At 66.8% G+C, this 56,123-nt stretch carries 49 protein-coding genes (1 of these 49 running past the window's edge); 34 read left to right on the top strand and 15 right to left on the bottom strand.

Annotated features, from left to right (window positions below; translation table 11 throughout):
* The 10 genes from ACMI1Q_RS08535 to ACMI1Q_RS08490 all read left to right on the top strand — a co-directional run.
* A protein-coding gene (locus ACMI1Q_RS08535) for an anaerobic ribonucleoside triphosphate reductase (RefSeq protein ID WP_419503471.1) crosses the window boundary here: on the top strand, positions 1-644 show its final stretch. It extends 1,642 nt beyond the left edge of the window; the window shows 644 of its 2,286 coding nt (coding positions 1,643-2,286); its start codon lies beyond the left edge, outside the window; it ends in the stop codon at positions 642-644.
* 126 nt (positions 645-770) lie between these two features.
* The gene (gene nrdD, locus ACMI1Q_RS08530; RefSeq protein WP_394980142.1) at positions 771-917 is read left to right on the top strand and encodes an anaerobic ribonucleoside-triphosphate reductase; all 147 of its coding nucleotides are present in this window, start codon (positions 771-773) and stop codon (positions 915-917) included.
* Positions 917-1,435: an anaerobic ribonucleoside-triphosphate reductase activating protein gene (gene nrdG / locus ACMI1Q_RS08525; RefSeq protein ID WP_419503470.1), complete on the top strand. Its 519-nt coding sequence runs from the start codon at positions 917-919 to the stop codon at positions 1,433-1,435. Before nrdD ends, nrdG begins: the two co-directional genes overlap by 1 nt.
* Before the next feature lie 163 nt (positions 1,436-1,598).
* Complete coding sequence (locus tag ACMI1Q_RS08520; RefSeq protein WP_177522638.1) at positions 1,599-2,252, top strand: response regulator transcription factor; 654 nt, start codon at positions 1,599-1,601, stop codon at positions 2,250-2,252.
* Positions 2,253-2,255: 3 nt separating this feature from the next.
* Positions 2,256-3,734 (top strand): ATP-binding protein, encoded by a 1,479-nt coding sequence (locus ACMI1Q_RS08515; protein WP_419503469.1) that lies wholly within the window; start codon positions 2,256-2,258, stop codon positions 3,732-3,734.
* Positions 3,731-4,888, top strand: a complete 1,158-nt coding sequence (locus ACMI1Q_RS08510) for a hypothetical protein (RefSeq protein ID WP_419503468.1) — start codon at positions 3,731-3,733, stop codon at positions 4,886-4,888. The genes ACMI1Q_RS08515 and ACMI1Q_RS08510 overlap by 4 nt, the downstream gene beginning before the upstream one ends.
* Before the next feature lie 27 nt (positions 4,889-4,915).
* Positions 4,916-5,938, top strand: a complete 1,023-nt coding sequence (locus ACMI1Q_RS08505; protein ID WP_419503467.1) for a hypothetical protein — start codon at positions 4,916-4,918, stop codon at positions 5,936-5,938.
* 52 nt (positions 5,939-5,990) lie between these two features.
* Positions 5,991-7,037 (top strand): hypothetical protein, encoded by a 1,047-nt coding sequence (locus ACMI1Q_RS08500; protein ID WP_419503466.1) that lies wholly within the window; start codon positions 5,991-5,993, stop codon positions 7,035-7,037.
* Between the two features lie 151 nt (positions 7,038-7,188).
* Positions 7,189-8,136, top strand: coding sequence for a C39 family peptidase (locus ACMI1Q_RS08495; protein WP_419503465.1), 948 nt, complete (start codon positions 7,189-7,191; stop codon positions 8,134-8,136).
* Positions 8,137-8,163: 27 nt separating this feature from the next.
* Positions 8,164-9,342 carry a hypothetical protein gene (locus ACMI1Q_RS08490; protein ID WP_419503464.1) on the top strand — a complete coding sequence of 393 codons (1,179 nt, stop codon included), beginning with the start codon at positions 8,164-8,166 and terminating at the stop codon, positions 9,340-9,342.
* Positions 9,343-9,401: 59 nt separating this feature from the next.
* Here ACMI1Q_RS08490 and recG read toward each other — a convergent pair whose 3' ends face one another.
* Positions 9,402-11,444 carry an ATP-dependent DNA helicase RecG gene (recG, locus tag ACMI1Q_RS08485; protein WP_419503463.1) on the bottom strand — a complete coding sequence of 681 codons (2,043 nt, stop codon included), beginning with the start codon at positions 11,442-11,444 and terminating at the stop codon, positions 9,402-9,404.
* A 149-nt stretch (positions 11,445-11,593) separates the two neighbouring features.
* Between recG and ACMI1Q_RS08480 the strand changes: the two genes are divergently transcribed.
* The 4 genes from ACMI1Q_RS08480 (at position 11,594) to ACMI1Q_RS08465 (ending at position 15,845) form a co-directional block, all read left to right on the top strand.
* Complete coding sequence (locus ACMI1Q_RS08480; protein ID WP_419503462.1) at positions 11,594-13,339, top strand: RNA polymerase sigma factor; 1,746 nt, start codon at positions 11,594-11,596, stop codon at positions 13,337-13,339.
* Positions 13,340-13,473: 134 nt separating this feature from the next.
* On the top strand, positions 13,474-14,607 hold the full coding sequence (locus ACMI1Q_RS08475; RefSeq protein ID WP_419503461.1) for a hypothetical protein: 1,134 nt from the start codon (positions 13,474-13,476) through the stop codon (positions 14,605-14,607).
* Positions 14,608-14,629: 22 nt separating this feature from the next.
* Entirely contained in the window at positions 14,630-15,175 is a 546-nt protein-coding gene (locus tag ACMI1Q_RS08470; RefSeq protein WP_419503460.1) for a hypothetical protein, read from the top strand.
* Between the two features lie 148 nt (positions 15,176-15,323).
* Positions 15,324-15,845 carry an RNA polymerase sigma factor gene (locus ACMI1Q_RS08465; protein WP_419503459.1) on the top strand — a complete coding sequence of 174 codons (522 nt, stop codon included), beginning with the start codon at positions 15,324-15,326 and terminating at the stop codon, positions 15,843-15,845.
* A gap of 58 nt (positions 15,846-15,903) precedes the next feature.
* Here ACMI1Q_RS08465 and ACMI1Q_RS08460 read toward each other — a convergent pair whose 3' ends face one another.
* The 3 genes from ACMI1Q_RS08460 to ACMI1Q_RS08450 are packed head-to-tail and all read right to left on the bottom strand — an operon-like array spanning position 15,904 to position 19,578.
* On the bottom strand, positions 15,904-17,592 hold the full coding sequence (locus ACMI1Q_RS08460; protein ID WP_419503458.1) for a DAK2 domain-containing protein: 1,689 nt from the start codon (positions 17,590-17,592) through the stop codon (positions 15,904-15,906).
* Between the two features lie 58 nt (positions 17,593-17,650).
* On the bottom strand, positions 17,651-18,004 hold the full coding sequence (locus ACMI1Q_RS08455; protein ID WP_177521775.1) for an Asp23/Gls24 family envelope stress response protein: 354 nt from the start codon (positions 18,002-18,004) through the stop codon (positions 17,651-17,653).
* A gap of 20 nt (positions 18,005-18,024) precedes the next feature.
* Positions 18,025-19,578, bottom strand: coding sequence for an ABC transporter substrate-binding protein (locus tag ACMI1Q_RS08450; protein WP_419503457.1), 1,554 nt, complete (start codon positions 19,576-19,578; stop codon positions 18,025-18,027).
* 222 nt (positions 19,579-19,800) lie between these two features.
* On the opposite strand from ACMI1Q_RS08450, the gene ACMI1Q_RS08445 reads away from it, so the two are divergent.
* Positions 19,801-20,253, top strand: a complete 453-nt coding sequence (locus ACMI1Q_RS08445) for a CBS domain-containing protein (RefSeq protein ID WP_330057064.1) — start codon at positions 19,801-19,803, stop codon at positions 20,251-20,253.
* A 6-nt stretch (positions 20,254-20,259) separates the two neighbouring features.
* Positions 20,260-20,772 carry a flavin reductase family protein gene (locus ACMI1Q_RS08440; protein ID WP_419503456.1) on the top strand — a complete coding sequence of 171 codons (513 nt, stop codon included), beginning with the start codon at positions 20,260-20,262 and terminating at the stop codon, positions 20,770-20,772.
* A 319-nt stretch (positions 20,773-21,091) separates the two neighbouring features.
* Here ACMI1Q_RS08440 and ACMI1Q_RS08435 read toward each other — a convergent pair whose 3' ends face one another.
* The 4 genes from ACMI1Q_RS08435 to ACMI1Q_RS08420 form a co-directional block, all read right to left on the bottom strand.
* On the bottom strand, positions 21,092-22,363 hold the full coding sequence (locus ACMI1Q_RS08435; RefSeq protein WP_419503455.1) for an ABC transporter permease: 1,272 nt from the start codon (positions 22,361-22,363) through the stop codon (positions 21,092-21,094).
* Entirely contained in the window at positions 22,360-23,073 is a 714-nt protein-coding gene (locus ACMI1Q_RS08430; protein ID WP_419503454.1) for an ABC transporter ATP-binding protein, read from the bottom strand. Before ACMI1Q_RS08430 ends, ACMI1Q_RS08435 begins: the two co-directional genes overlap by 4 nt.
* Positions 23,070-24,236, bottom strand: a complete 1,167-nt coding sequence (locus tag ACMI1Q_RS08425) for an efflux RND transporter periplasmic adaptor subunit (RefSeq protein ID WP_419503453.1) — start codon at positions 24,234-24,236, stop codon at positions 23,070-23,072. Before ACMI1Q_RS08425 ends, ACMI1Q_RS08430 begins: the two co-directional genes overlap by 4 nt.
* A gap of 254 nt (positions 24,237-24,490) precedes the next feature.
* Positions 24,491-25,369, bottom strand: a complete 879-nt coding sequence (locus tag ACMI1Q_RS08420; protein ID WP_419503452.1) for a L,D-transpeptidase — start codon at positions 25,367-25,369, stop codon at positions 24,491-24,493.
* A 315-nt stretch (positions 25,370-25,684) separates the two neighbouring features.
* Here ACMI1Q_RS08420 and ACMI1Q_RS08415 point away from each other — a divergent pair, with 315 nt between their 5' ends.
* From ACMI1Q_RS08415 to ACMI1Q_RS08390, 6 genes are read left to right on the top strand one after another with little or no spacing between them, the layout of a single operon-like run.
* Complete coding sequence (locus ACMI1Q_RS08415) at positions 25,685-26,857, top strand: dihydroorotase (RefSeq protein WP_419503540.1); 1,173 nt, start codon at positions 25,685-25,687, stop codon at positions 26,855-26,857.
* A gap of 59 nt (positions 26,858-26,916) precedes the next feature.
* A complete protein-coding gene (gene pyrF / locus ACMI1Q_RS08410; RefSeq protein WP_330056291.1) occupies positions 26,917-27,786 on the top strand; it encodes an orotidine-5'-phosphate decarboxylase in 870 nt (289 codons plus the stop codon).
* On the top strand, positions 27,767-28,537 hold the full coding sequence (locus ACMI1Q_RS08405; protein WP_419503451.1) for a dihydroorotate dehydrogenase electron transfer subunit: 771 nt from the start codon (positions 27,767-27,769) through the stop codon (positions 28,535-28,537). Before pyrF ends, ACMI1Q_RS08405 begins: the two co-directional genes overlap by 20 nt.
* A complete protein-coding gene (locus tag ACMI1Q_RS08400) occupies positions 28,534-29,442 on the top strand; it encodes a dihydroorotate dehydrogenase (protein ID WP_177522053.1) in 909 nt (302 codons plus the stop codon). Before ACMI1Q_RS08405 ends, ACMI1Q_RS08400 begins: the two co-directional genes overlap by 4 nt.
* A 33-nt stretch (positions 29,443-29,475) precedes the next feature.
* Positions 29,476-30,069 (top strand): orotate phosphoribosyltransferase, encoded by a 594-nt coding sequence (gene pyrE, locus ACMI1Q_RS08395; protein WP_419503450.1) that lies wholly within the window; start codon positions 29,476-29,478, stop codon positions 30,067-30,069.
* A complete protein-coding gene (locus ACMI1Q_RS08390) occupies positions 30,066-30,629 on the top strand; it encodes a DUF5662 family protein (protein WP_419503449.1) in 564 nt (187 codons plus the stop codon). The genes pyrE and ACMI1Q_RS08390 overlap by 4 nt, the downstream gene beginning before the upstream one ends.
* Positions 30,630-30,758: 129 nt before the next feature.
* Here ACMI1Q_RS08390 and ACMI1Q_RS08385 read toward each other — a convergent pair whose 3' ends face one another.
* Positions 30,759-32,711, bottom strand: coding sequence for a M20/M25/M40 family metallo-hydrolase (locus tag ACMI1Q_RS08385; protein WP_419503448.1), 1,953 nt, complete (start codon positions 32,709-32,711; stop codon positions 30,759-30,761).
* Between the two features lie 248 nt (positions 32,712-32,959).
* On the opposite strand from ACMI1Q_RS08385, the gene ACMI1Q_RS08380 reads away from it, so the two are divergent.
* Positions 32,960-34,330 carry an MATE family efflux transporter gene (locus tag ACMI1Q_RS08380; protein ID WP_419503447.1) on the top strand — a complete coding sequence of 457 codons (1,371 nt, stop codon included), beginning with the start codon at positions 32,960-32,962 and terminating at the stop codon, positions 34,328-34,330.
* A gap of 100 nt (positions 34,331-34,430) precedes the next feature.
* Here the strand turns inward: ACMI1Q_RS08380 and ACMI1Q_RS08375 are convergent, their stop codons facing one another.
* The gene (locus ACMI1Q_RS08375) at positions 34,431-36,098 is read right to left on the bottom strand and encodes a glutamine--tRNA ligase/YqeY domain fusion protein (RefSeq protein ID WP_419503446.1); all 1,668 of its coding nucleotides are present in this window, start codon (positions 36,096-36,098) and stop codon (positions 34,431-34,433) included.
* Positions 36,099-36,393: 295 nt separating this feature from the next.
* Between ACMI1Q_RS08375 and ACMI1Q_RS08370 the strand changes: the two genes are divergently transcribed.
* The 6 genes from ACMI1Q_RS08370 to ACMI1Q_RS08345 all read left to right on the top strand — a co-directional run bounded on the left by ACMI1Q_RS08370 (position 36,394) and on the right by ACMI1Q_RS08345 (position 43,788).
* A complete protein-coding gene (locus ACMI1Q_RS08370; RefSeq protein WP_419503445.1) occupies positions 36,394-37,209 on the top strand; it encodes a YitT family protein in 816 nt (271 codons plus the stop codon).
* A gap of 127 nt (positions 37,210-37,336) precedes the next feature.
* A complete protein-coding gene (locus tag ACMI1Q_RS08365) occupies positions 37,337-40,258 on the top strand; it encodes an acyl-CoA dehydratase activase (protein ID WP_419503444.1) in 2,922 nt (973 codons plus the stop codon).
* Positions 40,259-40,262: 4 nt separating this feature from the next.
* Positions 40,263-41,588, top strand: a complete 1,326-nt coding sequence (locus tag ACMI1Q_RS08360; protein ID WP_419503443.1) for a 2-hydroxyglutaryl-CoA dehydratase — start codon at positions 40,263-40,265, stop codon at positions 41,586-41,588.
* A 65-nt stretch (positions 41,589-41,653) separates the two neighbouring features.
* The gene (locus ACMI1Q_RS08355; protein ID WP_419503442.1) at positions 41,654-42,649 is read left to right on the top strand and encodes an exonuclease domain-containing protein; all 996 of its coding nucleotides are present in this window, start codon (positions 41,654-41,656) and stop codon (positions 42,647-42,649) included.
* A 93-nt stretch (positions 42,650-42,742) separates the two neighbouring features.
* Positions 42,743-43,237, top strand: a complete 495-nt coding sequence (locus ACMI1Q_RS08350; protein WP_330058233.1) for an RNA polymerase sigma factor — start codon at positions 42,743-42,745, stop codon at positions 43,235-43,237.
* A complete protein-coding gene (locus ACMI1Q_RS08345; protein WP_419503441.1) occupies positions 43,234-43,788 on the top strand; it encodes a zf-HC2 domain-containing protein in 555 nt (184 codons plus the stop codon). Before ACMI1Q_RS08350 ends, ACMI1Q_RS08345 begins: the two co-directional genes overlap by 4 nt.
* A gap of 59 nt (positions 43,789-43,847) precedes the next feature.
* Here the strand turns inward: ACMI1Q_RS08345 and ACMI1Q_RS08340 are convergent, their stop codons facing one another.
* Both ACMI1Q_RS08340 and ACMI1Q_RS08335 read right to left on the bottom strand, forming a co-directional pair.
* Positions 43,848-45,938 carry a glutamine synthetase III gene (locus tag ACMI1Q_RS08340; protein ID WP_419503440.1) on the bottom strand — a complete coding sequence of 697 codons (2,091 nt, stop codon included), beginning with the start codon at positions 45,936-45,938 and terminating at the stop codon, positions 43,848-43,850.
* Between the two features lie 91 nt (positions 45,939-46,029).
* A complete protein-coding gene (locus ACMI1Q_RS08335) occupies positions 46,030-47,259 on the bottom strand; it encodes a class I SAM-dependent rRNA methyltransferase (protein ID WP_419503439.1) in 1,230 nt (409 codons plus the stop codon).
* Between the two features lie 114 nt (positions 47,260-47,373).
* Here ACMI1Q_RS08335 and ACMI1Q_RS08330 point away from each other — a divergent pair, with 114 nt between their 5' ends.
* Positions 47,374-47,865, top strand: a complete 492-nt coding sequence (locus ACMI1Q_RS08330; protein WP_419503438.1) for a hypothetical protein — start codon at positions 47,374-47,376, stop codon at positions 47,863-47,865.
* Positions 47,866-48,066: 201 nt separating this feature from the next.
* Positions 48,067-48,765 (top strand): ZIP family metal transporter, encoded by a 699-nt coding sequence (locus ACMI1Q_RS08325; RefSeq protein ID WP_419503437.1) that lies wholly within the window; start codon positions 48,067-48,069, stop codon positions 48,763-48,765.
* Positions 48,766-48,828: 63 nt separating this feature from the next.
* On the opposite strand, the gene ACMI1Q_RS08320 is transcribed toward ACMI1Q_RS08325, so the two are convergent.
* From ACMI1Q_RS08320 to ACMI1Q_RS08310, 3 genes are all read right to left on the bottom strand, one after another.
* Positions 48,829-49,596 carry a GNAT family N-acetyltransferase gene (locus tag ACMI1Q_RS08320; RefSeq protein WP_419503436.1) on the bottom strand — a complete coding sequence of 256 codons (768 nt, stop codon included), beginning with the start codon at positions 49,594-49,596 and terminating at the stop codon, positions 48,829-48,831.
* 193 nt (positions 49,597-49,789) lie between these two features.
* A complete protein-coding gene (locus tag ACMI1Q_RS08315) occupies positions 49,790-50,665 on the bottom strand; it encodes an NAD(P)H-hydrate dehydratase (RefSeq protein ID WP_419503435.1) in 876 nt (291 codons plus the stop codon).
* A gap of 64 nt (positions 50,666-50,729) precedes the next feature.
* The gene (locus tag ACMI1Q_RS08310; RefSeq protein WP_419503434.1) at positions 50,730-51,239 is read right to left on the bottom strand and encodes a hypothetical protein; all 510 of its coding nucleotides are present in this window, start codon (positions 51,237-51,239) and stop codon (positions 50,730-50,732) included.
* 133 nt (positions 51,240-51,372) lie between these two features.
* Between ACMI1Q_RS08310 and ACMI1Q_RS08305 the strand changes: the two genes are divergently transcribed.
* From ACMI1Q_RS08305 to ACMI1Q_RS08295, 3 genes are read left to right on the top strand one after another with little or no spacing between them, the layout of a single operon-like run.
* Positions 51,373-52,701: an MATE family efflux transporter gene (locus tag ACMI1Q_RS08305; protein ID WP_419503433.1), complete on the top strand. Its 1,329-nt coding sequence runs from the start codon at positions 51,373-51,375 to the stop codon at positions 52,699-52,701.
* 16 nt (positions 52,702-52,717) lie between these two features.
* Positions 52,718-53,158 (top strand): hypothetical protein, encoded by a 441-nt coding sequence (locus tag ACMI1Q_RS08300; protein WP_419503432.1) that lies wholly within the window; start codon positions 52,718-52,720, stop codon positions 53,156-53,158.
* Positions 53,155-55,887 carry a suppressor of fused domain protein gene (locus ACMI1Q_RS08295; protein WP_419503431.1) on the top strand — a complete coding sequence of 911 codons (2,733 nt, stop codon included), beginning with the start codon at positions 53,155-53,157 and terminating at the stop codon, positions 55,885-55,887. Before ACMI1Q_RS08300 ends, ACMI1Q_RS08295 begins: the two co-directional genes overlap by 4 nt.
* The last annotated feature ends 236 nt before the right edge of the window (positions 55,888-56,123 follow it).

Below are 56,123 nucleotides of genomic sequence, written 5' to 3'. Positions count from 1 at the left end.
TGCGCGAGGTGCTCAAGCACGGCACCCTCTCCATCGGCTTCATCGGCCTGGCCGAGACCCTTACCGCCCTCTACGGCCACCACCACGGCGAGAGCGAGGAGATGCAGAAGAAGGGCCTGGAGATCGTCAAGCACATGCGCGACTTCTGCGACAAGAAGAGCCAGGAAATGAAGATGAACTTCACCCTGCTGGCCACCCCGGCGGAGGGCCTTTCCGGCCGGTTCACCCGGATGGACAAAAAGCGCTTCGGCGTCATCCCCGGCGTCACCGACCGCGAGTACTACACCAACAGCTTCCACATCCCCGTGTGGTTCCAGATCTCTGCCTACGACAAGATCCAGAAGGAAGCGCCCTATCACGCCCTCACCAACGCCGGCCACATCAGCTATGTGGAGCTGGACGGCGACACCGCCAACAACCTGGAGGCCTTCGAGAGCGTGGTGCGCTGCATGCACGACGCGGGCGTGGGCTACGGCAGCATCAACCACCCCGTCGACCGCGACCCCGTGTGCGGCTATGTGGGCGTGATCGGCGATGTGTGCCCCCGGTGCGGCCGCCGCAGCGGCGAGGCCCTCAGCCCCGAAAAGCTGGCCGAGCTTCGCAAGAAATACCCCAGCGTGCCCGCCTTCTGCGGGTGCGAATGAACCCCCTTTGAAAACGCGGGGCGAACGCCCGGTGTTGCCGGTGCAACATGCCGCCGCCCGCCGAACGTGATATAATAACGATAACGATTTTTGAAAAGACCGGGAAAGGTCCAAGGAGGAAACATCATGGCTGCAATGCAGAAACAATCCGTCGTGGGCAAGGACGTCCAGTTCGAGCGCATCCGCCGCATCACCGGCTATCTGGTGGGCACCATGGACAAGTGGAACGACGCCAAGAAGGCCGAAGAGCGCGACCGGGTGAAGCACCTGTAATGCTGAGGGTCGCAGGCTGTGTGGCCGACAGCATCGTAGACGGCCCGGGGCTGCGGTTCACCGTGTTCTTCCAGGGCTGCCCCCACCACTGCCCGGGGTGCCATAACCCCGAGACCTGGGCCTTTGAGGGCGGGCAGGAATGCACCCCCGAAGAGCTGGCGGCGCTGGCCAAACGAAGCCCCCTGTGCAAGGGGATCACCCTCTCCGGCGGCGAGCCCTTCGCCCAGGCGGGGGACGAAATGCTGGAATTCGTGCGCCTTTGCCGCGCCGCGGGCTTTGAGGTGGCCGCCTACACCGGCTACACCTTCGAGCAGCTGCTGGCGGGCACCGAGGCCCAGAAAGCCCTGCTGCGGGAGCTGGACACCCTCATCGACGGGCCCTTCCTGCAGGCCGAGTGCAGCCTGGAGCTGCGCTTTCGGGGCAGCCGCAACCAGCGCATCCTGAACGTGCCGGCAAGCCTTGCCGCCGCCGCCCCCGTGTGGGAAGCGGGCGAGCGCTGGGTGGGCGAGCACGAATAAGAGGACCAACGGGCCGTTTTTGCAAAAAAACGGCCCGTTTTCTGTTGGTATTTACAGTTTCGATACAACTTGTTGTCGACACCTTGGGCGCGGGTGTGGCATACTGTTAAGGGGCCCGGGCGTTGCCTGGGGCCCTTTTGCATAAAAAGGAGGAATCTTTGCCATGGCACACATCCTGATCGTGGAGGATGAGGCGCATATCGCCCAGATGATCGAGGCCACCCTGTCGCTGGGGGGCTACACCAGCGAGATCTGCTCCGACGGCGAAAAAGCGGTGGAGCGCATCTTCGCGGGCGGCTTCGACCTGGTGCTGCTGGACGTGATGCTGCCGGGCCTGGATGGCTTCGCCGTGATGGAGCGGGTGGCCAGCCAGGGCACGCCGGTGATCTTTCTGTCCGCCATGCAGCAGGTGGCGGATAAAGTCCGGGGCCTGCATCTGGGGGCCGAGGACTACATCGCCAAGCCCTTCGAGGCGCTGGAACTGCTGGCGCGGGTGGAAGTGGCCCTGCGCCGCCGGGGCAAGGGCCGGGAGGTGCTGGAATACGGCGACATCCGCCAGGACCTGGGCAGCCACACCGTCACCCTGAAGGGCGAGCCGGTGGCCCTTTCGCCCAAGGAGTTCGAGCTGCTGCGGGTGTTCTTGCAGAACCGGGACCTGGCCCTCAGCCGGGCAAAGCTGCTGGCCCTGGTGTGGGGCTATGAGTTCGAGGGCGAGAGCCGCACGGTGGACATCCACGTGCAGCGGCTGCGCCAGAAGCTGCATCTTTCGGAAAAACTGGTCACCCTTCCCCGGGTGGGCTACCGACTGGAGAGCTGACAGATGAAACTTTGGCAGAAAATTTTTCTGTCCACCCTGGCGCTGACCGTCGCGGTCACCAGCCTTTTGAGCCTGCTCTTTCTGCTTTCGAGCCGCAGCTCGCTGTGGGAGCGGGAAAATCAGCGCGCCCTCACCCAGCAGCAGTCGCTGGCCAGCCTCATCAAGACCGGCGTGGTCAGCCAGCGGCTGCAAAGCGGCAAGGTGCGCCTTTCGGCGGAGGAGGCGGACGATGCCGCCGCCTCGGTGCTGGCGCGGCATGAGGCGGACGAGTATCTTGTGGCCAGCCGCCTTTTGCGCCGGGGCGCCGAGGACTGGAACACCATCGCCGGCGCCACCTTTGACGAGCTGATGGACGCCGCCGCATTGCAGGGCGACGACTACACCGACTCCGCCCTCACCTACTCCCGCACCTTCCGGCAGGACGGGCGGCTGTATCTTGCGCTGAACGCCCCCCTCTCGCTGGAGCAGACGGACTACCGCCTGCTCTGCGTCTTTGACGTGTCGGAGGTGGAGGGCATCCTGCGCCGTCAGGCGGGCACCGCCCTGGCCCTCAGCGCCACCGGCAGCCTTGCCGCCGCCGGCGCGCTGCTGGTGGTGGTGCGGGGCCTGCTGCGCCCCTTGAACGTGCTCAGCCGGGCGTCGCGGCGCATCGCCGCGGGAAGCTATTCCGAGCGCATCCGCCTGTCTGGCTCTGACGAGCTGGCGGACCTCGCCCAGGACATGAACCGCATGGCCGAGGCGGTGGAGAGCCGGGTCACCCAGCTGGAACAGGCCGCCGAGGACCGCAGCGCCTTCATCGCCAACATGGCCCACGAGATGAAAACGCCCCTCACCAGCATCCTGGGCTTCGCGGACCTTTTGTATCTGCAAAAGGACGTGACCGACAAAAAGCGGATGGAGTACGCCGGCATCATCGTGGAGGAGACAAAGCGCATGCGCTCGCTCTCCGGCAAGCTGATGGAGCTGCTCAACGTGGGCAGCCAGAACCTGGTGTTCACCTCGGAGCCCCTGGCGGACGTGATGAAGGAGGTGGCCGCCGCCATGGAGCCGGTGCTGGCCAGCTCCGGCCTCACCTTGCAGCACGTCTGCGAGGAAGGTCTGTTTTTGATGATGGACCGGGAGCTCTTCAAATCCCTGCTCTATAACTTCATCGACAACGGCCGCAAGGCCAGCCCCGAGGGCAGCCGCATCCAGATGCTGGCCCACCGCCAGGGCGGCCAGGCCGAGATCATGATCCGGGACTACGGCCAGGGCATCCCGGAAAAGGAGCTGGAAAAGGTGCGCCAGCCCTTTTATATGGTGGACAAGTCCCGCAGCCGCAAGGCCGGCGGCGCGGGGCTGGGCCTCGCGCTCTGCGAGGAGATCTGCCGCATCCACAAAGGGGCCTTCGCCATCGACAGCCGGGTGGGCAAGGGCACCCTCATCACCCTGCGCTTTCCGCTGGCGGCCCCGCCCGTGCCGGGGCAGGAGGCCGAAGCATGAGCGGGCGGCGCATCCGCCGGCCCCCGGCGGGCACGGCGGCCCCCGCCCGCGCCCCCCGTCAGAAGGACAAGGCGCGCCGGGTGCAGCGGCAGGTGCTGGCCACCGGCGCGGCCATCCTGCTGGCGGGCACCGCGGCCACCTTCCTGCTGGAGCAGGCGGTGCTGGCCCCCCGGCGGCAGGTGCAGACGGAGTCCGCCCTGCCGGTTTACAGCGCGGTGGGCCAGCGCACCGACGACGTGAGCTTCTGGCCCTGGACCTTCTACGCCGAGCAGGCCGGGCAGACGCCCACCCTGTTCCCCATGGAGGGCGACACCTACACAGCCGAGATGCTGGTGACGCTCATCGACGCGCTGCTAGGCGGCGGGGTGGAGATGGAGACCTCCTCGGTGGTGATAGAATCCTATGCCGACGCCCGCTCCAGCTGCCAGTATCTGCGGGATCTGCCGGTGCTCTGGACGCCGCCCGACGGCGGCGAAGCCCAAAACCTTGTCCTGAACATGGCCTATGGCAACGGCAGTGACCCCGCCCTGACCTTCGGCATGGCGGTGAGCTTTGTGGTGAAGCCGGCGGACCAGACCCCCACCGAGGCCCAGCTGGAGGCGGCCTACCGCCAGGTGCTGCTGGACCTTTATTTCCAGTGCGGCGCGGCGGGCTGGCTGCTGGACGATGCCGCCGCCTCCGAGATCATGGAGGCCACCCCGGCCCCCGTAGACGCGCCCTCCGACCCCGGCGGGGAGACCGCCTCCCAGCCGGCGCAGACGGACGGCGCGCTGAGCGATGAAGCGGTGCGCCGGCTGCAAAGCGCCGCGCAGATGCCCCTGGAAACGATGCTGGACCGGCTCAGCGGGCCGTTGGCGGCGCTGGCGGGCCTCGACGAATTCGTTCTGCAATGGCCGGCGGGCCTCGGGCCGGACACCGCCCTCTGGCCGGTGGAGAACTCCCCCGACCCGGCGGCGCTGGCCGCCGGCACCCTCAGCGAGGAGGACACCCACAAGCTGGAGCAGCGCCTCCAGCAGCAGTACGCCGAATACGGCATGGAGCTGCAGGTGGTCACCCTGTCGGACAGCGTGCTGGTGCTCTTTTCCTCCAACGCCACCCTCGGCTTTTACTACGACCCGGTGCTGGAAGTCTGGTCCGGCTTTGCCGTCCAGTGACCGCGTTTTAAAAAAGGAGGCCGCGCCATGAAACAGCCTTCCCCCTCCCGCCGCGCCCTGCTTGTCTTTGTGGCCGCCTGCGCCGGGGTGCTGGCGGCGGGCATGGCCGCCGTGGCCGCCGCGGGCCGCTTTGCCCCGGGGCGTGAGGTGACCGCCCGGGCCGCCCTGCCGGTGCGGGGCGCCCTGGGGGCCGAGAGCGCCGACGTGCTCTTCTGGCCGGAGGCCGCCTGGGAGGAGTACTCCCTCACCGAGGCGGCCCGCCTGCAGGAGGGCTTCGACGTGGACTGGCCCGCCGGCGCATGGCTGGACTTCGCCGGGTGGAACGGCGGAGCGGGCCCGCTGCCCGGCTCCGAATGGCACGCGGACGTGCCGCAGGGCCGGTGCTTTTTTGCCCGCAACGTGCGCTTTGCCGCACCGATGCCCGGCGCCGACGGCCCGGACCGGGCGCTGGTGGCCGAGGTGTCGGCGGGCCGGCGGGACAGCGGCTTTGCGGTGACCTGCCGTGTGTTTGCCGACGACGGCTATCAGGACCTGCCCGACGACTGGCAGACCGCGGCGGTGCAGCGCTGCCGCGAGGAAGTGATGTACCTGCTCAACCTCTCCAACGACGAATCGCGCGCCGGCCTGTATGAGCTGCTGAACGGCATGTTCCTTTGCAGCGAGGAAGGGCTGGAATACAAGACCTTCAACGACCCGGAACTGGATGTCCTCTGGCAGGAGGAGGGCGCGCGGGATGTGCAGTCGATGCTGCGCAGCATGGCGGGGGACCTGCGGGCCAACCAGCGCAAGGCCCTGCAGCTTTTCCACCAGGGCGGCGGCCGGCCTCCGGAGGAGGTGCCCGGCGGCCTTCTGCCCCACCAGACCCTTGCCGCCGACCCCATGCCCGGCGAAGAGGAGCTGGCCCTGCTGATGAACAACCTGGAACTGGAGATACAGATCGTGCCCATGGAGCGGCAGGCCATGGTGCTGTTCAGCTGGGAAAAGGGCGACGTGGCCGCCTACTATGACCCGGTGCTGGACTGCTTCTCCGGCTTTTCCCTGCAGCGTTGAATCCCTTCCCGGCAATCGGCCGGAATCATTCTGGAAAGGAGGCCCGGTGCCCATGAAAAAGCGTTGCGCGCCCCGGCGCGACACCCTGGTCTTTCTGGGGGCTTGCGCGGGGGTGCTGGCGGCGGGCATGGCGCTTGTGGGCGCGGCGGGCCTCTCCCCGCCCGGCCGTCAGGTGGACAGCCGCGCCGCCCTGCCGGTATACAGCGCCCTGGGGGCCGAGAGCGCCGACGTGCAGTTCTGGCCCTGGCAGCTCTGGGAGGAGGCCTCCGACACGGAAAACGGCATTTACCCCTGGCTGGAGGCCTCCGGCGAGCTGGCCGCCCCCTGGCTGGACCTCTTCGGCTGGGGTATGGGCCAGGGGGAGAACGCCAGCAGCGGCCAGGTCTACATGGCCCTGCCGGAGGACGGCGACTGCCTTTATGTGCGGGGCATCCGCTTCACCGACACCCCGCCCCAGATCTCCGGCCTTGCCACCCCCAACGCGGTGCAGCAGGAGCTGACGGCGGAGTTCGCCGTGGGCTACCGCTCCAGCGGCTTTGCGGTGAGCTGCCTCGTCTATGCCGCCGACGGCTACCAAAACCTGCCCGAAGACTGGCAGGAGACGGCGGTGCAGCGCTGCCGGGAGGAGCTGCTCTATCTGTTCAACCTCTCCAACGACGACCAGCGCCTGCAGCTCTATCAGCGGCTGAACAGCATGCTCACCCCCTACCCCTGGGCGCTGGAGAATGCATCCTTCCCCCTGGAGCCGATGGAGGAATACTGGCAGGGCGCGGGCCGCGACCAGCTGGCCGGCATGCTGAGCAACATGCAGGGCATGGTGCGCGCCGCCCAGTACAACAGCCTTGTGCTTTACAGCGCCGACGGCTGGAAGGAACCGGGCGAAAGCTGGGGCTGCCTTTACAACCACCAGCCCCTTTATGCCGACCCCATGCCCGGCGAAGCGGAGATGGCACGGGTGCTGGCAGACGTCTCCCTGGATGTGCAGATCGTGCCGCTGGAAAAGCAGGTGATGGTGCTTTTCGGCTGGTACGGCGGCAACCTGGCCCTTTACTACGACCCGGTGCTGGACTGCTTTTCCGGCTACGCTTTGCAGCAGTGAGGGGCCGCCCCCCGCATTTTTTGCAGTTTTTCTGCGGGATGTTTACAGTTTCGATACCGCTTTTTGCGGACTTTGCGCCCCCTTTGGCGCGATACTTTTCTTGCGGCGGATGACCGCCGCGGGAGACTATCGCATCAGAGGGGGTCATTTTATGAGCACGCGCGTCATCCGCACCGCCGCCGCACTGCGGCCTGCCGGGGAGTGGGAACAGGCCATCCCCCTGCCCGCCTGGAGCCCGGTGGAGGAGGCCGCGCCCATCCGCCGCCCCCCGGAGCGCCAGCGTCAGGTCTACCGGGCCCCCGCGCCCGCGCCTCGCCGCCGCCGGCGCAAGCGCCGCCTTGCCGGTGTGCTGCTGCGGCTGGCGGTGCTGGCCCTCTGCGGCTGGGCGCTGCTGCGGGTGCTCAGCGAGACCAAGGGCGCGCTGGCGGAGGGCGTGCACCGGGCCGAGGCCCTCTTTTCCATCGCCGCAGGCTGGGGCGTGGACGCGCCCGAGGCCGCCGGCGTGCTGGAGGTGGAGCCGGTGCTGCAAAACCCCGCCCTGCCCAACGGCTGCGAGGCGGCCAGTCTGGCCACCCTGCTGCACTACGCCGGGGTGGAGGCGGACACGGTGGAGCTGGCCATGGAGTGGATCCCCCGCCAGGAGTTCAGCTATTCCGGGCCGGACCGCTTCGGCCCCGACCCCGACGAAGCCTACGCGGGCGACCCCACCAGCGCCTCCGGCGGCTGGTACTGCTTTGCAGGCCCGGTGGTGGAGGGAGCCAACGGCTATCTTGAAGCCATCGGCAGCTCTCTGCGGGCGAAGGACCTCACCGGCGCAGGGCTTGCCGAACTGGAAAAGCGGCTGGCCAAGGGCCAGCCGGTGGCGGTGTGGTTCACCCAGGACTACCAGGACCCCCGCATGAACGAAAGCTTCACCTGGACGCTGCCCTCCGGCGAGCAGTACACCCCTTATGCAAACCTCCACTGTCTGGTGCTGGCCGGGGTGGAAGGGGGCGACTGCCTGCTGGCGGACCCGCTCTCCGGCAGCACCCGGGTGGACAAGGACACCTTCGAGCGCATCTACACCGCCATGGGCAGCCGGGCGCTGGCCGTGGGCTGACCGAACGGAGAAAGGAAGGGACCTGAGATGAAACCGTCTTTGTGGATATGCCTTTTCCTGAGCGGCGTGCTGCTGGCCGCCTGCACAAGGCAGAACAGCCCGCTGGTCATCGCCGCCTCCGCAGCCTCCGCGCCTGAGTCCTGCGCCGCCGCGCCCGAAGAGGCGCTGACCGTGCTGACCCAGTGGGACGCCGCCAGCGGCTATTACTACCTCGCCCGGCAAAACGGCGGCGACTTCGTGCTGCATTTTGTGGACTACGCCACCCTGGAGGACTCCGCCGTGTGCAGCGCCGGCTGCGACCACACCGGCGAGGGCTGCACCGCCCGCCTTGCGTGGGACGGCTGCGACATCCGGGTGTACGCCGCCCGGGACCGGCTGTTCGTGGTCTACGGCGGCGAGGCAAAGGAACAAGCGGGCACGGCCCGGGTCATCAGCTGTGAGCGGGACGGCTCCCACCGACAGGAGCTGGCCCGCTTTGGCGCGTCCGATTTTATCGACAGCGCCCCCGCCTGGGACGGTGAGCGGCTGTATCTTCTGGTGTCCGCCTATGAAGAGGGCGAGGCCCGGCGGCGGCTGGTCAGCCTTGACGCCGCCACCGGCGAACAGAAAGAGCAGACGGGCCTGCCCCCGTTGGACACCGCCGTGGAAGGGGCCTTCGGGCGGGAATTGGTGCTGCGCTTCGGCGAGGGCACCCAGGCGGGCTGGGGCCTGTGGAACGTGGACGACGGCAGCTGGCGGGAGCTGGTGCGCCGGGAGCGGCCGGTGAGCGCCGTCTGCGCCGGGGACGCGCTCTGTCTTTTGGAAAACGGGACGGGCAGCATCCTCCGCCTGCCGCTGGCGGGAGGCGGGAAGACCACCCTCGCCACCGATCTGAACCAGGGCCGCAGTCTGGCCCAGGCCCAGCTGACGGCCGCCGGCGACGGGGGCTTTCTGGTGCGGGGCGAGGAGAACGGCGAATTTGACAACTACCTCATCGACCCGCAAGGGCACACCGTGAAGCAGACCCTCGCCACCACCGGCGAGCTTGGCGACTTCCCGCTGGAGGTCCTGGCCGAGGCGGAGGGGGCCTACCTTGTGGCGAAGGAATACAGCGTGCGGCAGGTGGAGCTGCCGGAGGACGAGGGCGTTGTGGACGAGACGCGCTATACCTTCGCCCTGCTGCCGAAGGAGGATTTCTGGGCAGACCGCGCCAACTATAAAAATTAAAAAGCCCGGGCGGGGAGTTTTCCCCCGTCCGGGTCTTTCTTTGTGGAAAACAAGAGCGCTCAGTTGAAGGTGGTGCGCCCGAAGAGGCGCTGCACCTGCCCCGCCAGCGCCCGGTGCTCCGGGGCGGTGAGGGCGGGGTCCGCCTCCAGCAGTTCGGCGGCGCTGGCGTGGGCCGCCGCCAGGGTGCGGGTGTCGGTGGTCAGGCTGGCCAGCTGCAAGGTGGGCAGGCCGTGCTGCCGGTCCCCGAAAAAGTCGCCGGGGCCCCGGTGCTCCAGGTCGTATTTGGCGATGGCGAAGCCGTCCTGGGTGGAGCAGAGAAAGCGCAGCCGGTCCCGCACGGCCTCGCTGCCGTGGTCGCTCACCAGGATGCAGAAGCTCTCCGCCGCCCCCCGGCCCACCCGGCCCCGCAGCTGGTGCAGGGCCGACAGGCCGTAGCGCTCGGCGTTTTCAATCACCATCACGGTGGCGTTGGGCACGTCCACCCCCACCTCGATGACGGTGGTGGAGACAAGGGCGTCCAGCCTGCCGGCCTTGAAGTCCTCCATCACGGCGGCCTTTTCCTTCGCCTTCAGCCGCCCGTGCATCAGCCCCACCCGCCGGCCCGGCAGCAGGGCCTTGGCCACCTCGGTGTAATAGGTGGTCACCGCCGCCAGCTCCCCGGCGTTTTCCGCGTCGCTCTCCTCCACCAGCGGGCAGACGATGTACACCTGCCGCCCGGCGGCAATTTGTTTTTCCAAAAAGCCGTACATGGCCCTGCGCTTTTCGCCGCCCACGGCGTAGGTCTTCACGGCCTTGCGCCCGGGGGGCAGCTCGTCCAGCACCGAGATGTCCAGATCGCCGTAGACAAGCAGCGCCAGGGTGCGGGGGATGGGGGTGGCGCTCATCACCAGCACGTGGGGCTGGGCGGCCTTGCCCGCCAGCAGGCCCCGCTGGCGCACGCCGAAGCGGTGCTGTTCGTCCACCACCGCAAGGCCCAGCGCCTTGAACTGCACTCCCTCGCCGATGACCGCGTGGGTGCCCACCACCAGGTCGGCCTCCCCGGCGGCGATGGCCGCCAGCGCCGTGCGCCTTGCCGCCGCCTTCATGCCGCCGGTGAGCAGCGCCACCCGCACCCCGAAGGGGCCGAGCAGCCGGTCCAGGGTGTCGGCGTGCTGGGCGGCCAGAATCTCGGTGGGGGCCATCAGGGCGCTCTGCCAGCCGTTTTTGTAGGCGGTGTACACCGCCGCCGCCGCCACCAGCGTCTTGCCGCTGCCCACGTCCCCCTGCAAAAGCCGGTTCATGGGGGCGGTCTTTGTCATGTCGCCGCAGATCTCCCCCGCCGCCCGCCGCTGGGCCCCGGTGGGGGCAAAGGGCAGGCTGGCCCAGAAGGGGGCGAGGTCGGCAGGCTTCATCACCGCGCTGGCCTTCGCCGCGCCCCGGCTGCGCAGAAGCCCCAGGCCCAATTGCAGGGTGAACAGCTCGTCGAACACCAGCCGCCGCCGGGCCGCCTGGGCGGCGGCCATGGAAGCGGGGCGGTGGATGTCCCGCACGGCCTGCCAGCGCCCCGGCAGCTTGAACCGGGTCAGAAAGTCCGGCGGCAGGAACTCCTCCAGCGGCTGGGCTTCCTCCAGCGCCCGGGCCACGCAGCGGGCGATCTGCCCGCTGCCAAGGCCCTCCGTCTGGGGATACACCGCCGCCAGCGGCGTTTTTTCCACCTGGGCGGGGGTGCGCACCGTGGGGTTCGCCATCTCCCGCCGCGTCAGGGTGCCCCGCACCCGGCCCTCGAAAAAGTATTCCTCCCCCACCCGCAGGCTGTCCGCCGCGAAGTGGGTGTTGAACCAGGTCAGGGTCAGCGCGGCGCTGTCGTCCCCCGCCAGCACCTGCACCATGGTGCGCCCGCCGGGCAGGCGCACCGCGCCCCGCTTGGAATACACCGCCGCCTTCACCACCGTGTCGGCGTCGAAGGGGGCGGCGGCCACCGGGGCGGGGTCGGAATAGTCCACATACCGCCGGGGATAAAGCCCCAGCAGGTCCTCCACCGTGGCTACCCCCAGCCTTGCGAACTTCTCGGCGGTCTTGGGGCCCACGCCCTTCAGGTACTGCACCGGTGTGTCCGCCCGCATGGCCCATGGCCCCCTTTCCCGTCCATTTTTTTCATTATAGCATAAATCCCTGGCCGCAGGGGGTCGAAAAAATCTCGCCCGGCCTGTTCCGGTGCGGCGGCATATGCTATAATTCTTTCATAAGCGGAACAAAAGGGGGCGGCGACGGGATGAGCGCGGACGAACGGCTGCTGGAATTGCTGGAACAGGACCCGGAGGCGGGCCTTGCCGCCCTGATGGAGCGGTACGGCGGGGCGGTGCGCGCCGCGGCGGCCCGCCGCCTCTCCAACGAAGAGGATGTGCGGGAGTGCGTCAACGACGTGTTCGCCCAGGCTTACTTTCAGCGCGCCCGGTTCGACCCCGCCAAAGGCTCGCTGAAAAACTGGCTGTGCACCCTGGCGACCCGCCGGGCCATTGACCGGGCGCGGGCCGGGGCACGCCGGGCCGCCGACCCCCTGCCCGAGGCCCTGCCCGCCGCCGGGGCCCCCGACCCGGACGCGCGGCTGGACGTGCAGAACGCCCTGGCCCGCCTGCCAAAGGAAGAGGCGGCCCTTCTGCGCATGCGGGCCGCGGGGCTCACGGTGCGCCAGATCGCCCGGGCGCTGGACGAGCCCTATGAAACGGTGAAAAAGCGCCAGCAGCGCAGCCTTGCCAAGCTGCGCAAACTGCTGCTCACCGGCCTGGTGCTGGCCCTGGCGGCCCTGCTGGCGGCCTGCGGCTACCTGCTGCTGCGCTACTTCGGGGTGCTGCCCGGCTACGGCGTGAACACCCGGGCCGACGCGCCCTTCCACACCCTGGCCGCCCCCGCCGAAGGGGCGGACCGGACGGTCTCCCTTCGGATAGAGGACGCGCTCTGGTGGCAGGACGGCCTTGTGCTGAACGTGCGGCTGGAAAAGGGTCCCGACGCGGCGGACCGGGTGGTCACCCTGCCCGACGGCGGCGAGTACACCATCCTCTGGCAGACCGATCTTTTGGGGGAGCTCACCCTGCGCTGGGGCGAACAGGAGGAGATGTATGGCACGGTCGTCACCGACGCGGCCCGCTCCACCAAAGACTGCCTGGCGATGGAGCTGGTGTTCACCGGCCTGCCCGCGCCGGAACTGGGGAGCGAGCCGACGGAGGCTGTGCTGAACTGCGGCGGATTGGAGGTCCCCTTCACCCTTGCCGCCGCCGGGGAGACATCGCCGGAAGAATACGCCTACGCCCTGGGCGAGCTGGGCGGGGTGCTGGCCATCCCGACCCGAAGCGGGCAGGGGGCCGCGGTGGAACTTTACCCCCTGAACGGCGAGGCCTTCTCGGTGGAGCCCTGGATGGTCCTCAGCTCCTTTATGGACCCGGCCCCCGGCGCGGTCACCCTCACCGGGGCGGACGGCACGGTGCACGAGGGCACGCCGGCGGGCTTCAACCCCTACGGCACCTCCCTCTATTCCCGCTGGGAGTTCGGCAGCCTGCCCGCCGGGGAGTACACCCTCTCGCTGCCTTATCTGCTGGTGAGCGCGCCGCTGCCCGAAACGTTCGTCCTGCCCCTGCCGGAGGGGGACGGCCTTGTGCTGGAAGCGCCCGGCGGCAGCCTCACCGCCCATGTGAGCCGCCAGCCGGGCCGCCTGGCCGCCGCTGAGCCGGAGCCGGGGGCGGAGGCTTTCTACATCACCTTTGACGCGGCCCCCCGGCGGGAGGACCTGGCCCTGGCGGGCGTCTGGCTGGAGGCCGGGACCGACGGCCTGCCCGAACCCACCGCGAACGGCCCGTGGTCCAGCTGCGTCACCCTGCCGGACGAAAGCGGGGCCTGGGCGGGGCTGGGGCTGCAGGTCTCCCCCGACGCCGTGAAACAGGGCTGCCGCCTCGCGCCCGGCATGCAGGGCCGCATCACCTGGAAGTGGGCCTGGCCGGTGGAACTGACCGTGCATCTGCCCTGAGCCGCATCGGCTGCCGCCCTCCGCGCATTTTTGCGCGGAGGGCGGCTTTTTTTGTCCCCTTTTGCGCCGCGCGGGCGAATTATTTAAAAAGCAAAACGCTTTGCGCTTTGGAAAACAACAGGAGGAGAGATATCATGCTGTTTGGCAAAAAGGAAAAAATGCCCCCGGAACAGCGCCGGGAGATGGTGCAGGCCATTGAAAAGCTCATCGACGCGGGCAAAAGCGAAGAGGCGTTCCGGCTGACGAAGACGCTGGAAAAAGAGGACGCCGACGCGGCGGGGCTGGCCATGGCCTATTTCTACTTCATGGGCGAGAACGTGCGGGAGGACTACAACGCCGCCGCCCGCAGCGCCCAGCGCTACCTGCGCATCGAGCCGGAGGACGCCCTTGCCTGGAACCGGCTGGGCAGCGCCTATATGCTGCTGGGCAATTATGACCAGGCCGCCCCGGCTTTGGAAAAGGGGTACCAGCTGGGCAACATCGAGGCCGGCACCCTGCTGGCCAACGTCTGCAAGATCCAGGCCGACAGGCTGCGGGGCGACGCCGCCGGCACCCTCAACGCCCGTTCCTTCGGGCGGGCCAACGGCCAGGCCATGACCCTCTACACCAAGGTCATCCTGCTGGGCGAGGCCATCGGCGCGGCCCACCCGGGCATGATGAACGACGCCGACTGGCAGGGCTATGGCCGCGCCTTCGACATGATGTACGCCCTGGCGCTGGGCGGCGAGACCAGGAGCTTCCGAGTCAGCGGCAACGCCTTTTCCACCTATGCCTCTGTGGCCAAGGCCTTCGAGGCGGGCCGGGACGACAGGGCCGGCCAGGGGGTGTGGCTGGCGGCGGCCGTGCGGGACTGCGCCCTGATGGAGGCCGCGGGCTACAAGGCCATGGCGGAGTACTTCCGGGCCGCGCTGTGCCTTGACGCGGTGGATTTTTCCAAATCCGGCAAAATGCTGGCCGGCGCCAAGTGGCATCTGGACAGGGCCGCCGAGCTGAACGGCACCCTCACCGCCGAGCAGAAAGCGGAGTACCCCAACGATTTTGCCGATTACCGCCAGCAGTATCAGCAGTACCTCCGCCGCTACGGCAAGGCCATGGAGGCCCAGCTGAAGGCGGGCCAGCTGCCGGACCTGGCCGGAGAGTATCCCGCCGGCGCCGCCCCCGCGCCCCAGAGCTGCGCCCTCTTTATGAAGGACGTCGAGGCGCTGCAGAGCGGCGCCCCGATGCCCGGCGCGCCCAAAAAGAAGGGCTTTTTCGGCCTGTTCGGCTGAAGAAAAGGGGGTCCGGGTACATATGGTCTCTCTCATCGTTCCCTATTTCCTCACCTTTTTGGGCCTGATGGTGGATTCCGCCCACGACTTCCCCGCCTTTGCAGTGGTGTTCACGGCGGCGGGCGTTCTCTGGACGGCGGGCCGGGGCCTGGCCAAAGAGAGCGGCGGAAAAGCAATCGCCCTCATGGTGGCCGGCCACGGGGTGATCTGGCTGCTGTTCAAATTCAAGCCCGAGATGCTGGGCGCGGCCATCGGCATCGCCATCGGCCTGGCGTTCGCGGTGCCGGTGGCGCTGATCGGCTGGAGCGTCGTCATCCGGCCGCTGTTCTTCGGCGGCTCCTCTGCGCCCGCCTTCCGGGGCGGGGCGGAGGATGCGGCCCCGGGGGGCCGCGGCACGCTGCCCAACATCATCTACGACGATTCCAACGCCCGCTGGCAGCTGCGCCGCCGCAACGGCGACGGCAGCGCCGTCTATTACAGCGACGACGGGCGGGAGGTGCTCATCCACCTGAACTACGTCAGCGGCACCACCGCCAACACCGGCGAGGGGACCTTCCACTGGTATTGAAACAACGCGGGCCCGGCCTTTTGAAAAAGACCGGGCCTTCGTTTTTTGATCAAAAAACGGACAAAAAAGGAAAATTTTGTCCCCATCCGCACCTTTTCGGCGAATCCAGTTATAAAGCGGCCTGCTGTGGGCTGAAAGGGGTGCGCGGATGAGGGACGAGGAATTGCTGGAGCTGTTCCGCGCCGACCCGGAAAACGGGGCGGCGGCGCTGGTGGAGCAGTACCGCTATCTTTTGTGGGGCGTGTGCTCCCGCCGCCTGCAGGACCCGGAAGACGCCTGGGAGTGCGTTTATGAGGCGCTGGCCGATTTCTGCCTGCAATGGAAGCGGTTTTCCCCCGAGAGGGGCAGCGTGAAAAGCTATCTTGCCGCCATCGCCGACCGCCGCGCCCTGGACCTTTACCGCAAAAACCAAAGCTGGGAGCGGGCCCGTCAGGCGGCGGCGCGCAGCGGCGGCGCGGCGGAGCGGGAGGGCGAGGCCCCGCTGGAGGACTGGCTGCTGGGCGAGCTGGCGGAAAAAGAGCGCGTCATCGTCTGGCTGCGCTGTGTGCGCCGCATGAGCTACGCCGAGATCGCCCGCGCCCTGCGCCTGCCCTATGAGCAGACCCGCAAGTGCGGCTACCGGGGGCTGAAAAAACTGCGCGGCCGGCTGGAGCGCATTGCCAAGGAATAACAAAACAAAAGGGCGGCAGGCACATTCCGTGCCTGCCGCCTTTGGCTGTTTTATGGGCTTATTCCACGCCGATCATGTAGTAGTAGACCGGCTGGCCGCCGTTGATGAGGGTGACTTCCACATTGTCGCCCACCTTGGCCTGCACCAGCTCGCAGGTGCGCTGGGCCTCTTCCTCGCTCACATCGCAGCCGCTGATGAGGGTGATGAAGCTGGTGTCCTTCTTCACCATGCTGCGGGCCAGACGGTAGGTCATTTTGGCGATGTCGGTGCCGATGTTCACGATCTTGCCGTTCTCCATGGCCATGATGTCGCCCTTCTTGATCTTGTGGCCGTCAAAGTCGCTGTTGCGGGCGGCGAAGGTCACAAGGCCGGTGCTCACACGGCCGGCGGCCTCCATCATGGCGATGGAGTTGGCGTCGGCGTCGGCGTCCGGGTCGAAGCTGAGCATGGCGGTGATGCCCTGGGGGATGGTGCGGGTGGGCAGCACCACCACCTTGCGGTCGGCGATCTTCTGGGCCTGCTCGGCGGCCATGATGATGTTCTTGTTGTTGGGCAGCACGAACACGGTGCCGGCGGGCACGCTCTGCACCGCGGCCAGGATGTCCTCGGTGGCGGGGTTCATGGTCTGGCCGCCGCTGACAACGGCGTCCACGCCCAGGTCCGCGAACACGGAGGCCAGACCCTCGCCGGCGGCCACGGCCACAAAGCCGAAGGTGCGCTCGGGGTCCACCGCGGCATAGGGGAAGGCGGCGGCAGGGGCCTCCTCGGCGGCCTTCTGCTTCTCCAGGCCCTTGCCCTGCTTCTGGCGGGCCAGGAACTGCTCGTGCATGTTCTCGATCTTGAAGCCGGTGAGGTAGCCGTAGCGGATGGCCTCGGACAGGATCTTGCCCGGGTCGGCGGTGTGCACGTGGCAGTTGGCCACGTCGTCGTCCTCGATGACCACCACGCTGTCGCCGTTGGACTCCAGGAAGGCCCGCAGCTTTGCGATGCTGGCGCCCTCGTCCTTGTTCACCAAAAACTGGGTGCAGTAGCCGTTCTTGATGTCCTCCACCTTCATCAGGTCGTCGGTGAACACGCCCTTGCCCGCGCCGGAGGTGGACAGCTTTGCCTTGTTCTGGGCCGCTTCCTCGCACTGCACGGGCTTGCCGCCCTCGAACACGATCTGCATGCCCTCAAAAATGACCATCAGGCCCTGGCCGCCCGCGTCCACCACGCCGGCCTTTTTCAGAACCGGCAGCTGGTTGGGGGTGTTCTCCAGCGCGCGCTGGCCGGCGCTCATCACCAGTTTCCACAGCTCCACCACGTCGGCGATGCCGCTGGCGGCAGCCTCTTCGCTGGCGATGCGGGCCACCGTGAGCATGGTGCCCTCGGTGGGCTTCATCACGGCCTTGTAGGCGGCCTCCACGCCTTTCTGCAGGGCGGCCACCACGTCGGCGGCGTCGGCGGTCTTCTTGCCGTCCAGCGCTTTGGAGAAGCCCCGGAACAACAGGCTGGTGATAACGCCGGAGTTGCCCCGGGCGCCCCGCAGCATCGCGCCGGCGGCGGCCTTGGCGGCCTCGCCCACGGTGCAGTCGTCGCTCATGGCTTCCAGCTCGGGGCGGGCCGCGCCCACGGTCATGCTCATGTTGGTGCCGGTGTCGCCGTCCGGCACGGGGAAGACGTTCAGTTCGTCCACCCGGGAGCGCTGGTTGGAAATGTTGTTGGCGCCGGAAAGAATGGCGTCACGCAGGATACGACCAGTAATCATACAGTACACCTCAACATCAAAGTTATGGGTCCGCCTTCACGGGCGGCGGGAAGGGCCGTCAGTCGGCCACGATGTCGTCAACAGAGACCTCGATGCGCTCCACCTTCAGGCCGGTGGCGTTCTCCACCTCGTGCTTGACCTTGTGGGTGATGCTCTGCACGATGGTGGCGATGTTCAGCCCGTAACCCACCTTGATGTGCAGCTCGATGGTGAGCTTGCCGTCGCTCTGGGTCACCCGCACGCCCTTCTCGGGGAAATCGCTGCCGAAGAACAGGCTTTTGAAGTCGTCGTGGGCGCCGCCGGTGGCCATGCCGGCCACGCCGTAGCAGCTGCGGGCCGCAAGGCTGACCAGTTCGGCGAAGTAGTCGGCGTTCATGCTGATGGTGCCCAGCGGATTTTGCAAGGTGATCATACAAACAACCTCCTGTTCGGTTAAGAGTCTTCGGAGGCAAACCGAAGCTGCCCCAACGAATAGAACACATTGCTGATGGAGGACGTGAGTCCGTCGATGCTGCGGGTGTGCACCACGGTGCCGTTGCGCCACAGAAGAGGCACAAAGGGCATCTCGGCGGCAAAGGCCGCCTCGTAGGCGCCCGCGGCGCTCATGTTGCCGCGGAAGGCGTTGTAGGCCGCGGTGAGCGTTTCGCTCTGCACGATGCCGGCGCTGGCGCCGCCGCCCTCCATAAACGGGCTCATATCCATATTATTATACAACTTGACCTCGCCGATGTACAGGTCAAAATCGCCCAAAAGCACTTTTTCGCGGAAAACTTCAAAATCATCCGCCTGTTCCAGCGTCACCGCAACGCCCACCGCCTCCAGCTGGTCCGCCAGCAGGCTGGCGGCATAGCGCTTGTAGGTGTTGCCGCTGTAGACCAAAAGGCGCACCGTCAGCTTCTGGCCGTCGGCGGTGTAGAAGAAGCCGTCCATGGCGTTTTCGGTGTAGCCCAGCGCCGCCAGCGACGCGCGGGCCGAATCCTCGTCCAGCTGGGCCTCCGGCAGGATGACCTGCTGGGCCAGCACGCAGGGGTAGAAGCTGTTGATGGCCCCGGTGGCGGGATAGGCCCGGGAGTAGTAGCCCTTTTCCGCCAGGATGCGCCGGTCGATGATCTGGCTCAGCAGCCCGCGCCCGGCGGCGGTGCCCAGAAGGGGCGCGAGCATGGTGTTGTCCTGGGCCGCGGCGGCGTTCACCCCCAGGAAGATGAGGTTGTTGGTGCGGTAGTAGCTCAGGGAGCTGGCAACGCCGGAGGGCGAATCGTTCAGCTCGCTGGTCTGGTAGAGGTTCAGCGTGCCCACCGTGAGGCCCGAGACCATCTCGTTGTAGCTGCTCACCTCGGCAAGGCCGATCTCCTCGGGCTGGCCGTCCTCGGCAAAGAGGCAGCGGGTGTTTTCCACCAGCGCGCCCTCGCTGTAAATGTAGCGGCCGCTGGAGGTGGGGTTCGCGGAGGCGACCTCCGAGGCCTTCAGCACCGGGATGTCGCACAGATAGCTGAACAGCGAGTCCGGCTGGGCCAGGGTCAACACCACGGCCCCGTCGCTCACTTCCACCTTGGTCACGTTGGCCAGCTGGCCGCTGTAAAGGGGGCTGGTGCGGGCGGCCTCGATGCTGGCGGCGGCGTCCTCGGCGGTGACGGGGGTGCCGTCGGCAAAGGTGGCGCCGCCCCGGATGTGGATGACCGCCTGCAGGTCCAGCACGTCGATGCTGCTGGCCAGCCGGTAGACGATGGACATGTCCGGCCCGATCTCCACCAGCTTTTCAAACAGAAGCCCCGCGTTCTGGCGCACCAGGGTGGAGCCGGTGAGGAAGGGGTTGAACCCGTCGCCGGGGGTGTAGCCCAGCACCAGCTTATCCGAGTTGGCGGCAGCGGCGGGCGTGGGGGTGGGGCTGGGCGCGGGGGCGGAGTCGGCCTCGGGCTGCGCGCCGCACCCGGTCAGGAAAAGGCAGGCCGCCAGCGCCAGCGCGGCGGCTCGTTTTGCAAAGGGCAAAATGCGGCCTCCTTTCAGGTCACAGAATGGGATAGTCGTGTTCTATTCTACCATAGAAACGGATATTTTAAAAGGGGAACGGCCCGTTTCGCGCCGCACCGGGCGAAAAATTCTCCCCCCGGGTTTAACAAGTTCTTCACACTCGCCGGGCCCGGGCGTGGTATAATAAAGGTAACAAAAGAATGACGAAGCGCTCCGCGCTTCAGAAAAGAGGTCTTGCGCGTGAACATCCTGTTTTTCCTCACACCCAAACAGGACGTGGCTTTTTTGTACGACGATTTTACACTGCGGCAGGCTCTGGAAAAAATGGAGTATCACCGCTATTCCTCCATCCCCATGCTCAACCGCAAGGGGGAGTATGTGGGCACCATGACCGAGGGCGACCTGCTGTGGGCCATCAAGAATCAGGGCATCCGCATCGAGAACGCGGAGGAGATCCCCATCAAGGCCATCCCCCGCAAGCGGGACTATCTGCCCGTGACGGTGAACACCCAGATGGACGAACTGGTGGCCGCCGCCATGAACCAGAACTTTGTGCCCGTGCTGGACGACAAGCGCAGCTTCATCGGCATCGTCAAGCGGGGCGCCATCATCCAGTATTGCTATGACCGGTACCGGGGCGGCGGCAAGGGCCGTCCGGTGCCCCACAAGATACAGACAGAAAGCAGAGTGTGATGAGAGATGTCCTTTGAAAAGATCGAGCTTTGTGACCTGCACGCTGAGCCCTTTGCCATGATCGGCCGCCAGTGGATGCTGGTGAGCGCCGAAAAAGAGGGCCGGGTGAACACCATGACCGCCAGCTGGGGCGGCATGGGGGTGATGTGGGGGAAGGACGTGGCCTTCGTGTTCCTGCGGCCCCAGCGCTTCACCAAGGAATTCGTGGACGCCGCCGGCCGCTTCACCCTCAGCTTCTACGGCGAGGAGCACCGGGCGGACCTGGCCTATCTGGGCCGGGTGAGCGGCCGGGACGAGGACAAGATCGCGAAGGTGGGCTTTGAGGTGTGCGACTTCGACGGCGCGCCCGCCTTCACCCAGGCCGAGACGGTGCTGGTGTGCCGCACCCTCTACACGCAGCAGCTGGACCCGGCGGGCTTTGCCCCCGGCTGCGACGCCGACGAGCGCTGGTACCCCGAAAAGGACTATCACACCATGTATGTGGCGGAGATCGAAGCGGTCTATCAAAAGACCGAGTGAGCCGCCTAAACCAAAACAGTAGGGCCGCCCCCGGAAAACCCGGGGGCGGCCCTCTTTCCGTTCGGCGGAAAATTTTTCCGCCGGCGTTCAAAATCCCGATTATCGTACCTATATTCGCCTATACTGATAGCATCGGGCGGGGGAAAAGCCCCCCGCGAAACGCAGGAACGCAGAAAGGCGGGCATGAAAAATGGAGTACGAGATTCGCTATGTGGGCAGCCACGTGGAAGTTTACACCCTCAGCGGCAGCTTTTTGTTCAGCGCCGACACCGCCCGCGAGGCGATGGAGGAGATGGCGGGCTGACGGCCTCCGGCCCGCTCATTCGTAGCGCAGCGCCTCGATGGGGTCCAGTTTGGCGGCCTTGTTGGCGGGGTAATAGCCGAAGAACACGCCGATGCCCATGGAGAAGCCCACCGCCACCAGCACCGTGCCCAGGTCCGCCCGGGCGGGCGCGCCGATGAGGGAAGCCCCCAGGCTGCCCAGGCCAAAGCCCACCAGGATGCCCAGCGCGCCGCCCACCAGACAGATGACCACCGACTCCACGATGAACTGGGTGCGGATGGCCCCGTTGGAAGCGCCCAGGGCCTTGCGGATGCCGATCTCCCGGGTGCGCTCGGTGATGCTCACAAGCATGATGTTCATCACGCCGATGCCGCCCACCAGCAGGCTGATGCCCGCGATCACCCCGATGGCCAGGGAGATGGTGCCCAGCACGCTGGTGATGGAGCTCATCTCGTTCTGCAGGTTGTACACGGTGACCTGGAACTGCTCGTTGTTTTTGTAAAAGCGCTCCTCAAAAAACTGCTCGCTGCGCGTCTGAAAAGCGTCCGCGTCCACGCCGGCGGCGGGCGCCACCTCGCACCCGAAATAGCCGCCGGAGGCGATGCCCTCCATCTCGTGCACCGTGGCGAGGGGCAGATACAGGTCGGTGGTGGTGTTTTTGTTCACTGTGCCGCCGCCCAGCAGCGGGCCCATGGTCTGGTAGACGTAAACGCCCGCGATGGAGAACTCGTTCACCCCGCCGTCGGGGCCCGTCACCTCGATGGTCTGGCCCAGAGCGGCCTGCGCGTCGCCGCCGAACAGGTTCTCCACCAGCAGGTCGCTCACCAGCGCCACCTGCCGCGCGCCCTCCTGGTCCGCTTCGTTCAGGGCCCGGCCCGCCGCCAGCTCGCACTTGCCCGCGTCGAAGTAGCCCTGGTTCACGCCGGTGATGTTCACCTTCGCGGTGTTTGCCCCCTGCTGGATCCGGCCCGCGCCCCAGCTCTCGGTGAGCACCACGGCTTTGATCTGCCGGGCAAAGCGCTCCCGATACGCCTGCAGCATCTCATCGCTGAGCAGGTCGCTTTCCATGTAACCGTAGTTGCCGATGTAGTCGCCGTTTTCGTCCGGGCGGGGGTCCACGCTCAGCTGCAGGTTGTTCCCGCCCATGGCCACAAGGCTCTCGCTCACCGAGCTGGTGAGGGAGTTGCCCACGGTGACGATGGCGATGACCGAGCCGATGCCGATGATGATGCCCAGCATGGTGAGCAGCGTCCGCATCTTGTTGCTGCGCAGCCCGCCCAGGGCCAGCTTGATGTTTTCCCAGATCACAGCGCCCCGCCCCCTTTCGCTTCGCCGGTGATGCGCCCGTCCCGGATGGTGATGATGCGCCCGCACTCGGCGGCCAGCTCCCGGGAGTGGGTGATGAGCAGGATGGTCTTGCCCTGCTCTTTGTGCAGCTTGTGGAACAGGTCCATCACCACCCGGCCGGTGGCGGAATCCAGCGCGCCGGTGGGCTCGTCCGCCAGCAGCACCGCCGGGTCGTTGGCCATTGCCCGGGCAATGGCCACCCGCTGCTTCTGCCCGCCGGAAAGCTCGTTGGGCTGGTGGTCCATCCGCTTTTCCATGCCCACCAGTTCCAGCAGTTCCTTGGCCCGGGCGGTGCGCTTTGCCGCGCCCACCCCGTTGTACAGCATGGGCAGCTCCACGTTTTTCAGCGCGCTGGTGCGGCCGATGAGGTTGAAGGTCTGGAACACGAACCCGATCTTGCGGCAGCGCAGGGCGGAGAGCTCGCCGTCCTTCGCGGCGGTCATGTCGATGCCGTCCAGCAGGTAGCTGCCCTGGGTGGGTTTGTCCAGCGCGCCCACGATGTTCATCAGGGTGGACTTGCCGCTGCCGGACTCGCCCACGATCGCCACGAACTCGCCCTCGTTCACGTCCAGGTCGATGCCGTGCAGGATCTCCAGCTCGTTGGGCTGGCCGATGTAGAATCTCTTCACGATGCCCCTCAGCCGGATGATGGGCTGCTTTTCACCGCTCATTGCATCGCCTCCGGGTCGGCCAGGCTGCGCAGCTCCATGCCCTCGGTCAGGCCCTCGCCGCTCACCTCCACCGACAGGTCGGTCTCCATGCCGGTGGTCACCGGCACGGGGACAAAGGTCACATTGCCCTCCCCGTCGGTGGTTTTCTGGTAGACCACCGGCGCGCCGTTTTCATCCACGCCCACCGCATCCAGCGGCACGCTGAACACGCCCTTCTTCTCTTCCAGCAGCACCTTGGCCTTGGCGGTCATGCCCAGCCGCAGCGCCCCGGTGGCGTCGTCCACCGAGACCTTCACCTCATAGCAGGCCTCGCCGTTTTCGTTCACGGTGGCCTTGGGGGCGATCCAGGCGACGGCGCCGTGGAACACATCCTTCGCGCCGGAGGTGAGGGTCACGCTCTGGCCCACCGCCAGCTGGTTGATGTCGTATTCCCGCACGGTGAGCAGCGCCTCCAGCGCGCTCTGGTCCTCGATGGTGGCGATGGCCCCCGCCGCGCCGCCCGCCACGGCCTTCACCTGGGTGACGGTGCCGGAGCAGGGGGCGGTGACGGTGCACTGTTTTTTGGCGTTTTGCAGGGTTTTGAGCTGCTGCGCCGCCGCGCTGGGGGCGTCCGCCGCCGTCACCGCGTTCACCAGCACATCCTGGGCGTCCTCGATGGCCAGACTGTCCTGCCGGAGCTTTGCGTCCCGCTCGGCCTGGTCCCAGTCGGCGGTGGCCTCTTCGTCGATGGCCTTCTGGTTGCGCGCGTCCTCAAGGCGGCGCTGGGCCTGGGAAACGCTCAGCTCGTTCTGGCGCTGTTCCGCGGCCACCGCCTCCTGCTGGACCTTGATCTGGGCGTCCAGGTCGGTGGTGTCCAGCGTGGCGAGCACATCGCCCTCGGCCACCACGTCACCCTCGCTCACCAGCACCTCGGCCACCGGGTAGGTCTGGGCTGCGGCCACCTCGGTCACCCGGGCGGACTGGATGCTCCCGCTCACGCTCAAAGTCCGGCTCAGGTCCCCCTTTTCCAGCGTGAAGGTCTGCACCTGCTGGGCCGCCGCCTTTTGCGCGGCCTGGGCCGCGCGGCTCATCCGCACCCAGCCGAACGCGCCCGCCGCCGCCAGCACCGCCAGCGCGACCAGCGCCTTTTTATGCCGGCCTAAAAATGATATGATCCTGCTCATCCCTCATCGACTCCTCTTCATTTCTCAAAACGCCGGGCAGAAAAACAGCCGCCCGTTTCTTCTTGTTCGTCGCCAGCGGGCAAACCGTTCACTGTTTTCGCCGGGCGTTTTCTGTTTCTGAACAAAAAGACGAGCCGCGGCCGGCGCTTTCTTCAAGGGAAGACGGATTTTTTTGCAAAAAAGCAGGGCCCGGTCTTTCCGGGCCCTGCGGGCTGTTTGGTTTTGTGCGGGGCGGCGGTCCTTCGCTGCCGTGCTTACCCCCGTGTGCCCTCGATGGAGCTGTCATGGCTCCAGCCCTGCAGGTCGGTGGGGGTCAGGTTCTGGGTGAAGGCCTCGCTGTTCTTAAAGGCCTCCCAGTCAGTGGCCGCCGCCCGGCTGCGGATGGCGGTGCCGTCCAGATAGCTGTCGTCCCAGGGGTTGGCCGGGTCGGGGTCGGTGGGGTCCCAGCCGCGAAGCGTCTCGTCCGCCGGGTCGATGTACAGCGTCTCCGGCTTGCCCATGGGGCCGGGGTTCTCCGCGTCGTCATAGATGACCACCGGCGTGCCGATGGGGCAGTTTTCGTAGATCCAGCGCACGTCCACCACCGCCAGCCGGATGCACCCCAGCGAGGCGGGGGTGCCCAGCTGGTTGAACTGGTCGTACTCCAGATCGTCCTTGTGCTGGGTGTAGTAGGGCACGCTGTGGAAGAGATAGGGCCCGTCGATGCGGGTGGCGTACTGGCCGTAGCAGGGGCCGGAGAGCAGCCGCCAGTCGTAGTTCACCGGGGTGGAAAAGCTGCCGGTGGGCGTGTCCTCGCCGCCGCTGCACACCATGGCCATGTAGGGCGCCGAGTAGCTGCCCGCGCCGTCGTCGGCATACACCGTCACGCAGCTGGCCGCCCGGTTCACGCAGATGAGGTAGGGAAAGCCCTCCTGCACCGCGAAGGAGAAGTTTTCAAAGCCCGGCTGGGAGGGCAGCCATTCCCGAAAAGCCGCGGCGGCCTCGGCCCAGGCGGCCTCCGGGTCCGGCGTGGCGGTGGGTTCGGGCACGGCGGTGGGCGCGGGCGTTGCGGCGGGCAGGGAGGGCGCCGCCGGCTGGCCGGCGCACCCCGCCAGCATCAAAAGGCAGGCAAACAGCAAAAGCAGTCGTTTCATCGCAAAAAAGCTCCTCTCCGCGCCCGGGGGCCCCGGGCGCTGTTCACAGTGTAGCGCAAAGCGCCGCCCGGCGCAAGGGGCGGCGGGCAAGCTTGACGCACAGTAAAAAGTATGCTATTATTAGACGATTTAACACGCAGGGAAAGGGGCCGGCACGCAATGACCCACCGATTTGCACAGCATTGGGTTTTTGATTTGCGGGCCCGTGTTTTTTCTGCGTTTTTTCTTTGACTTTTCCTTTTCGGGGGAAAAGTTTTTTTTTACCCAAAAACCCGGCCCCTGCGGCCGCGGGATATGGAAAGGAGCGAACCGCGCATGCTGCTGAAAAACGCCCGCCTTGCCTCGGGCCAGCCGGTGGACCTGCTGCTGAAGGACGGCCTCATCGCCGCCATGGGCCTGGACCTCGCCGCCGACGGCGAAGAGGTGCTGGACTGCGCCGGCCGCACGGTGCTGCCCGCCTTCGTGGACCTGCACTGCCACTGGCGCACCCCCGGCTTTGAGTACAAGGAGGACATCGCCACCGGCTCCGCCGCCGCCGCGGCGGGGGGCTACACCTTCGTGAACCTGATGCCCAACACAAAGCCCGTCTGCTCCTCGGCGGACATCGCCCACAGCGTGATGGCCGAGGCCGAGCGCATCGGCCTGTGCGCCGCGAACCAGACGGTGAGCATCACCCAGAACTTCGACGGCCACACCCTGGACCACCTCAAGACCCTGCCGGAGGACCTGAAGTTCATCACCGAGGACGGCAAGGGCGTGCAGTCCGGCAACGTGATGGCCAAAGCCTTCGCCATCGCCGCCCAGCGGGGCCTCACCATTATGAGCCACGCCGAGGACATGGACATCTCCCCCTGGGACTACCGGCTGGCGGAGAACATCGAGACGGTGCGCAACCTGCACCTGAGCGAATACTACGGCACGCGGCTGCACATGTGCCACGTGAGCACCAAAGAGGCGGTGGAGGCCATCGGCGCGGCCAAGTGGAAGGGCGTGCCGGTCACCTGCGAGGTCACCCCCCACCACCTGTGGTTCGCGGACACCGACTACCGGGTGAACCCGCCCATCCGCAAGGCCGAGGACGTGGACGCCCTCATCGAGGCCATCCGCCTCGGCGTGGTGGACGCCATCGCCACCGACCACGCCCCCCACACCGACGAGGAAAAGGCCGCCGGGGCCGCGGGCATGGTGGGCCTGGAGACCGCCTTCGGCGTGTGCTACACCAAACTGTGCAGGGAAAAGGGCCTGCCCCTGGCCCGGCTGGCGGAGCTGATGAGCACCGCCCCCGCCGAGATCCTGGGCCTTGCCGGCCACGGCCGGGTGCTGCCCGGCTATGCGGCGGACCTGGCCCTGGTGGAGCTGGACACCCCCTACACCGTGGACAAAAACGCCCTCCACTCCAAGAGCCACAACTGCCCCTACGACGGCGCGCAGCTCTTCGGCCGGGTGGACCTGACCATCAAAGGCGGCAAAGTCACCTGGAAACGGTGAATACAAAGCGTTATATTCAATTCACATAATACAATTATTAAAAGGAGCGGAACATTATGATGACCAACATGGACAAGCTGTACGAGGCAGTGGCCGCCCGCGGCCCGGTGTGCGTGGGCCTGGACACCGACTTTTCCTACCTGCCGGAGGGCTTTGCCAAGGCGGAGCTGACCGCCGGCGAGAACATCGTGCGGTTCAACAAGGCCGTTGTGGACGCCACCAAGGACGTGGCGGGCTGCTTCAAGGTGCAGATCGCCTACTATGAGAGCTTAGGGCTGGACGGCATCCGCGCCTACAAGGAGACCCTGGACTACGTGAAGGCCGCCGGCATGCCGGTCATCGCGGACATCAAGCGGGGCGACATCGCCAAGACCGCCGAGATGTACGCCAAGGCCCACTTCGAGGGCGACTTTGAGGCCGACTTCATCACCCTGGCCCCCTACATGGGTCTGGATTCCATCCGCCCCTACCTGCCCTACGTCACCGGCGCGGGCAAGGGCCTGTTCGTGCTGGTGCGCACCTCCAACCCCGGCGCGAAGGACTTTGAGTACGAGAAGCTGGCCGACGGCCGCCACGTCTACGACATGGTGGGCGACAAGCTCCACGAGCTGGGCGGCGAGTGCATGGGCGAGAAGGGCTACTCCAGCCTGGGCCTCGTCATCGGCGGCACCCACATCGAGGAGGCCGCGGAGATCCGCGCCCGCTATGAGGACAGCTTCTTCCTCATCCCCGGCTACGGCGCCCAGGGCGGCACCGCCGACGACATCGCCCGCTATCTGGACAAGCACAGCAACGGCGGCGTGGTGAACTCCAGCCGCGCGGTGCTGCTGGCCTACAAGAAGCAGCCCGGCGTGGCCTTCGACGAGGCGGCCCGCAACGAGTGCATCAAGATGAAGGAGGCCATTGCCCATGCCTGCAACAGCCTGTGAGGTGAAGGTGCTGGCGCATACCACCGTTGCGCCGAACATCCGCCTTCTGGCGGTGGCGTGGCCCCGGGCGGACAAAGCCCCCCACGCCGGGCAGTTCTTCATGCTGCGCTGCTGGCCGGACACGGCGGCTCCCCTTTTGAGCCGCCCCATCAGCGTCCACAGCTGGGACGCGGCCACCGGCACGCTGGAATTCCTCTACGAGGTGCGGGGCCAGGGCACCCGCCTGCTGGCGGCTCTGCTGCCCGGCGACACCCTGCTGCTCACCGGCCCCTCCGGCAACGGCTTTGACGCGGCCGCCGCCGCGTCCGCCGGAAAGGTGGCGGTGGTGGGCGGCGGCATCGGCACCGCGCCCCTCTACCAGCTGGTGAAGGAGCTGGCCGCCGCGGGCAAAAAGCCGGACCTTTACACCGGCTTCCGGGACGAGCCCTACGGCCTGGAGCGCTTTACGCCCCTCTGCGGCCGGGTGCATGTTGCCACCGACAGCGGCAAGGTGGGCTACCACGGCCTGGTCACCGGCATCCTCCACCCGGAGGAGTACGACCTGGTGCTCTGCTGCGGCCCCGAACCCATGATGAAGGCGGTGGCCGCCAAGTGCGAGGCGGCGGGCGTGAAGTGCCTTGTCAGCCTTGAAAAGAAGATGGCCTGCGGCGTGGGCGCCTGCCTCGGCTGCACCTGCCACACCACGGAAGGGGCCAGGAGCGTGTGCAAGCACGGCCCTGTGTTCGATTCGAAGGAGGTGTTCGGCCAGTGAGCGACCTGCATGTGGATTTTCTGGGCAAGCGGCTGGCCGGGCCGGTCATCCCGGCCTCCGGCACCTTCGGCTTCGGCGAGGAATACGCCGACATGTACGATCTGAGCGTTCTGGGCGGCATCTGCTCCAAAGGCCTCACCCTGAACGGCAAGTACGGCAACGAGGGCGAGCGCCTCTATGAGACCCCGGCGGGCCTCATCAACTCCATCGGCCTGCAGAACCCCGGCGTGCGCCACTTCATCGCGGAAGAGCTGCCCCGGATGCTGACCCTGGGCACCGCGGTGTTCGCGAACCTGGGCGGCAGCTGCATCGAGGACTACGAGGAAGGCGCGCAGCTGCTCAGCGAGACCGCCGTGGACTTCATCGAGCTGAACATCAGCTGCCCCAACGTCAAGCAGGGCGGCATCGCCTACGGCATCCGGCCGGACAGCGCCAAAGAGGTGGTCAGCCGGGTGAAGGCGGTGTGCAAAAAGCCCTTGGTGGTGAAACTCAGCCCCCAGGCGGAGGACATCGCCCGCATGGCCGAAGCCTGCGTGGAGGCCGGCGCGGACGCGCTGAGCCTTGTGAACACCTTCCAGGCCTGCGCCATCGACATCGAGCGCCGCAAGCCGGTGTTCAACAATCTCTTCGCCGGCCTCAGCGGCCCCGCCGTCAAACCCATCGCCCTGCGCATGGTGTGGCAGGCGGTGGGCGCGGTGGATGTGCCGGTCATCGGTCTGGGCGGCATCACCACCGGCGCGGACGCGCTGGAATTCATCATGGCCGGCGCCGCCGCCGTGCAGGTGGGCACCGCCAACTTCATGGACCCCCGGGCCGGCGGGCGCATCACCGCCGAGATCGGCCAGTGGATGGACCGCCACGGGGTGAAAAACCTGGACGAGATCCGCGGCTGTGCCCGCGGCTGAAACCTGAAAACAAAACAAAGGAGAACGACAACCATGAGCAACGCAGTGGAAATTCTGAAAGAGTGCGAGGCCTTTCTGGAAGGCCATTTCCTGCTGAGCAGCGGCCGCCATTCCAGCGCCTACTGCCAGATGGCCTACCTGCAGCAGTACCCCGACAAGTGCGCCGCGGTGATGGCTCCCGTGGCGGAAAAGCTGAAGGAGCTGAACGTGGACGTGGTGGTGGGCCCCGCCATGGGCGGCATCGTCTACGCCTACGAGCTGGGCCGCCAGCTGGGCAAGCGGGCCATCTTCACCGAGCGGGTGGACAACGTGATGACCCTGAAGCGCTTTTCCATCAAACCCGGCGAGCGCTGCATCATCGCCGAGGACGTGGTGACCACCGGCGTCTCCAGCCTGGAGACCAAGCGGGTCATCGAAGAGGCCGGCGGCGTGTGCCTGGGCATCGCCTGCGTGGTGGACCGCACCAAGGCGGACGCGCCCAGCCCCATCCCCATCGTGGCCAGCGCCGCCAAGCTGGACCTGCCCAACTATCTGCCTGAGGAGTGCCCCATCTGCGCCGAGGGCAAGCTGCCCCTGGTGCATCTGGGCAGCCGCAAGATGAAAGAGCAGGCCAAGCAGACCCTGTGAGGGACGAAGCGAAGCGGCGGGGCCCCCTTGGCAGGTTCTGGGGGCACCTGACCACCATCACCTATCACAAGTGGCTGGTGTTCTGTTACTGCCGGCGGCTGGGCCTTGTGCGCCAGGGCCTCTGCCATGACCTCTCCAAATACAGCCCGGCGGAGTTCTGGGTGGGCGTGAAGTACTTCCAGGGCGACCGCAGCCCCAACGACGCCCAGCGCAAAGCCGAGGGCTGCAGCACCGCCTGGCTGCACCACAAGGGCCGCAACCGCCACCATCTGGAATACTGGATCGACTACGACCCGGCGGGCACCGGCAGACTCATCGGCAACGAGATGCCGGTGAAGTGCGTGGCGGAGATGCTCTGCGACCGGCTGGCCGCCAGCCGGGTGTATCTGAAGGAGGACTACACCGCCGCCTCCGCCTGGGAGTATTACCAGCGCGGGCGGGACCACTATATCCTCCATCCGAACACCCGCGCCCTGCTGGAAAAGATGCTGCTTTTGGTGCGGGACGAAGGCGAGGACAAAGCCCTTGCCATCATCCGCCGGGAGATACTGCACCGCTGATTTTTGAGGGCGGAAACGCTGCCCGCCACAGGGCATACGGTTCAAAACAAAAAGGCCCGGGACCCCGTTGAGCGGTCAACGCTCGTTGGGGTCCCGGGTCTTGTTTTGTCGGTTTGACAGCCGCCGCGCTCAGACGGTGGCCGGTTCCGCAGCTTCGGCCTGCGCGGCCGGGGCCTCGGCGGGGCTTGTCCCCTCGGCGGGGGCAGGCTCGGCGGGCGCTTCAGCAGCCGCTTTCGGCGCGGCCTTCTTCGCGGCGGGCTTGCGGGCCGCGGGCTTTTTGGCAGCCGGCTTTTTCGCCGGGGCGGCTTCGCCGCCTTCGCCGGCCTCACTGCCCTCCTCCGCCTTCTTGGGGGCGGCCTTCTTCGCGGCGGGCTTTCTGGCCGCCGGCTTTTTGGCAGCCGGTTTCCTGGCCGGGGCGGCCTCGCCCTCTGCGGGGGCCGCCTCGCTCACCGCGGGGGCGGCGGCATTTTCCGCCGGTGCGGCGGAGGCTTCGGGGGCGGTGACAGGAGCCTCGGGAGCGGCTTCAGGCGCGGCCGGGGCCTCGGGCTCGCTCACCGGCGCGGCTTTCTTGGCGGCGCGGCGGGCGGCGGGCTTTTTGGCCTCGGGGCGGCGGCCCTCCTCCAGGGTGCAGTAGCTCTCCAGCAGCTGCTTGTAGAAGTCCACTGCCGGGGGCAGAGCCAGCACCGACAGGTTCTCCGCCGCGGCGTGGATGCTGGCGTGCTGCTGGTGGTTGATCTCCAGCGGGGCAAAGCGCAGGGCGTTGTCGGTGACTTCCTTATAGAAGCGGGCGTCGGTGCCGCCGGTCATGATGTAGGGGCAGACGTCGTAGCCGGGGTAGACCTTGGCCATCGTCTTTTCCAGCAGCTTGAAGGGGGCGGCGTGATAGTCCGCCACGGGGGGCACCGCGTCCTGATAGATGACCTCCGCCTCCACGCCGTACTTCTTCGCCAGCTTCGCCAGAATGGCGATGCTCTCGTCGGTGGGCTGGTGGGGGATGCAGCGCATGTTGGCGGTGACATAGGCCTCCTGGGGCAGCACGTTCAGCCCGTCGGAGCCCTTGGCGGTGGTGAAGGCGCAGGTGGTGCGCATCATCGCGCCCGCCATGTGGTTCACCCGGGGCAGCACAAAGCACAAAAGCGGCTCAAACAGCCACAGGTTGCCCAGCACCAGCCGCATGCCGAACTTCATGTTGGGGGCCATGCGGCGGAACATCTCCCGCAGGGTGGGCGAAAAACGGGCCCGGAAGGGATAGTGCTTTTCCACCCGGCACATCAGTTTGGCAAGCCGCACCAGGGCGGTGTTGCGGCCCGGGGCGCTGGCGTGGCCGCCGTCGTCCTTGGCAACCAGCTTCACGTCGGCGTAGCCCTTTTCCACCACGCCCACCATGCCGTAGCGCCCGCGCACCCCGGCCATGGGGCCTTCCATGATCATGCCGCCCTCGTCCAGCAGAAGGCCGAGGTGCACGCCGTGCTCTTTCAGCCATGCGGCGGTGGCGGGGGCGCCGTCGCCGCTCCACTCCTCGGTGCAGCTGGAGGCGATGTACACGTCGCACTCCGGCTTCCAGCCGCTGGCCAGCAGCTCTTCCACCGACTGCATGATGCAGAACAGGCTGCCCTTGGTGTCCACCGTGCCGCGGCCCCACACCGCGCCGTCGGCAATGTCGCCGGAGAAGGGCTCGTGGGGCCATTCGCCCTCGGCGGCCACCACGTCCTGGTGGCTCATCAGCAGGATGGGCGGCTTCTGGCCGGGGGCGGTGCCGGTGATCTTGTAAAGCAGGCTTCCGTCCAGTTCAATGATCTCGGCGGTGCGGTGCAGCTTGGGGAAGGTGCGCCGCAGCACCTTGTGGAAGGCGGCGAACTTGCGCCGGTCCGTCTGCCCCCGGAAGGACACCGTCTCGCAGCGCACAAGGTCCGCAAGGCCCTCGGCGTATTTCTGCGCCCGGGCCATGTCCGCCTCGGGGAACTGCGCCTTCACCGCGCCGGTGGGTTTCATCCGCGCCGCGCGCACCGCTGCCGCGGCGATGAGCGCCAGCACCAGCAGCACCAGGGCGCAAAGGCCCCACAGCAACCACACAAAACTCATAATGAAATGCCTCCTCAGAAGGGCGCGCAAAAGCGGGCCGCGCCCCGTGATGTCCATACATATTCAGTATAACATAACAAAGAGCGCCGGGCCACCCCCTTTGCCCGCCGTCACAAAATTTTCTCGCAGGGCCCGCGCCCCTATTGACAAACGCGGGCGGCTGAAGTATCGTGATAGTGCAGTGGAGACCTTTCGTGCGCCGGATGCGCCAAAGGCCGCCGCTTTTCTTGATTTTGGAGGGTGTGGGAATGAACAACAACATCACCGGAGGGGTCATCTGGAAGCAGCTTCTGCTGTTCTTCTTCCCCATCTGGTTCGGAACATTTTTCCAGCAGCTCTACAACACCGCCGACGCGGTGATCGTGGGCAACTTTGTGGGCAAGGGAGCCCTGGCGGCGGTGGGCACCACGGCGGTGGTGCAGAACCTGCTGGTGGGCTTCTTTGTGGGCGTGGCCAGCGGCGCTTCGGTGGTCATCAGCCAGTACTACGGCGCGCGCCAGGGCGCGCAGGTGCAGCGGGCGGTGCACACCGCCATGGCCATGGCTCTGCTGGGCGGCGTGGGCATCATGCTCATCGGCCTTGCCGCCAGCCGCTGGGCCCTTTCCATCATGAACACCCCGGCGGACGTGATGGAGGACGCGGTGCTCTATCTGCGCATCTGCTTTCTGGGCATGGTGCCCAGCCTCATTTATAATATGGGCACCGGCATCCTGCGGGCGGTGGGCGACTCCAAGCGCCCGCTCTACTTCCTCATCTGCGCCAGCCTGACCAACATCGTGCTGGACATGGTGCTGGTGGCCATTCTGGGCATGGGCGTGGCCGGCGCGGCGCTGGCCACCGTGGCCAGCCAGTGCGTGTCGGCGGGCATGACGGTGATGAGCCTCACCCACACCACCGCCTGCTACCGCTTTGTGCCCGCCTATCTGCAGCTGGACAAGGAAATGGTGGAAAAGATCGTGCGCATCGGCCTGCCCGCGGGGCTGCAGTCGGTGATGTATTCTCTTTCCAACAGCGTGGTGCAGACCTCCATCAACAGCTTCGGCACCGACGTGGTGGCCGCCTACACCGCCTACGGCAAGATCGACAGCATCTTCTGGATGACCATGAACTCCTTCGGTTTGTCCATCACCACCTTCGTGGGCCAGAACTTCGGCGCGGGCCAGTACGACCGGGTGAAGAAGGGGGTGCGCCAGTGCGCCCTGATGGCCTTTGTGGCCACCGGCCTTCTGATGGCCGTCACCCTGGCCTTCGGCAGCGCTTTGTTCCGCCTCTTCGTGCAGGACGCGCTGGTCATCCGGCAGGGCGTGGAGATCCTGCACTACGTGGTGCCCTTCTGGCCCACCTACGTGCTCATCGAGATCCTCAGCGGCTCGGTGCGCGGCGCGGGCGACTCGCTCATCCCCATGATCATGACCAGCATCGGCGTGTGCGTCACCCGCATCCTCTGGGTGCTCACCGTGGTGGCCACCGTCTGGCACACCCTCATCGGCGCGCTGGCCTGCTACCCCATCAGCTGGTCCCTCACCAGCCTGTTCTTCCTGGCCTACTACCTCCAGGGCGGCTGGCTGCGCCGGCGCATCCGCGTCCGGGAGGCGGCCCAGACCGAACAGCCCGCCTGAAAAACGAAAAAGCGCGGCGCGTCCCCGAAAAGCGGGCCCGCCGCGCAGGATAAAGAAAGGCCCCGGCGCTGGTGCGCCGGGGCCTTGCCGCGTGAAAAATTTATTTCTGTTCCAGGGTCTTGGAGAAGCTGTCCTTCAAGGTCACCGCACGGTTGAAAACGCCGGGGTTCTTGGAGTCGGCGGTGAAGTAGCCCATGCGCACGAACTGGAAGGTATCGCCGGGCTTTGCGTCCGCCAGAGCGGCCTCGAGTTTCGCGCCGGGCAGCGCCTTCACGCTCTCGGGGTTCAGGTAGTCCTTGTAGTCCGCGCCCTCGGGCAGATCGCCCATGTTCTCCTGGGTGAACAGCTTGTCGTAAAGGCGAACTTCCGCGTCCACCGCGTGGGCCGCGCTGACCCAGTGGATGGTGCCCTTGACCTTGCGGCCGTCGGCGGGCATGCCGTTGCCGGTCTCAAGGTCGGCGGTGCAGCGCAGTTCGGCCACCTCGCCGGCTTCGTCCAGGATGACCTCGTTGCACTTGACGATGTAGGCGCCCATCAGACGCACCTCGCCGTCCGGCTTGAGGCGCTGGAACTTGGGCGGGGGCACCTGGGCAAAGTCGCTGCGCTCGATGTACAATTCACCCGAGAAGGCCACCTTGCGGGTGGAGTCGTCGTTCGCCGCCTTGTTGGGGTTGTTGGGGATGTCGAAGTACTCCACCTTGCCGGCGGGGTAGTTGGTGATGGTCAGCTTGATGGGGTCGGTCACCGCCATGCGCCGGGGGGCGGAAAGCTCCAGCTCGGTGCGCAGGCAGTGCTCCAGCAGGCGGTAGTCCACCAGGCTGTACACCTTGGAAACGCCCGCCTTCTTCACAAACTCGAAGATGCTGGAGGGGGTGTAGCCCCGGCGGCGCAGGCCGCACAGGGTGGGCATGCGGGGGTCGTCCCAGCCGTCCACGATGTTCTTTTCCACCAGTTCCCGCAGATAGCGCTTGCTCATCACCGTGTTGGACACGTTCAGCCGCGCGAACTCACGCTGGATGGGGAAGGGGCCCAGATGCAGGTTGTCGATGACCCACTCGTACAGAGGCCGGTGGTTCTCGAACTCCAGGCTGCACATGCTGTGGGTGATGCCCTCGATGGCGTCCTGGATGGGGTGGGCGAAGTCGTAGAGCGGGTAGATGCACCACGCGTCGCCCTGGCGGTGGTGGTGGGCCCGCACGATGCGGTAGATGGCCGGGTCGCGCATGTTCATGTTGGGGCTGGCCATGTCGATCTTGGCCCGCAGGGTGCGGCTGCCGTCGGCGAACTCGCCGGCGCGCATGCGGCGGAAGAGGTCCAGGTTCTCCTCCACCGAGCGGTCGCGCCAGGGGCTGGGCCGGCCCGGCTCGGTCAAAGTGCCCCGGTACTCCTGCATCTCCTCGCGGGAGAGGTCGCACACGTAGGCCTTGCCCTCCTTGATGAGCTGCTCGGCGTACTGGTAGCACTGCTCGAAGTAATCGCTGCCGTAGTAGATGCCGCCGTTGGGGATGGCGCCCAGCCAGCGCAGGTCCTCCTCGATGCTCTTGACGTACTCGTCGTCTTCGCGCACGGGGTTGGTGTCGTCATAGCGCAGGTTGAACTTGCCGCCGTAGGCCTGGGCGATGCCCCAGTTGATCCAGATGGCCTTGGCGCTGCCGATGTGCAGGTAGCCGTTGGGCTCCGGCGGGAAACGGGTGTGGATCTCTTTCACCCGGCCTTCGGCCAGGTCCGCGTCGATGATCTCGGTGAGAAAATTGCTGGGCTTTTCCATGGGCTTGCCCCTCCTCGAAAACTGTCCGGACGCGGGCAAAACTGCCCGCATCCCATTATCTGTACTATTTTACAGGATTTTTTCTTCGATTGCAATATGAAAACGCCGCCCCGCCCCGCGGGGTTTGACAAAAAAGGGGGATGTATGGTACTTTATTACAGATACTGGGGCAGTGGGCGGTTTTGGCGCGTTTTTGCGCCCGCCCGGCCCACCGAAACAAAGAAAGCGGGTCGTGCATCCTATGCATCACAAACCGAGATTCCTCACCAAAGATTTTGCCGTTTACGCGCTGCTTTTGAACCTGGGTCTCTTCTTCTCGGCGGCGGGCATCCACCTGTTCAAGACCCCCAACCACTTCGCCATGGGCGGCACCAGCGGCGTGTCCATCATCCTGGCAAGCCTCTTCCCCACCCTGAACGTGGGCGGCGCGCTGTTCCTCATCAACGCCGCGCTGGTGGCGCTGGGCCTTGTGTTTCTGGGCGCGAAGACCATGGGCGTGACCATCTATTCCTCCTTCGCCCTGTCCGCCTTCGTGTCGCTTTTGGAAAAGGTATATCCCATGCCCCATCCCTTCACCGACGACACCCTGCTGGAGCTGTGCTTCGCGGTGGCCCTGCCCGCCATCGGCAGCGCCATCGTGTTCAACGTGGGCGCTTCCACCGGCGGCACCGACATCGTGGCCATGATCCTCTCCAAATACACCGGCCTGGAAGTGGGGCGGGCGCTGCTGGTGTCCGACCTGGCCATCGCCGTGTGGGCGGGCGGGCTCTACGGCATCGCCACCGGCCTGTACTGCATGCTGGGCACCTTTGCCAAGGCCTTCGCGGTGGACAGCATGATCGAGGGCTTCAACCAGCGCAAGGTCATCACCGTCATCACCTCCCGGCCCGACGATCTGAAGGCCTTCATCCTGGAAAAGCTCAACCGCAGCGCCACGGTCTACACCGCCCGCGGCGCCTACACCGGCAAAGAGGAACAGGTGTTCACCACCGTGCTCACCCGGCGGCAGGCGGTGGCCCTGCGCAACCATCTGCGCCGGGCGGACCCCACCGCCTTCCTCACCATCGTGAATTCCTCCGAGATCGTGGGCAAGGGGTTCCGTTCGCTGTGAGAAAGCTGGCAACATCCCCCAGCTTCAAACATTTTTCAAATTTGTCTGTTATAATCAAACTGTTTTGCTGTTTTCGCGTCCTCGCCACGGGGGCAGGGCGCGTCTTATCAAAGAAAGAGGAGATCAAATGCGCGTTGGTCTGGACATTGGTTCCACTACCATCAAATGTGTGGTTCTGAACGACGCGGACGAGGTGATTTTTGACACCTACGAGCGTCACGGAAGCCACATCACCGAAAAAGCAAAGGAGATTTTGGAGCGGGTGCACACCCAGCTGGGCGGGCGCACCGCCTGGCTTGCCATCTCCGGCTCGGCGGGCATGGGCCTTGCCGAGAGCTGCGGCGTGCCCTTTGTGCAGGAGGTGTTCGCCACCCGCGTGGCGGCAAAGCGCCTCGCGCCGGGCACCGACGTCATCATCGAGCTGGGAGGCGAGGACGCCAAGATCCTCTTCCTCACCGGCGGCACCGAGGTGCGCATGAACGGCAGCTGCGCCGGCGGCACCGGCGCTTTCATCGACCAGATGGCCACCCTTCTGAAGATGAGCCCGGAGGAGCTGAACGCCGCCGCGGCCACCGCAAAACGCACCTACACCATCGCCAGCCGCTGCGGCGTGTTCGCCAAGAGCGACATCCAGCCCCTCATCAACCAGGGCGCTGCGGCGGGGGACATCGCCGCCTCCATCTACGGCGCGGTGGTCAACCAGACCATCGCCGGCCTGGCCCAGGGGCGGGCCATCAAGGGCAACATTTTGTATCTGGGCGGGCCGCTCACCTTCAATAGCGTGCTGCGCCAGACCTTTGACAAAACGCTGGGGGTCACGGGCCTGTGCCCCGACCACAGCCTGCACTTCGTTGCGCTGGGCGCGGCCTTCTATGCCGACAAGCAGTTCAATCTGGCCCAGGTGGCCGATGCGGTGGAGCACAACGCCGCCTCCGGCAGCTGGGCCAGCGAGCCGCCCCTCTTCGCCTCCAAGGAGGAGTACGAGGCCTTCCACGCCCGGCACCTGAAAGCCAGCGTGCCCCATGTGCCCTTCGGGGCCGACTGCGGCCCGGTGCACATCGGCATCGACTCCGGCTCCACCACCGTGAAGCTGGCTGTCATCGACCAGAACGCCAACCTGCTCTTCACCAGCTACCAGCCGAACCTGGGCAACCCGGTGCCGCTGGTGAAGGAAGTGCTGCAAAAGCTCTACGCCGACCATCCGGGCCTGGAGGTGGCCAGCGTCACCACCACCGGCTACGGCGAGGCCCTCATCCAGCACGCCTTCAACGCCGACGCCGGCGTGGTGGAAACGGTGGCCCACTTCACCGCCGCCCGCCATTTCCTGCCCGAGGTGGACTTCATCATCGACATCGGCGGCCAGGACATGAAGTGCTTCAAAATTGAGGACGGCGCCATCAGCGACATCTTCCTCAACGAGGCCTGCTCCTCCGGCTGCGGCAGCTTTTTGCAGACCTTTGCCGAGGCGCTGGGCTACGACGTGAAGGAATTCGCGGCCCTGGGCCTCTTTGCCGACCGCCCGGTGGACCTGGGCAGCCGCTGCACCGTGTTCATGAACTCCAGCGTCAAGCAGGCCCAGAAGGACGGCGCGTCCATCCAGAACATCTCGGCGGGCCTGTCCATCAGCGTGGTCAAGAACGCTCTTTATAAGGTCATCCGCGCCTCCAGCCCCGAGGAGCTGGGCCGCCACATCGTGGTGCAGGGCGGCACCTTCTACAACGAGGCGGTGCTGCGCGCCTTTGAAAAGGAGATGGGCGTGGAGGTCATCCGGCCGGACATCGCCGGCCTGATGGGCGCCTTCGGCGCGGCGCTCCACGGCCGCGCCACCGCTAAGCCCGGCCAGAAGAGCACCGTGCTGGGCCCCGAGGAACTGGCGGCTTTCAGCCAGACCACCCGCACCGTGCAGTGCAACGGCTGCACCAACCACTGCCAGCTCACCATCAACACCTTCGCCGGCGGGCGGCGGCTCATCAGCGGCAACCGCTGCGAGCACCCGGTGAGCGGCGGGGCCGCCGGCGGCGACGACACCCTCAACCTCTACCGCTACAAGCAGAACCTGCTGGCGGGCTACAAGCCGGTGGAGGGCCCCCGGGGCCGCATCGGCATCCCCCTGTGCCTGAACATGTACGAGCTGCTGCCCTTCTGGCACGCCTTCTTCACCAGTCTGGGCTTTGCCGTCGTCACCAGCCCGGCCTCCGACCGGGCGCTCTACACCGCCGGCCAGGCCAGCATCCCCAGCGACACGGTGTGCTTCCCCGCAAAACTCGCCCACGGCCACATCAAGGCCCTGAGCGAGATGGGCGTGGACGCCATCTTCTACCCCTGCATGAGCTACAACATCGACGAGCACCTGGGCGACAACCACTATAACTGCCCGGTGGTGGCCTACTACCCCGAAGTGCTGGAGATCAACTGCCCCGAGCTGGCAAACATCCCCTTCATCAACGACTTCGTGGGCCTGCACCGCCCGGCGGACTTTAAAAACAAAATGTACTTTATCCTTAAAAAATACTTTAAGGATATTAGCAAGGAAGAGGTGGCAAAGGCCGCCGACCTGGGCTACGCCGAGTATCACGACCACATGCAGCGCCTGCGGGACAAGGGCGCCCAGATCATCGCCGACGCCCGTGCGGCGGGCAAGCGCATCATCGTGCTGGCGGGCCGGCCCTACCATGTGGACCCGGAGGTCAACCACGGCATCGACGGCCTCATCTGCCAGCACGGCGCGGCGGTCGTCACCGAGGACAGCGTGGCCTGGCACATGGAGAAATTCCCCACCACCGTGCTCAACCAGTGGACCTATCACTCCCGGCTTTACGCCGCGGCCAAATACTGCACCACCCAGCCGGACATGGACCTGGTGCAGCTGGTGAGCTTCGGCTGCGGTGTGGACGCCATCACCACCGACGAGACCCGCAGCATCCTGCAGGCGGGGGGCAAGCTGTACACCCAGCTGAAGATCGACGAGATCACCAACCTCGGCGCGGTGAACATCCGTCTGCGCAGCCTCTTCGCCGCGCTGGACGAAAAGGACAGAAAGGGGGAATGAGACGATGGAAAACGCCATGAACTACCCGCGCTTTACGCCGGAGATGAAAAAGACCCACACCATCCTCATCCCCAACATGGCCCCGGTGCAGTTCACCCTGCTGCAGGCGGCGCTGGAAAAGGAGGGCTACCGCACCGAGATCTTGGGCAACTGCGGCAGCCAGGTGGCCCAGCTGGGCCTGAAATACGTCCACAACGACACCTGCTATCCGGCGCTGCTGGTCATCGGCCAGTTTCTGGACGCCTTGAACAGCGGCAAGTACGACCTGGACCACACCGCCCTGCTCATCACCCAGACGGGCGGCGGCTGCCGGGCCTCCAACTACATCCACCTGCTGCGCAAGGCGCTGGCCCGCGCGGGCTACGGCCACATCCCGGTGGCCAGCCTGAACTTCTCGGGCCTTGAAAAGGACTCGGGCTTCAAAATGACCCTGCCCCTTCTGCGCATGGCGCTGGCGGCCATCGTCTACGGCGACCTGCTGATGGCCCTGCGCAACCAGACCTCCCCCTACGAAACGGAAAAGGGCGCGGCCGAGGCCCTCACCGACAAGTGGCTGGGCCGCCTGCGGGAGGACTTTTTGGCCGGCCGCAATATCTCGGCGGGGGCGATGAAGAAGATGTTCCCCGTCATCGCCGCCGACTACGCCGCCATCCCCGTAAAGCGTGTGCCCAAGGTGAAGGTGGGCGTCGTGGGCGAGATCTACGTCAAGTATTCCCCTCTCGGCAACAACCGGCTGGAGGAATTTTTGGCCGGCGAAGGGTGCGAGGTGAACCTGCCGGGCCTTTTGGGCTTTGTGCAGTACTGCATCAGCAACATGGGCGACACCGTGCGCTTCTACGGCGGCTCCAAGGCGGCCGTCTGGGGCTCGGAAGCGCTGCTGAAGTATATGGACGGCATCGAGCGGGCCTCGGGCGCGGCCATGAAGGCGGCGGGCTTCCACGCCCCCGCGCCCTTTTTGGAGCTGCGCACCATGGCCGACGGCATCATCAGCCGGGGCAACAAGATGGGCGAGGGCTGGCTGCTCACCGCCGAGATGGTGGAGCTGGTCACCAGCGGCTACGAGAACATCGTCTGCGCCCAGCCCTTCGGCTGCCTGCCCAACCACATCTGCGGCAAGGGCATGATCAGCCGCATCCGGGCCATCTATCCCACCGCCAACATCACCCCCATCGACTACGACCCCAGCGCCACGCCGGTGAACCAGGAGAACCGCATCAAACTGATGCTCAGCGTGGCCAAGGAGCGGCTGGACGAAGCCGCCGCCCCCGCCGCGCCCGCTCTGGAAGAGCCGGTGACCGCGGGCGAGAAGGCCGTGCCGGCCTATCTGTAAAAAATAACTTTGGAGCGGGGCGGGCGTTTTCGTCCGCCCCGTGCCGTGAGAGGAACGAGAGACAAATGGCCCAGCTGATCGTATTTGACATGGAGTGGAACATGGGCTACGCGCCCAAGACCTTCCGCTACCAGGGCGCGGAGCAGACTTTGCGGGGCGAGATCATCCAGATTGGCGCGGCGAAGGTGGAAGGCGGAAACATCACCGACACCTTCACCGTGACCATGCGGCCCCAGATCTTCCCCAAGCTCCACCACCATGTGGCCAAGGTCACCGGCCTGACACAGAAGGACCTGGCGGCGGGGGTGCCCGTGGCCGAGGGCCTGCGCCGCTTCATGGACTGGTGCGGCCCCGACGCGGCTCTGGGCGAGTGGGGCCAGGACGACGTGCCGGTGCTCAAGCAGAATCTGGTGCTGACGGGCCTGGACGAGACTTGGCCCCACACCTGGTACGATTTGCAGCGGGCCTTCCTCAGCCAGCGGCCCCGGGCTGAGGGGGAGAGCATGACGCTGGAGAGCGTGGTGGAGCGCCTGGGCATCGAGAAGAACGAGGCCTTCCACGACGCGCTGGCCGACGCGGTCTACACCGCAAAGGTGTGCTCCTTCATCGACCTGGACAAGGCCCTGGCCGAGTACCCCAGCGAGGAGGAGCAGCTGCGGGCCCTCACCTGCCCGGAAGGCAGCCGCCGCACCGATTTCACCCTCTGGCGGGGCTACGCCGACGGCGAAGTGTGGCTCACCGATGAGACCATGCGCCGGGCGGTGTGCCCGGAGTGCGGCGCGCCCCTGGCCCCCAACGAGGGGGACTGGTGGCTGCGCAAGGGCAACAACAGCCTTTATTCCATGGGCCGCTGCGCCGCCCACGGCCCGGTGCTCATCTGGCTGCGGCGCATGCGCTCCGACGGGCTGCACCACACCTTCGCCCGGGCCACCGAGCCGGCGGACGAGGCCCAGGCCGCCCGCTGGGAGAAGGACAAGAAAGCCGCCATTGCCCGCGCCAAGCGCCGGGCGGAAAAGGAGGCGGCGGAGGCCGCCGAGCGGGTGAAAAACGCCGGACGATAAACAAAAAGGCACGGAAATTTTCCGTGCTTTTTTTGTAATATCCCGGCCTGAAACAAGTCTTATGGTCACAAAAGGGGAAAGGCGGTGGCGGCGGTGGAGTTTGAGGACGTCTACAAAGCGTATTTCGGCCCGGTCTACCGCTATCTTCTGCGCCTTTCGGGGGACGAACAACTGGCGGAGGAACTGGCCGCCGAGACATTTTTCCGGGCGCTGCGGGCGGCGGAGGGGTTCCGGGGCGAGTGCGAGGTGCGGGTCTGGCTGTGCCAGATCGCCAAAAACGCCTACTACACCCATCAAAAGAAGAGCCGCCGGGCCCGCCCGGCGGACGAGGCCCTTCTGGGGCAGCTGGCTGACCCCGCCCCGCCCCCGGAGGAGGCGGCCGCCGCCCGGGACCAGGCGGCTCGCCTGCGGGCCATCGCGGACGGCCTGCCCGAGCCCTACCGGGAGGTCTTCCGTCTGCGGGCTTTCGGGGAACTGCCTTACAAGGACATCGCCAGCCTTTATGAAAAAACCGCCAACTGGGCCTGTGTCACCTATCACCGGGCCCGGGAGATGATACGCCGCCGCTGGGAGGAGGAAGAGGGATGAAAAACGAGTGCAGCATCGTGGGGGACCTGCTGGCCCTCTGGATGGACGGGCTGGTGAGCGGGGACACCGCCGCTTTTGTGGAAGAGCATCTGGACCGCTGCCCCGCCTGCCATGCCCGCATGGAGCAGCTGCGCGCCCCCGCCGCCCCCCAGGCGGCGGCGCAGGAGGCGCGGGCCTTCCGTGATTTTGCCGCCCGGTGGAACAAAAAGCGCCGCCGGATTCTGGCGGCCTTCGCCGCGCTGGCGCTGGCCGCCGCGCTGCTGGCGGCGTGCCTTTTCTCCTCCGCCGTCTTCGGCACGGCGAATTTTGTGTCGGCGGCGGCGGGCCTTGCCCGGGTCACCCTTCTGAACGAGCCCTGGGCGGAGATCGCGCGCGAGCCCAAGGTGGTGCTGGCCGCCCCGGAGACCGACCTCACCGACTATATGGCTGCCCGGGGCTTTGCCGAAAACGAACAGGAGCGGATGGGGGCCCTGCGGGTGTTTGAAAAAGACGGCGCGAAGGAATACGTCTTGTGCAGCGTCAACCGGTGGTTCGCCCGCTGGGTTTGGTAACAGTAAAAAAGCGGCCCGCCCGGCAAAAACCGGGCGGGCCGCTCTCTTTTCGTTTGGATTTACACGTAGAACAGCATGGTGCTGTAACTGGGCAGGGGCCAGTAGTCCTGGCCGCAGATGCCCTCCGCCGCGTCGGCGGCGGCCCGCAGGGCCTGCATGGCGGGCAGCACCTGATCGTGGTAGGCCTTGGCCTCCGCCAGCGCGTCGGTCATGGCCTCGGCGGCCTCCACCTGGGCTTCCAGCCGGTCGGCCGCATCGCTCATGGCGTCGGTGTAGTTGGTCAGCTGGCGCAGGGCCTTCTCCTCCGCCTTGCAGCTGATGCCGGGGCAGGCGGCCTGCTTGGCGGCGATGCCGTTCGCCAGATCGGTCATGTAGGCGCAGGCGGCGGGCACCAGCTGGCGGCGGGTCATCTCCATCATGGTGCCGGCCTCGATGTGGCGCACCTTGGCGTAGTTTTCCAGCTTGACCTCGTAGCGGCTGCGGGCCTCGGTCTCGCTGAGCACGCCCATCATGCGGAACAGCTCCAGGTTCTTGGGGGCGATCATGGCCTCCAGCGCGTCGGAGGCGGCGGGGGTGGAGCCAAGACCCCGGCGGGCGGCCTCCTCCTCCCACTCCTTGGAGTAGCCGTTGCCGTTGAAGATGACCCGCTTGTGGTCGCGGATGGTGCGCTTGACCAGCGCGATGACGGCGGTGTCAAAGTCTTCGGCCTGCTCCAGCTCGTCGGCGTAGCCCTTCAGCTCCTTGGCCACCGCCGTGTTCAGCACGGTGTTCGGGTCGGACATGTTGGCGGAGGAGCCGGGCATGCGGAACTCGAACTTGTTGCCGGTGAAGGCGAAGGGGCTGGTGCGGTTGCGGTCGGTGGTGTCTTTCGCGAACTTGGGCAGCACGTCCACGCCCAGGTCGATCTTGGCGGCCTCGGGGGCCACGTACTGGCTGTCGGAGGCGATGGCGTCCAGGATGGCGGCCAGATCGTCGCCCACGAACACCGACACGATGGCCGGGGGCGCCTCGTTGCCGCCCAGGCGGTGCTCGTTGCCCGCCGAGGCGATGCACATGCGAAGCAGGTCCTGATACTCGTCCACCGCGCGGATGACGGCGGCGAAGAAGATGAGGAACTGCAGGTTATCCATGGGGGTGTCGCCGGGGTCCAGCAGGTTCATGCCGGGCGCGCTCAGCGACCAGTTGTTGTGCTTGCCGGAGCCGTTGACCCCCTCGAAGGGCTTTTCGTGCAAAAGGCACACAAGGCCGTGCTTCGGGGCCAGCCGGCGCATGAATTCCATGGTCAGCAGGTTGTGGTCCACCGCCACGTTGCAGCGGTCGAAGAGGGGGGCCAGCTCGTGCTGGGCCGGGGCCACCTCGTTGTGCTTGGTCTTGGCGCCCACGCCCAGCTTCCACAGCTCCTCGTCCAGCTCGTGCATGAAGGCGCTCACCTCCGGGCGCAGCGCGCCGAAGTAGTGCTCCTCCAGCTCCTGGCCCTTGGCGGGCGCCGCGCCGAAGAGGGTGCGGCCGGTGAGGATGAGGTCCTCACGCTGCTCGTAGTGCTCCTTCTTGATGAGGAAATACTCCTGCTCCAGGCCCACGGTCACGTCCACATGGGCCACGTCCTTGCCGAACAGCTTCAAAATGCGGCAGGCCTGGTCGCTCACCGCCTTCATGCTGCGCAAAAGGGGCGTTTTTTCGTCCAGGGCTTCGCCCGTCCAGCTGCAAAAAGCGGTGGGGATGCACAGGGTGCCGTCCTTCACAAAGGCGTAGCTGGTGGGGTCCCAGGTGGTGTAGCCCCGGGCCTCGGCGGTGGCCCGCAGGCCGCCGGAGGGGAAGCTGGAAGCGTCCGACTCGCCCCGCACCAGCTCCTTGCCGGAAAACTCCATGATGGCGGTGCCGTCCTTCATGGGGCTGATGAAGCTGTCGTGCTTTTCGCTGGTGATGCCGGTGAGGGACTGGAACCAGTGGGTGTAGTGGGTGGCGCCCTTCTCGATGGCCCAGTCCCGCATGAAGCTGGCCACCACGTTGGCCAGCTCAATGTCCAGGGGCTGGCCCTTCTGCAGGGTGGCCTTCAGGCTCTTGTAGGTGGCGGCGGGCAGCCGCTCCTTCATCACATGCTCGTTGAACACCAGCGAGCCGTACACTTCCTTCGGATTCGGATGGGGCATGTTTGGTTCCTCCCTGCCGCGGCGCGGCAAAAAACTTATGTGAGAAATTATACGGCGCGGCGGCGGCCGATGTCAACGGTTTTTGCCGCCCTCACACCACCTGGAAGAGATAGAATTTCAGATAATTCGTCTCCTCCACGTTCCACAGGATGGGGTGGTCGGGGGCCTGCTGGCGGGCCTCGATCTGGCGCAGCTGCCGCCCTGCGTCCTGAGCCGCGTCCGCCAGCATCTTCTCGAACATGGCGGGGGTGGCGAAGTGGCTGCAGCTGGCGGTGGCCAGAATGCCGCCCCGGGGCAGCAGCTTCATGGCCCGGTAGTTTATTTCCTTATAGCCCCGCATGGCGTTGGCCGCCGTTTTGCGGGCCTTGGTGAAGGCGGGCGGGTCCAGGATGATGAAGTCGTAGTCGTGCTTGCCCTCAAGGCCGGGCAGCAGGTCGAACACGTCGGCGCAGACAAAGTCCATCCGGCCTTCCAGGCCGTTCAGCACGGCGTTGGCCCGGGCCATCTCCACCGCCGTCTCGCTCACGTCCACCGCCGTCACATGCTCGGCCCCGCCAAAGGCGGCGTTCAGCGCAAAGCTGCCGGTGTGGGTGAAGCAGTCCAGCACCCGGCGGCCCTTCGCCAGCTGGGCCACCCGGCGGCGGTTGAGTTTCTGGTCCAGGAAAAAGCCGGTCTTCTGGCCGTTCTCCACGTCCACATGGTAGCGCACGCCGTTCTCGGTGATGATGGTCTCGGCCTTCTCCGGATGGGCAAGGCCCGGCGCTTCCAGCCAGCCCTTGCCTTCCGAAAGGCCCTCTTTCTCCCGCAGGGCCACGTCGTTGCGCAGAAAAACGCCCTCGATGACCTGGCCGTCGGCTTGCAGCGTCTCCACCAGCAGCCGGGCCAGCAGCTCCTTGCGCTTTTCCATGCCGTAGGAAAGAATTTGCACCGACAGGATGGGCCCGAAGCGGTCCACCGTCACGCCGGGCAGGCTGTCCGCCTCGCCGAACACCACCCGGCAGCACTGCAGGTCCTCCGCCGGGTAGATGGCCTTGCGGTAGGCCCAGGCGTACTCGATGCGCCGCCGCCAGAAATCCTCGTCAAAGCGGTCGTTGGCGTTGCGGCTCAAAAGCCGCACCCGTATCTTGCTGGCCTCGCTGAGCAGGCCGCTGCCCAGGTACCGCCCTTTGCGGCTGAGCACGTCCACCACCGCGCCGTTTTCCGGGGCGGGGTCGGGGGCGGCGGTGATCTCATCGGCGTAGACCCAGGGGTGGCCTTTCAGAATGGCGGCCTCGGCCTTGGGGGTGACGGTATAAGCGGGATAGGGTCGTTCAGCTTTCATAACAAGGGCTCCCTCATATCGGTTGAAAACCGGTTATAATAATGGTACCATTTCAGTATAGCGGCTCGCGGGGCCCACGGCAAGGGCACGGGCCGGAAAAGGAGACACAAAACCATGGAAATAGAACGCAAATGGCTGGTGAAGGACTGGCCCAAGGGCCTGGAGCCGGTGCGCACCCTGCGCATGCGCCAGGGCTACATCGCCCTGCGGCCCACCGTGCGCATCCGGGAGGAGGCGGACGAGGCGGGGGTGGAGTATATCCTCTGCTTCAAGGGCAAGGCGGGCCCCGGCGGGCTCTCCCGCACCGAGATAGAAACGCCCGTCGAGCGGGGGTTGTTCCTCCAGCTGGAGGAGCTCATCGGCAAGCCCCTCATCCACAAGGAACAGCGCCGCTACCCCCTGGCGGACGGCCTCACCCTGGAGGTGAACCGGGTGGACGCGGGCACCGAGCACGAGTTCTTCTACGCCGAGGTGGAGTTCGGCTCCGAGGCCCAGGCCCTTGCCTGGAAGCCCGGCGTGCTGCGGGAGTATCTGGACCGGGAGGTCACCGGCGAGAAGGGCCAGAGCATGGCCGATTACTGGGCAAGGACGAGAGGCGAGGGCTGAGGCCCGCCTTTGGCTGCGCGCCCGCGCCTTCACCGCGGCGAAAACATCCTTTTGCCCCCTGCCCGGGGGGCTTTTTTTGTTGCCGCTTTGGCCCCGCGCTGCGCGTTTGCTGCCCGAAACAGGCACCCTTTTCCCCTTTGCGGTATACAGTGAAGGAAAAGGGGGTCGAGAGAGTTGCACCGGATCGCGGCGGCTGTTTGGATGGACCTTGTGCCCTGCCTGTGCACGGCGCTGGGCGCGGGGACGGTGTTTTTGACCGGGCGGCGCACCGCCGGCCCGGGGCGGGGAGCCATGGGGCTTTCGGCGGGCATCATGCTGGGGGCGGGGCTGTTCGGCCTGCTGCTGCCCGCCGCAGAGGCGGGCGGCTGGCCCGCGGCGCTGGCGGGGGCGTTTCTCGGCGCGGCGGCGCTGGCGGCCCTGGGGCCGGCGGCAGGGCGCGTCACCCGCAAGGGCGGCGCGGCGGGCCTTGTGCTGGCCAGCGCCTTCTACAACCTGCCCCAGGGCATGGCGGTGGGCCTTGCGGGGGCCGTGGCCGCCGCGGGGGAGGGGGCGGGCCTTGCGGGGGCCCTCACCTTCAGCCTGGGGCTGGGAGTGCAGAACTTCCCCGAGGGCGCGGCCCTCAGCCTGCCATTGCGGGCGAAGGGGGCCACCCGGCGGGCGGCCTTCGCGGCGGGGGCGGCCAGCGGCCTGGTGGAGCTGGCGGGGGCGGCGCTGGCCGGGGCGCTGGCGGCACACCTCGCGCCGGTTCTGCCCTGGCTGATGGGCGCGGCGGCGGGCACCATGGCCCTCACCGTGGCCCGGCAGCTGGCCCCCGCCGCCCGGGGCGAAGGGGGCCGGGGGGCGGTGTGCGCCGCCCTGGGCTTTGGGGCCATGCTGGCGTTGAGCGCCCTGCTGGGGTGAAAAAGGGGGGCCGCGTTCCGAAAAGAACGCGGCCCATTCTTTTTTCTTCGGCGGGTGGGGAGCTTAAAGATTCATTTCATCCACGATGGCGGCGGGCTTTGCGGTCATTTCCACCCAAGCCGGAACGAAGCCGCATTTGACGGCATTCCTGGCTGACCGTATGTTTGACCAGGCCGCGCAATAAAACGGCACTTTGTTCCGATTCAGGATCTCCCTTGCCAGCGCGCTTGTCAGCGCAGAGGCAATGCCCCGCCGCCTGTATTCCGGCAGAACATCCACGCCGATCTGCCACATCTCTTCGCAATCCGCGGAACAGGCGGCCAACCCGACCAGCGCGCTCCCATCGTATGCGCCGGCTCCAAGCACATCCAGATGCCTGCGCTCTTTGCAAAGCGCATTGCTCCATTCCGGCAGATACAGCCCTTCAAAATCTTCCGGCTCCAGCAGGCGCGTTTCGTAAGCGCAGGAAAGGAGCGGCATCCTGCTTATGTCTGGCAGATAATATTCCGCCATAAAGCATATTTTATGCCCTTTTTCGGCCAGGCGTTCATTCAGCCAGTGCATATTCGGCGTTTCAAAACAGTGATAAAACTCAAACTTCCCGATGTACTCGCGCACCAGAGCAAAAGTCTCGTTGATTGAAGCGGCCACGACATTATTCCCATAGGAAACAAGGCTGCAGGTGATGGGCTGTTTCAAATATTTCCGGGCGTTCTTTCCCATTTTTAAAGGCACGGCCACATTTCTGCCTGCCGCGAGATTCGCCTCGCGGCATCCCAGGTCCTCTGCGGACTGCCTCATGGCGATTTCAAGCATTTCACGATTCGTCATAAGCCTGCTCCGATCCTTCAAGACGCTTTCGGCATTGCACGGGATATGCAGAAACCAGGCGGGCCGCCTCGTTGTGAAACGACGCCCCGGCTTATTTGGCATCCATGCCTGCGAACCGTCCGGCCCCGGCAGCGCCCGGCGCTTCCTTGCCGGCGCACGCCGGGAACGCGGCGCTCCGCTTTTTTGCCTTTCATCACCGCTCTGCGGCGGCGAAAAGGGCCCCCAGGTCGGCGAAGAGGTCGTGGGGCAGCATGCCGTACTGGCCCAGGCGCTTTGCGCACTGGTCCGCCGCCGCCCCGTGCAGCCACACGCCGCACACCGCCGCGTCCAGGGGCGAAAGGCCCTGGGCCGCAAGACCGGCGATCATGCCCGCCAGGATGTCCCCGCTGCCGCCCCGGGAAAGGCCGGGGTTCCCGGTGGGGTTCACGAACACTTCGCCCTGCGGCCCCGCCACGATGGTGCGGTGGCCTTTGAGCACCACCACGCAGTCCTCGGCGCGGGCGTACCCGGCGGCGATGCCCTCCCGCCCGGCGTTCACCTCGGCAGTGGTCAGGCCGCACAGGCGGGCCATCTCGCCGGGGTGGGGGGTCAGGATCAGCGGCAGGCCCGGCGAGCGGGGCAGGCTGTCCATTTTGGCGGCGGCGTTCAGGCCGTCGGCGTCCAGCACCAGGGCGCACCCGGCGGAAGGGCCCAGCTGCTCCAGCAAAGCGGCGGTGTCCGGCGTGTCGCCAAGGCCCGGCCCAAACAGCAGCACCTCCATGCCCCGCACTTTTTCCAGAACAGCTTTGCCGCTCTGGGCGCTCACGCCGCCCTCGGCGCTCTGGCGACAGGGCAGAAAGACGCACTCGGGGATGCGGGCCGCCACCGCGGCGATGACCGGCTCCACCGCCGCCAGCGTCACCAGCCCTGCCCCGGCGCGCAGCGCGCCCTCGGCGGCCAGCGCCGCCGCGCCCCGGAACCGCGCCGACCCGGCAAGGCACATCACCTTGCCGTAGCTGCCCTTGTGGCTGTCCGCCTTGCGGCGGGGCAGAAGTTCAAACACCTGCTGGGCCGTGATCTCCTTTGCCATGTTCCGTGCCTCCTTTTGAAAAAAGGCCGCGGCGCTGCGCCGCGGCCAAAAACCGATGTGTCCCTCAGCCGCCCGCCTGCACCCGGATGCGGAAGAAGTAGACGATGGAGCCGCGCCAGCCGAAGTCCGCCTGGATGCGGTACATGTAAACGCCCGGCGTGGCGGGGGCGATGATGGGGCCTTCTTCCGCGTCCACCAGGTCCAGAAACGCCTCGAAGTTCTCCTCGTCCGAGCGGCTGATGGTCAGGCTCCGCGGCTCCAGCGAGAAGTCGATGTCCATGTAGGTGCGGGCCAGCATCTCCACCGGCGGGGTGTGGGCCTGCAGGTCCTGGCTGCTGTAGGGCGGGGTGGATTTGGCGGTGGTGGTGAGAAAGTTCCACTCATACCCCGCCCGGAAGATCATCTCCGGCGCCATGGCGGTGGCGCCGTTCATGGTGATGGTGATGGAGGGCAGCGCCCGCTCGGGGTCGTTCACATCCATGTTTTCCCGAATGAAGATGGTGATGCAGATGGCCACAGCCAGCGCCGCCGCGCCGATCAGCAGCTTGCGGATCACCTGGATCTTGCTGTACAAAACGCCCGCCCTCCTTTTCCTTTCAGATACTGTTACCATTATATACGAACGGCGCGCAAAAATCCAGATGCAGCCCCGCGCCGTTGCCAAGCGCCGTGAAAAAGGCTATAATTCCAAGGAAAGAGGTGGACCCATGCACAACGAGCCTTCCGCCGCCATCCGCGGCCAGTTTTGGCGCTATGCGCTGCCCAGCATGTTCAGCCAGCTGCTGAACAGCTGCTTCATCATCGTGGACGGCCTGTTCATCGGCCAGAATCTGGGCGACGCGGGCCTTGCGGCCATCAACGTGGCCTGGCCCATGGTGGCCTTCATCCAGGCGGTCAGTCTGGCGGTGGGCACCGGCGGCGCGGTGCGCCTTGCCACCGCCCAGGGCAGAGGCGACGAGGCCGAAGCCCTCACCGCCCGGGGCAGCGCCGTGACCCTGCTGGCGGTGTGCGCCGCCGTGCTGGGCGTGGGGCTGGGGCTGACCTATCCGTACATCCTGCCCCTCATCGGGGCGAACGAGGAGCTCTATCCCCTCTCCGCCGCCTACATCCGGGTGGTCTGCCTGCTCAGCGCCTGCCAGGTGTTCGCCACCGGCCTTCTGCCGCTGGTGCGCAGCGCGGGGCGCACGCTGGGGGCCATGACCGTCACCGTGGGCGGCCTTCTGGGCAACATCTTTCTGGACTGGCTGTTCATCCAGCGCTTCCAGTGGGGCCTGCCCGGCGCGGCGCTGGCCACCGGCCTTTCCCAGGGGGGCTGCGCGCTGGCGGCGCTGCCGATGCTGCTGGCCCACAAGGGCTGGCCCCTGCGTCTGCGCCAGTTCATCCCCTGCCGCCCGATGGTCAAAGGCATCCTGCACTACGCGGTGTCCCCCTTCGGGCTTTCCATCTCCACCAGCGCCATCCTGCTGGTCACCAACCTGCAGGCCCTGCGCTACGGCGGCACCAAGGGGGTGGCGGTGTATGCGGTGCTCAGCTATGTGCTGGGCAGTATCATCCCCCTCATCAGCGGCGTGGGCGACGGTTTGCAGCCGCTGTTCAGCTACGCCCGGGGCGCCCGGGACTGGCACGGCCTTGACCATCTGCGCCGCAAGGGGCTTGCCCTGGCGGTGGGGGTGGCGCTGGTCAGCGGCGCGGCCTGCTTTGCCTTGCGGTATGTGCTGCCGGAAGTGTTCGGTGCCAGCGCCGAGGCGGCGGCCGAGGGCGCGGCGGCCATGTGGACCCTCACCCTCGCCTGCCCCTTCGTGGCGGCGGCGCGGTTCACCTGCAGCTATTTCTGCGCGGTGGGCGAGCCCCTGGCGGGCGGCATCCTGGCCTACGGCGAGCCGCTGGCGGCGCAGCCGCTTTTCCTGTTCACCCTGCCCCTCTGGCTGAGCCTGGAGGGCGTGTGGGTGGCCTATCCCGCGGCGGTGATGCTCACCGCGGCGGCGGCATTCGTTCTGATGCGCCGGCATCTGGCGCTTTTGCCCGCAAGGGAATAAACAAGGAGGACACACCATGCAGCGACTGGGTTTCAAGACCAAGAAGAACAAGTTCGAGCTCCACGAGGCGCTGCTGGCCCACCGGCAGGAGAAGCTGCCCGGCGGCTGGCAGGTCACCGTGGAGAGCGAGCCCTATTACAAAAAGGAGCGCCCCACCGTTCTGGAGCTGAAAAAGGGCTTCTACGCCCCCTGGTTCGACATCGAGTGCGAGGACGGCCGGCTGCACCTGGCCTTTCACGAGTCCTGGACGCTGCGCCTTGTCTGCTGGGCCGTGGCGGCGCTGGCGGTGGCCGGGATGGTAGCGGCCCGGGTGCTGGCCCCGAACACCGGCGCCAGCATCGCCCCGGGCGTGATCGCCCTGGCCCTGCTGTTCTGGGACTTCACCCGTGAGCGGCGGCTGATGGCGGCGGTGAGCCGCTTTGTGCGCGAGAAAATTTTAGAGGAGCAGGCGCAATGATCCTCTCCCGCTCCTTCCTGGCCCGGCTGGCCCCCCTGGAGGCCGAGGGCCGGTACTACGTCATGCTGGACGAGATCCAGCACCACCTGGAGGACGGCCTGGACGAAGGCCGCTGGACCCAGGAGGACATCTTTGCCGACGGGGAGCTGGCGGAACTGGTGGCCCGGCTGGATGCCGCCATCGGGGCCTACGAGTGCTTCTGGCACACCCGCCGCTGGCTGGAAAAGACCGCCGAGACCGCCCGGAGCGCACCCTGGCACCGGGCGATGGCCTGGGCCTGCCTGTGTACCGGCGAAGCGCGCGCCGCACGCCGCTGGGCGGAGGCGGGCCTGCGCCGCTTTGCCCGGGACGGGGAGCTGGCGGCCCTGGCCGCGGCCCTTCGCGCCTTTGAGGGGGACGTGCCCGGGGCGCTGGCCGCTCTGGACGAGGCCTTCGCCCGCACCGGCGAGAGCGAACGGCTGGCCCGCCTGCGGGCGGCAGTGGCGGCGAACGCCCCCCTGGAAGAGCTGGCGGTGTGCGCCGCGCCCGCCGAAAACGAGGAAAAGGTGCGCACTCTGGCCCCCGGCTTTGCGGCGGACGGCGCGGGCCTCGGCCGGGTGTCGGCGGCCCTTGCCGCCCGGGACTGGGCCTTCGAGGCCCCCTGGTGCTTCTGCCGGGTGCCCTTCGGCGAGGGCTTTCTGGACATGCGCCTGCGCATGAGCGAGGCCGCCGCCTCCAGGCTGGACCCGGCCTGGCTGTCGGCGCTGGTGGAGGCCCTGCCCCGGCTGGAAAAAGAGGGCCGGCCCCTGGCCCAGAAGCGCCGGCCCGGGGTGCGCCTTGCCCCGGCGGAGGTGCTGGTGGACCGGCAGGGCCGCGCCCAGCTGGGCTACCATGCCGGCCGCTGCCCCGAGGATCCCCTCTATGTCTATGTGATGATCGAACACGACCTTTCCGCCCCCAGGGAGCTTTACGAGGAGCGCTGGCCCGCCAGCTGGTTCGACGCGCCCCCCGCGCCCCTGGCTCCCCCGCCGCCCCCCGCGCCGGGCTATGCCCCCGCCCAGGCGGCGGCGCTGCAAAAGCACATCTTCACCTGGTTTGGCCCGGTGAGCCGGATGCTGCCCGGCGCGGACGGCGTCTCGGTGCTCGTCATCGACCCGGAGCCGGGCCGGGAGTACTACACCCTGCTCACCTGGGGCATGGGCGCGCGGCCCATGGAACTGCCCCCGGACCTTGCGGGCCAGCAGCTGGAGCGGGCGGAGCTGCTGATGCTGCTGCCCGCGGACTGGAAGGTGGAGGACGAGCGGGAGGTCTGGCGCTGGCCGGTGCGCTGGCTGCGCCTGCTGGCCCGGATGCCCGCCGAACAGGGCACCTGGCTGGGCTGGGGCCACACCGTGCCCAACGGGCGGCCCTTTGCCAGCAACACCCTGCTCTGCGGCACCATGCTGGTGGACCCGCTGGACGCGCCCGAACCGGCGGCCATCTGCCCGCTGCCGGGGGGCGGGTCGGTGAACTTTTACCAGCTGCTGCCCCTCTACGCCCCCGAGATGGACCTGAAACTGGGCGAGGACGCGGACGGCCTGCTGGACCTGATGGAGGACAAGGGCCTTTTGAACGAGCCTTTTGTGCGGGTGGACCGGCCCTGCGCCGCGGGCGAAGTGGAGCCGCCCCCGCCCGCCGCCCTGATGGAGCAGCTGGAAGAACTGGACCGCCGGGCGGACGACGAGGGCATCGCCGCCCTGCTCGAAGAAAAGGCGGGGACCAGCCCCCGGCTGGCGGGCATGCTGGCCCGCTCGCTGAACAACCTCGGCCGCTACGCCGAGGCCGCCGCCGTGCTGAAACAGGTGGAGGCCGCCGGCGCGTCCGACCCGCTGTGGCAGTTCCGCATGGGCTTTTCCCTCTACTATCAGGGCAAACTGGACGAGGCCCTGGCTTGCTTTGAGGCCAGCGACCGGATGGCCCCCGGCGACGGCGACGCCGAGACCTACCTGCGCTGGTGCCGGGCGGCGCTGGACCTGCCGGTGTGCCTGGAGCCCTTCCCCGACCGGGCGGCCCGCTTCTGGGCGGCCTTTGCCGAACAGGAGGACGCGCTGGCGGAAAAAGCCTTTGCCGAAGGCTGCGAGGCGGTGCGCCCCGCGCTGGAAGAGCTGCTGGGGATCTGTTTCCCCACGCCGGAGTTCAGGCTGGAACCGGCGGGGGAAAAGCTGCGGCTGACCCTTTTGTGGGAACACGCCCCCCACCGGCGCTGGCTGGCCCCGGCCTGGAAGGCCCTGGCCCCCGCCCATCTCGGCCGCTGGTGGGAGTTCGATTTTGACCACACGCCCCCGGCCTGGACCGGGTATCAGAGCGCCCCCGCCGGCAAAAAGGGCCTGCGGCGGGACCTCATCGCCGGCACCACCTGCTTTGAAGGGCCCCAGCGGGCCTTCCTGGCGCAGGATGTCTCCCTCTCGGCCGCCGCGGCGGCGGACGGGGCGGTACTGGGCTATTTCTACTACACCCCCGCCCCCGGCGAAGACCCGGTGGCCCGGCGGGCCGCGCTGGAAGAGGCCCTGGCCAGGGAAGGCGCGGGCAGCCTCGCGGTGCTGGGCGGCGCGGTGGGCGAAAAGCGCTGCTACATCGACGTGCTGGCCCTGGACCTGGAACAGGCCCTGGACGCCGCCGCCCGCCTGCTCACGCCGCCCCAGTGTTCCGGGGCTGGTTTCGCCTCCTTCCGCCCCAAAGCCAAGGGCACGCCCCTGCAAAAGAACAAATGAGGCCGAGGCCGCCGGGAAATTTTCCCGGCGGCCTTCTTTTTTGCAAATTCCTGTTGACAGGGCCGTATGGGTTGAATATAATAACAATTGAACAAACGTTCAAATGTTTGCCCCGTCGAAAGACCTGCTAACAAAAGTCAAGTAGAAATTTCAGATTTGAGGGAGCGGCAAAAAGACAACACAAAATCAAGCCGCTGAGCATCTCAAAATCGAAACGGCGGCCAACCAGATGGTAT

The organism is Candidatus Allofournierella excrementavium (assembly GCF_048526665.1).
Classification (GTDB): Bacteria; Bacillota; Clostridia; order Oscillospirales; family Ruminococcaceae; genus Allofournierella_A; species Allofournierella_A excrementavium.
Note: the sequence above shows the minus strand (reverse complement) of the source record. Positions and strands in the feature narration are given on the sequence as shown.

Excerpts from the sequence above, each read along its gene's own strand:
- nrdD (WP_394980142.1), top strand. The coding sequence starts at position 771 with ATGGCTGCAATGCAGAAACAATCCGTCGTGGGCAAGGACGTCCAGTTC.
- nrdG (WP_419503470.1), top strand. The coding sequence starts at position 917 with ATGCTGAGGGTCGCAGGCTGTGTGGCCGACAGCATCGTAGACGGCCCG.
- ACMI1Q_RS08520 (WP_177522638.1), top strand. The coding sequence starts at position 1,599 with ATGGCACACATCCTGATCGTGGAGGATGAGGCGCATATCGCCCAGATG.
- ACMI1Q_RS08515 (WP_419503469.1), top strand. The coding sequence starts at position 2,256 with ATGAAACTTTGGCAGAAAATTTTTCTGTCCACCCTGGCGCTGACCGTC.
- ACMI1Q_RS08510 (WP_419503468.1), top strand. The coding sequence starts at position 3,731 with ATGAGCGGGCGGCGCATCCGCCGGCCCCCGGCGGGCACGGCGGCCCCC.
- ACMI1Q_RS08505 (WP_419503467.1), top strand. The coding sequence starts at position 4,916 with ATGAAACAGCCTTCCCCCTCCCGCCGCGCCCTGCTTGTCTTTGTGGCC.
- ACMI1Q_RS08500 (WP_419503466.1), top strand. The coding sequence starts at position 5,991 with ATGAAAAAGCGTTGCGCGCCCCGGCGCGACACCCTGGTCTTTCTGGGG.
- ACMI1Q_RS08495 (WP_419503465.1), top strand. The coding sequence starts at position 7,189 with ATGAGCACGCGCGTCATCCGCACCGCCGCCGCACTGCGGCCTGCCGGG.
- ACMI1Q_RS08490 (WP_419503464.1), top strand. The coding sequence starts at position 8,164 with ATGAAACCGTCTTTGTGGATATGCCTTTTCCTGAGCGGCGTGCTGCTG.
- recG (WP_419503463.1), bottom strand. The coding sequence starts at position 11,444 with ATGCGGGCGGACACACCGGTGCAGTACCTGAAGGGCGTGGGCCCCAAG.
- ACMI1Q_RS08480 (WP_419503462.1), top strand. The coding sequence starts at position 11,594 with ATGAGCGCGGACGAACGGCTGCTGGAATTGCTGGAACAGGACCCGGAG.
- ACMI1Q_RS08475 (WP_419503461.1), top strand. The coding sequence starts at position 13,474 with ATGCTGTTTGGCAAAAAGGAAAAAATGCCCCCGGAACAGCGCCGGGAG.
- ACMI1Q_RS08470 (WP_419503460.1), top strand. The coding sequence starts at position 14,630 with ATGGTCTCTCTCATCGTTCCCTATTTCCTCACCTTTTTGGGCCTGATG.
- ACMI1Q_RS08465 (WP_419503459.1), top strand. The coding sequence starts at position 15,324 with ATGAGGGACGAGGAATTGCTGGAGCTGTTCCGCGCCGACCCGGAAAAC.
- ACMI1Q_RS08460 (WP_419503458.1), bottom strand. The coding sequence starts at position 17,592 with ATGATTACTGGTCGTATCCTGCGTGACGCCATTCTTTCCGGCGCCAAC.
- ACMI1Q_RS08455 (WP_177521775.1), bottom strand. The coding sequence starts at position 18,004 with ATGATCACCTTGCAAAATCCGCTGGGCACCATCAGCATGAACGCCGAC.
- ACMI1Q_RS08440 (WP_419503456.1), top strand. The coding sequence starts at position 20,260 with ATGTCCTTTGAAAAGATCGAGCTTTGTGACCTGCACGCTGAGCCCTTT.
- ACMI1Q_RS08430 (WP_419503454.1), bottom strand. The coding sequence starts at position 23,073 with ATGAGCGGTGAAAAGCAGCCCATCATCCGGCTGAGGGGCATCGTGAAG.
- ACMI1Q_RS08425 (WP_419503453.1), bottom strand. The coding sequence starts at position 24,236 with ATGAGCAGGATCATATCATTTTTAGGCCGGCATAAAAAGGCGCTGGTC.
- ACMI1Q_RS08420 (WP_419503452.1), bottom strand. The coding sequence starts at position 25,369 with ATGAAACGACTGCTTTTGCTGTTTGCCTGCCTTTTGATGCTGGCGGGG.
- ACMI1Q_RS08415 (WP_419503540.1), top strand. The coding sequence starts at position 25,685 with ATGCTGCTGAAAAACGCCCGCCTTGCCTCGGGCCAGCCGGTGGACCTG.
- pyrF (WP_330056291.1), top strand. The coding sequence starts at position 26,917 with ATGACCAACATGGACAAGCTGTACGAGGCAGTGGCCGCCCGCGGCCCG.
- ACMI1Q_RS08405 (WP_419503451.1), top strand. The coding sequence starts at position 27,767 with ATGCCTGCAACAGCCTGTGAGGTGAAGGTGCTGGCGCATACCACCGTT.
- pyrE (WP_419503450.1), top strand. The coding sequence starts at position 29,476 with ATGAGCAACGCAGTGGAAATTCTGAAAGAGTGCGAGGCCTTTCTGGAA.
- ACMI1Q_RS08385 (WP_419503448.1), bottom strand. The coding sequence starts at position 32,711 with ATGAGTTTTGTGTGGTTGCTGTGGGGCCTTTGCGCCCTGGTGCTGCTG.
- ACMI1Q_RS08380 (WP_419503447.1), top strand. The coding sequence starts at position 32,960 with ATGAACAACAACATCACCGGAGGGGTCATCTGGAAGCAGCTTCTGCTG.
- ACMI1Q_RS08375 (WP_419503446.1), bottom strand. The coding sequence starts at position 36,098 with ATGGAAAAGCCCAGCAATTTTCTCACCGAGATCATCGACGCGGACCTG.
- ACMI1Q_RS08365 (WP_419503444.1), top strand. The coding sequence starts at position 37,337 with ATGCGCGTTGGTCTGGACATTGGTTCCACTACCATCAAATGTGTGGTT.
- ACMI1Q_RS08360 (WP_419503443.1), top strand. The coding sequence starts at position 40,263 with ATGGAAAACGCCATGAACTACCCGCGCTTTACGCCGGAGATGAAAAAG.
- ACMI1Q_RS08355 (WP_419503442.1), top strand. The coding sequence starts at position 41,654 with ATGGCCCAGCTGATCGTATTTGACATGGAGTGGAACATGGGCTACGCG.
- ACMI1Q_RS08345 (WP_419503441.1), top strand. The coding sequence starts at position 43,234 with ATGAAAAACGAGTGCAGCATCGTGGGGGACCTGCTGGCCCTCTGGATG.
- ACMI1Q_RS08340 (WP_419503440.1), bottom strand. The coding sequence starts at position 45,938 with ATGCCCCATCCGAATCCGAAGGAAGTGTACGGCTCGCTGGTGTTCAAC.
- ACMI1Q_RS08335 (WP_419503439.1), bottom strand. The coding sequence starts at position 47,259 with ATGAAAGCTGAACGACCCTATCCCGCTTATACCGTCACCCCCAAGGCC.
- ACMI1Q_RS08330 (WP_419503438.1), top strand. The coding sequence starts at position 47,374 with ATGGAAATAGAACGCAAATGGCTGGTGAAGGACTGGCCCAAGGGCCTG.
- ACMI1Q_RS08325 (WP_419503437.1), top strand. The coding sequence starts at position 48,067 with ATGGACCTTGTGCCCTGCCTGTGCACGGCGCTGGGCGCGGGGACGGTG.
- ACMI1Q_RS08320 (WP_419503436.1), bottom strand. The coding sequence starts at position 49,596 with ATGACGAATCGTGAAATGCTTGAAATCGCCATGAGGCAGTCCGCAGAG.
- ACMI1Q_RS08315 (WP_419503435.1), bottom strand. The coding sequence starts at position 50,665 with ATGGCAAAGGAGATCACGGCCCAGCAGGTGTTTGAACTTCTGCCCCGC.
- ACMI1Q_RS08305 (WP_419503433.1), top strand. The coding sequence starts at position 51,373 with ATGCACAACGAGCCTTCCGCCGCCATCCGCGGCCAGTTTTGGCGCTAT.
- ACMI1Q_RS08300 (WP_419503432.1), top strand. The coding sequence starts at position 52,718 with ATGCAGCGACTGGGTTTCAAGACCAAGAAGAACAAGTTCGAGCTCCAC.
- ACMI1Q_RS08295 (WP_419503431.1), top strand. The coding sequence starts at position 53,155 with ATGATCCTCTCCCGCTCCTTCCTGGCCCGGCTGGCCCCCCTGGAGGCC.